General features: G+C 36.7%; 58 protein-coding genes and 1 pseudogene (1 of these 59 running past the window's edge). 19 read left to right on the top strand and 40 right to left on the bottom strand.

Annotated elements, in window-relative coordinates; genetic code table 11:
- On the bottom strand, positions 1-2,190 hold the 5' portion of the coding sequence (locus H4J52_RS03400; RefSeq protein ID WP_182224228.1) for a TonB-dependent receptor. It extends 804 nt beyond the left edge of the window; the window shows 2,190 of its 2,994 coding nt (coding positions 1-2,190); the start codon lies at positions 2,188-2,190; its stop codon lies off the left edge, out of view.
- A 417-nt stretch (positions 2,191-2,607) separates the two neighbouring features.
- Here H4J52_RS03400 and H4J52_RS03395 point away from each other — a divergent pair, with 417 nt between their 5' ends.
- Positions 2,608-2,961 carry a DUF3802 family protein gene (locus tag H4J52_RS03395; RefSeq protein ID WP_182179032.1) on the top strand — a complete coding sequence of 118 codons (354 nt, stop codon included), beginning with the start codon at positions 2,608-2,610 and terminating at the stop codon, positions 2,959-2,961.
- 23 nt (positions 2,962-2,984) lie between these two features.
- Here the strand turns inward: H4J52_RS03395 and H4J52_RS03390 are convergent, their stop codons facing one another.
- Positions 2,985-4,286 (bottom strand): sensor domain-containing diguanylate cyclase, encoded by a 1,302-nt coding sequence (locus tag H4J52_RS03390; RefSeq protein ID WP_310649971.1) that lies wholly within the window; start codon positions 4,284-4,286, stop codon positions 2,985-2,987.
- Between the two features lie 179 nt (positions 4,287-4,465).
- Positions 4,466-4,674 (bottom strand): annotated as a pseudogene (locus H4J52_RS19830) (glyoxalase); the annotation flags it as partial.
- Between the two features lie 126 nt (positions 4,675-4,800).
- On the opposite strand from H4J52_RS19830, the gene H4J52_RS03385 reads away from it, so the two are divergent.
- Complete coding sequence (locus H4J52_RS03385) at positions 4,801-5,673, top strand: LysR family transcriptional regulator (protein ID WP_182179030.1); 873 nt, start codon at positions 4,801-4,803, stop codon at positions 5,671-5,673.
- A gap of 68 nt (positions 5,674-5,741) precedes the next feature.
- On the opposite strand, the gene H4J52_RS03380 is transcribed toward H4J52_RS03385, so the two are convergent.
- Together H4J52_RS03380 and H4J52_RS03375 are read right to left on the bottom strand one after the other, a co-directional pair.
- Positions 5,742-5,957: a TIGR02450 family Trp-rich protein gene (locus H4J52_RS03380; protein ID WP_182179287.1), complete on the bottom strand. Its 216-nt coding sequence runs from the start codon at positions 5,955-5,957 to the stop codon at positions 5,742-5,744.
- 18 nt (positions 5,958-5,975) lie between these two features.
- On the bottom strand, positions 5,976-6,563 hold the full coding sequence (locus H4J52_RS03375) for a CIA30 family protein (RefSeq protein ID WP_259366536.1): 588 nt from the start codon (positions 6,561-6,563) through the stop codon (positions 5,976-5,978).
- Between the two features lie 150 nt (positions 6,564-6,713).
- Between H4J52_RS03375 and H4J52_RS03370 the strand changes: the two genes are divergently transcribed.
- The 6 genes from H4J52_RS03370 to H4J52_RS03345 all read left to right on the top strand — a co-directional run bounded on the left by H4J52_RS03370 (position 6,714) and on the right by H4J52_RS03345 (position 12,781).
- Entirely contained in the window at positions 6,714-7,241 is a 528-nt protein-coding gene (locus H4J52_RS03370) for a hypothetical protein (protein WP_182179028.1), read from the top strand.
- Positions 7,242-7,599: 358 nt separating this feature from the next.
- On the top strand, positions 7,600-8,481 hold the full coding sequence (locus tag H4J52_RS03365; RefSeq protein WP_182224227.1) for a kinase: 882 nt from the start codon (positions 7,600-7,602) through the stop codon (positions 8,479-8,481).
- Positions 8,478-9,329, top strand: a complete 852-nt coding sequence (locus tag H4J52_RS03360; protein WP_182179024.1) for a mannosyl-3-phosphoglycerate phosphatase — start codon at positions 8,478-8,480, stop codon at positions 9,327-9,329. The genes H4J52_RS03365 and H4J52_RS03360 overlap by 4 nt, the downstream gene beginning before the upstream one ends.
- Before the next feature lie 14 nt (positions 9,330-9,343).
- The gene (locus tag H4J52_RS03355) at positions 9,344-10,573 is read left to right on the top strand and encodes a glycosyl transferase (RefSeq protein WP_182179022.1); all 1,230 of its coding nucleotides are present in this window, start codon (positions 9,344-9,346) and stop codon (positions 10,571-10,573) included.
- Between the two features lie 13 nt (positions 10,574-10,586).
- Entirely contained in the window at positions 10,587-12,344 is a 1,758-nt protein-coding gene (locus H4J52_RS03350) for an alpha-amylase family glycosyl hydrolase (RefSeq protein WP_182179020.1), read from the top strand.
- A gap of 158 nt (positions 12,345-12,502) precedes the next feature.
- Complete coding sequence (locus H4J52_RS03345) at positions 12,503-12,781, top strand: hypothetical protein (RefSeq protein WP_182179018.1); 279 nt, start codon at positions 12,503-12,505, stop codon at positions 12,779-12,781.
- Between the two features lie 88 nt (positions 12,782-12,869).
- Here H4J52_RS03345 and H4J52_RS03340 read toward each other — a convergent pair whose 3' ends face one another.
- Entirely contained in the window at positions 12,870-13,637 is a 768-nt protein-coding gene (locus H4J52_RS03340; RefSeq protein WP_182224226.1) for a MipA/OmpV family protein, read from the bottom strand.
- 263 nt (positions 13,638-13,900) lie between these two features.
- On the opposite strand from H4J52_RS03340, the gene H4J52_RS03335 reads away from it, so the two are divergent.
- From H4J52_RS03335 to H4J52_RS03320, 4 genes are read left to right on the top strand one after another with little or no spacing between them, the layout of a single operon-like run.
- Positions 13,901-14,548, top strand: coding sequence for a flavin reductase family protein (locus tag H4J52_RS03335; protein ID WP_182179014.1), 648 nt, complete (start codon positions 13,901-13,903; stop codon positions 14,546-14,548).
- A gap of 47 nt (positions 14,549-14,595) precedes the next feature.
- Entirely contained in the window at positions 14,596-15,012 is a 417-nt protein-coding gene (locus H4J52_RS03330; protein ID WP_182179012.1) for a DUF3429 domain-containing protein, read from the top strand.
- Positions 15,013-15,043: 31 nt separating this feature from the next.
- Entirely contained in the window at positions 15,044-15,469 is a 426-nt protein-coding gene (locus H4J52_RS03325; RefSeq protein WP_182179010.1) for a thiol-disulfide oxidoreductase DCC family protein, read from the top strand.
- The gene (locus H4J52_RS03320) at positions 15,432-16,169 is read left to right on the top strand and encodes an SDR family NAD(P)-dependent oxidoreductase (protein WP_182179008.1); all 738 of its coding nucleotides are present in this window, start codon (positions 15,432-15,434) and stop codon (positions 16,167-16,169) included. Before H4J52_RS03325 ends, H4J52_RS03320 begins: the two co-directional genes overlap by 38 nt.
- A 65-nt stretch (positions 16,170-16,234) precedes the next feature.
- Here the strand turns inward: H4J52_RS03320 and H4J52_RS03315 are convergent, their stop codons facing one another.
- The 17 genes from H4J52_RS03315 to H4J52_RS03235 all read right to left on the bottom strand — a co-directional run bounded on the left by H4J52_RS03315 (position 16,235) and on the right by H4J52_RS03235 (position 31,717).
- Entirely contained in the window at positions 16,235-16,492 is a 258-nt protein-coding gene (locus tag H4J52_RS03315; RefSeq protein WP_182179006.1) for a DUF3081 family protein, read from the bottom strand.
- Between the two features lie 3 nt (positions 16,493-16,495).
- Complete coding sequence (locus tag H4J52_RS03310) at positions 16,496-16,777, bottom strand: DUF6482 family protein (protein WP_182179004.1); 282 nt, start codon at positions 16,775-16,777, stop codon at positions 16,496-16,498.
- A gap of 296 nt (positions 16,778-17,073) precedes the next feature.
- Positions 17,074-18,312: an outer membrane beta-barrel protein gene (locus H4J52_RS03305; protein WP_182224225.1), complete on the bottom strand. Its 1,239-nt coding sequence runs from the start codon at positions 18,310-18,312 to the stop codon at positions 17,074-17,076.
- Positions 18,313-20,655, bottom strand: coding sequence for an EAL domain-containing protein (locus tag H4J52_RS03300; protein ID WP_182179001.1), 2,343 nt, complete (start codon positions 20,653-20,655; stop codon positions 18,313-18,315).
- Between the two features lie 6 nt (positions 20,656-20,661).
- On the bottom strand, positions 20,662-21,315 hold the full coding sequence (locus H4J52_RS03295; protein ID WP_182178999.1) for a hypothetical protein: 654 nt from the start codon (positions 21,313-21,315) through the stop codon (positions 20,662-20,664).
- 293 nt (positions 21,316-21,608) lie between these two features.
- Positions 21,609-21,818, bottom strand: a complete 210-nt coding sequence (locus tag H4J52_RS20235) for an MmcQ/YjbR family DNA-binding protein (protein WP_310649637.1) — start codon at positions 21,816-21,818, stop codon at positions 21,609-21,611.
- 256 nt (positions 21,819-22,074) lie between these two features.
- On the bottom strand, positions 22,075-24,291 hold the full coding sequence (gene feoB / locus H4J52_RS03285) for a ferrous iron transport protein B (protein ID WP_182178997.1): 2,217 nt from the start codon (positions 24,289-24,291) through the stop codon (positions 22,075-22,077).
- Positions 24,291-24,515 (bottom strand): FeoA family protein, encoded by a 225-nt coding sequence (locus tag H4J52_RS03280; RefSeq protein ID WP_070375663.1) that lies wholly within the window; start codon positions 24,513-24,515, stop codon positions 24,291-24,293. Before H4J52_RS03280 ends, feoB begins: the two co-directional genes overlap by 1 nt.
- Positions 24,516-24,856: 341 nt before the next feature.
- Entirely contained in the window at positions 24,857-25,366 is a 510-nt protein-coding gene (locus tag H4J52_RS03275; protein WP_182224224.1) for a redoxin domain-containing protein, read from the bottom strand.
- On the bottom strand, positions 25,363-26,631 hold the full coding sequence (locus tag H4J52_RS03270) for an exo-alpha-sialidase (RefSeq protein ID WP_259367807.1): 1,269 nt from the start codon (positions 26,629-26,631) through the stop codon (positions 25,363-25,365). Before H4J52_RS03270 ends, H4J52_RS03275 begins: the two co-directional genes overlap by 4 nt.
- A 14-nt stretch (positions 26,632-26,645) precedes the next feature.
- Positions 26,646-28,748, bottom strand: coding sequence for a TonB-dependent receptor (locus H4J52_RS03265; RefSeq protein ID WP_182224222.1), 2,103 nt, complete (start codon positions 28,746-28,748; stop codon positions 26,646-26,648).
- Between the two features lie 862 nt (positions 28,749-29,610).
- Complete coding sequence (locus tag H4J52_RS03260; RefSeq protein WP_182178989.1) at positions 29,611-29,817, bottom strand: hypothetical protein; 207 nt, start codon at positions 29,815-29,817, stop codon at positions 29,611-29,613.
- A 79-nt stretch (positions 29,818-29,896) separates the two neighbouring features.
- Positions 29,897-30,160, bottom strand: a complete 264-nt coding sequence (locus H4J52_RS03255) for a hypothetical protein (RefSeq protein ID WP_182178987.1) — start codon at positions 30,158-30,160, stop codon at positions 29,897-29,899.
- A 54-nt stretch (positions 30,161-30,214) separates the two neighbouring features.
- Positions 30,215-30,367: a hypothetical protein gene (locus H4J52_RS03250; RefSeq protein ID WP_182178985.1), complete on the bottom strand. Its 153-nt coding sequence runs from the start codon at positions 30,365-30,367 to the stop codon at positions 30,215-30,217.
- 167 nt (positions 30,368-30,534) lie between these two features.
- Positions 30,535-30,714 (bottom strand): hypothetical protein, encoded by a 180-nt coding sequence (locus H4J52_RS03245; protein WP_182178983.1) that lies wholly within the window; start codon positions 30,712-30,714, stop codon positions 30,535-30,537.
- 75 nt (positions 30,715-30,789) lie between these two features.
- Positions 30,790-31,077, bottom strand: a complete 288-nt coding sequence (locus H4J52_RS03240) for a hypothetical protein (RefSeq protein WP_182178981.1) — start codon at positions 31,075-31,077, stop codon at positions 30,790-30,792.
- A gap of 199 nt (positions 31,078-31,276) precedes the next feature.
- A complete protein-coding gene (locus tag H4J52_RS03235; protein WP_182178979.1) occupies positions 31,277-31,717 on the bottom strand; it encodes a CBS domain-containing protein in 441 nt (146 codons plus the stop codon).
- A gap of 142 nt (positions 31,718-31,859) precedes the next feature.
- Here H4J52_RS03235 and H4J52_RS03230 point away from each other — a divergent pair, with 142 nt between their 5' ends.
- A complete protein-coding gene (locus H4J52_RS03230; protein WP_182178970.1) occupies positions 31,860-33,113 on the top strand; it encodes a serine protease in 1,254 nt (417 codons plus the stop codon).
- Positions 33,104-34,081 carry an FHA domain-containing protein gene (locus H4J52_RS03225; RefSeq protein WP_182178968.1) on the top strand — a complete coding sequence of 326 codons (978 nt, stop codon included), beginning with the start codon at positions 33,104-33,106 and terminating at the stop codon, positions 34,079-34,081. Before H4J52_RS03230 ends, H4J52_RS03225 begins: the two co-directional genes overlap by 10 nt.
- A 78-nt stretch (positions 34,082-34,159) precedes the next feature.
- Here the strand turns inward: H4J52_RS03225 and trpS are convergent, their stop codons facing one another.
- Entirely contained in the window at positions 34,160-35,164 is a 1,005-nt protein-coding gene (trpS, locus tag H4J52_RS03220; RefSeq protein WP_182223843.1) for a tryptophan--tRNA ligase, read from the bottom strand.
- A 34-nt stretch (positions 35,165-35,198) separates the two neighbouring features.
- Positions 35,199-35,873: a ribulose-phosphate 3-epimerase gene (gene rpe / locus H4J52_RS03215; protein ID WP_182178964.1), complete on the bottom strand. Its 675-nt coding sequence runs from the start codon at positions 35,871-35,873 to the stop codon at positions 35,199-35,201.
- 465 nt (positions 35,874-36,338) lie between these two features.
- Here rpe and H4J52_RS03210 point away from each other — a divergent pair, with 465 nt between their 5' ends.
- The gene (locus tag H4J52_RS03210) at positions 36,339-37,028 is read left to right on the top strand and encodes a TorF family putative porin (RefSeq protein ID WP_182178962.1); all 690 of its coding nucleotides are present in this window, start codon (positions 36,339-36,341) and stop codon (positions 37,026-37,028) included.
- Between the two features lie 251 nt (positions 37,029-37,279).
- A complete protein-coding gene (gene nagB / locus H4J52_RS03205) occupies positions 37,280-38,086 on the top strand; it encodes a glucosamine-6-phosphate deaminase (RefSeq protein WP_182178960.1) in 807 nt (268 codons plus the stop codon).
- Positions 38,087-38,425: 339 nt separating this feature from the next.
- On the opposite strand, the gene H4J52_RS20370 is transcribed toward nagB, so the two are convergent.
- The gene (locus H4J52_RS20370) at positions 38,426-38,551 is read right to left on the bottom strand and encodes a diguanylate cyclase domain-containing protein (RefSeq protein WP_182178958.1); all 126 of its coding nucleotides are present in this window, start codon (positions 38,549-38,551) and stop codon (positions 38,426-38,428) included.
- A gap of 208 nt (positions 38,552-38,759) precedes the next feature.
- Between H4J52_RS20370 and H4J52_RS03195 the strand changes: the two genes are divergently transcribed.
- Entirely contained in the window at positions 38,760-38,990 is a 231-nt protein-coding gene (locus H4J52_RS03195) for a DUF2970 domain-containing protein (RefSeq protein ID WP_259366534.1), read from the top strand.
- Positions 38,991-38,996: 6 nt separating this feature from the next.
- Here the strand turns inward: H4J52_RS03195 and H4J52_RS03190 are convergent, their stop codons facing one another.
- From H4J52_RS03190 to H4J52_RS03150, 9 genes are all read right to left on the bottom strand, one after another.
- Positions 38,997-39,815 (bottom strand): Dam family site-specific DNA-(adenine-N6)-methyltransferase, encoded by an 819-nt coding sequence (locus H4J52_RS03190; RefSeq protein ID WP_220460640.1) that lies wholly within the window; start codon positions 39,813-39,815, stop codon positions 38,997-38,999.
- Between the two features lie 89 nt (positions 39,816-39,904).
- Positions 39,905-41,269, bottom strand: a complete 1,365-nt coding sequence (locus H4J52_RS03185; RefSeq protein ID WP_182178951.1) for an SPOR domain-containing protein — start codon at positions 41,267-41,269, stop codon at positions 39,905-39,907.
- A gap of 24 nt (positions 41,270-41,293) precedes the next feature.
- A complete protein-coding gene (gene aroB / locus H4J52_RS03180; protein ID WP_182178949.1) occupies positions 41,294-42,358 on the bottom strand; it encodes a 3-dehydroquinate synthase in 1,065 nt (354 codons plus the stop codon).
- A gap of 33 nt (positions 42,359-42,391) precedes the next feature.
- Positions 42,392-42,910 carry a shikimate kinase AroK gene (aroK, locus tag H4J52_RS03175; protein WP_182178947.1) on the bottom strand — a complete coding sequence of 173 codons (519 nt, stop codon included), beginning with the start codon at positions 42,908-42,910 and terminating at the stop codon, positions 42,392-42,394.
- A gap of 157 nt (positions 42,911-43,067) precedes the next feature.
- Complete coding sequence (locus H4J52_RS03170) at positions 43,068-45,125, bottom strand: type IV pilus secretin PilQ (protein ID WP_259366533.1); 2,058 nt, start codon at positions 45,123-45,125, stop codon at positions 43,068-43,070.
- Positions 45,125-45,664: a pilus assembly protein PilP gene (locus tag H4J52_RS03165; protein WP_182178945.1), complete on the bottom strand. Its 540-nt coding sequence runs from the start codon at positions 45,662-45,664 to the stop codon at positions 45,125-45,127. Before H4J52_RS03165 ends, H4J52_RS03170 begins: the two co-directional genes overlap by 1 nt.
- Positions 45,661-46,269, bottom strand: a complete 609-nt coding sequence (locus tag H4J52_RS03160; protein WP_182178943.1) for a type 4a pilus biogenesis protein PilO — start codon at positions 46,267-46,269, stop codon at positions 45,661-45,663. Before H4J52_RS03160 ends, H4J52_RS03165 begins: the two co-directional genes overlap by 4 nt.
- Entirely contained in the window at positions 46,266-46,856 is a 591-nt protein-coding gene (locus H4J52_RS03155) for a PilN domain-containing protein (protein WP_182178941.1), read from the bottom strand. The genes H4J52_RS03160 and H4J52_RS03155 overlap by 4 nt, the downstream gene beginning before the upstream one ends.
- Positions 46,844-47,923 (bottom strand): pilus assembly protein PilM, encoded by a 1,080-nt coding sequence (locus H4J52_RS03150; RefSeq protein WP_182224221.1) that lies wholly within the window; start codon positions 47,921-47,923, stop codon positions 46,844-46,846. Before H4J52_RS03150 ends, H4J52_RS03155 begins: the two co-directional genes overlap by 13 nt.
- Positions 47,924-48,108: 185 nt before the next feature.
- Between H4J52_RS03150 and H4J52_RS03145 the strand changes: the two genes are divergently transcribed.
- Positions 48,109-50,706: a penicillin-binding protein 1A gene (locus H4J52_RS03145; protein WP_182178937.1), complete on the top strand. Its 2,598-nt coding sequence runs from the start codon at positions 48,109-48,111 to the stop codon at positions 50,704-50,706.
- 474 nt (positions 50,707-51,180) lie between these two features.
- Positions 51,181-52,791 carry a phosphoenolpyruvate carboxykinase (ATP) gene (gene pckA / locus H4J52_RS03140; protein WP_182178935.1) on the top strand — a complete coding sequence of 537 codons (1,611 nt, stop codon included), beginning with the start codon at positions 51,181-51,183 and terminating at the stop codon, positions 52,789-52,791.
- Positions 52,792-53,123: 332 nt separating this feature from the next.
- Here pckA and envZ read toward each other — a convergent pair whose 3' ends face one another.
- From envZ to H4J52_RS03115, 5 genes are all read right to left on the bottom strand, one after another.
- Positions 53,124-54,419, bottom strand: coding sequence for a two-component system sensor histidine kinase EnvZ (gene envZ, locus H4J52_RS03135; protein WP_182224220.1), 1,296 nt, complete (start codon positions 54,417-54,419; stop codon positions 53,124-53,126).
- Positions 54,420-54,474: 55 nt separating this feature from the next.
- Positions 54,475-55,203, bottom strand: coding sequence for a two-component system response regulator OmpR (gene ompR / locus H4J52_RS03130; RefSeq protein ID WP_182178926.1), 729 nt, complete (start codon positions 55,201-55,203; stop codon positions 54,475-54,477).
- Between the two features lie 622 nt (positions 55,204-55,825).
- Positions 55,826-56,350, bottom strand: coding sequence for a hypothetical protein (locus H4J52_RS03125; RefSeq protein ID WP_182224219.1), 525 nt, complete (start codon positions 56,348-56,350; stop codon positions 55,826-55,828).
- Positions 56,351-56,660: 310 nt separating this feature from the next.
- On the bottom strand, positions 56,661-56,798 hold the full coding sequence (locus H4J52_RS03120; RefSeq protein ID WP_182224218.1) for a hypothetical protein: 138 nt from the start codon (positions 56,796-56,798) through the stop codon (positions 56,661-56,663).
- A gap of 775 nt (positions 56,799-57,573) precedes the next feature.
- Positions 57,574-57,671 (bottom strand): hypothetical protein (locus H4J52_RS03115; RefSeq protein WP_220460028.1); only part of this gene is annotated, 98 nt, incomplete at its 5' end.

Raw genomic sequence — 57,671 nt, 5'->3', positions numbered from 1 at the left:
AGAATCTTCTCCTGGGTTAAGTAATACACAGTAAGGCCAAGAGAAAGCACCACAGTAATCATCAAGCGCTGTATCAACAGTACGGTAAGTACCTTTCACGGCTAAAGTGAATTCTTCATTTAACATTGTTTCATAACCAAGAATATACTCGATTTTTGAAAACGGGTCAGCTTCTTGTGCTTGGAATATATCTTTTTCTGGAATTGTAGCAACAGAACCAACTGTTTGAGAGTTAGCAATTGTACCACTTACTGGAGCAGCACCTTCTGGAGCACCATCAGCACCAGGCTGAGAGAATGTGTAATGCGTAGTCGTATCACTTACACCTGATGCAGCACGGTATACTGTGTTATTCGCAACGGGTAAGTAATATTGACCTAGAGTACCATAAAATTTGCTTTCTCCGTCACCTGTTGGATCCCAGCTGAAGCCCAAACGTGGAGCAACATCTGTTTCGAAAGACGTTAACAATTTACCTGTTGTACCCCAGTTTTCAAATTCATCAATACGTAAACCAAGATTTAGTACTAAATTATCTGTAACCTGCCATTTGTCTTCAATGTAATAAGCTGCGATTTCAGAGTTAAAGCTACCACCACCATCAAAAATACGGTCAGAAACGATGTCTTGTTCAGCGCCAGTGTTGTTAGTATATAAAACACCGTTATCACCTTGAATATCAGCACCCGCTTCTAACGTGTAGTAAGTATAGCTGTGACCTGTAATAGGACGGTTTATACGTGAAGAATCACGTTCTTGGTATTCGTAACCAGCAGTGATTGTATGGTCGCCCAAGATATATTCAATATCTAATGCAAATTGAGTGTTTTCATCATTGTTTGCGCCAAATGAGCCACCAGGTCCACAAGAAACTGCAGTTGGATTATCACGAGAATCAGTTACTGAAGGACAAAGAAGGTTATCAGGTGTGTTTTCATATTCTGTTTCGATACGACCAGCCATTGCAGTAACGATTAAATCATCTGTAATGTAACCTGTGTAGCTAAGACTATGCGTATCGCCACCACGTTTCTGTAAGAAACCACCAGAACGAGCGCCAAGTACGCTATTTTCAAGATCATATGCGTAAATATCTAGAGTAGTATCACTACGGTTTGAATACCCAAAGTAACTTAAACGATGATCTTCACTAATATCCCAATCAATTGTAGCGCCCCAAAAGATGTTGTCGCCACCTGAAGCATCGCGTGTGCTCCATTCGTCATCTGGAGTCGTACGACCACCACCAGAAGTTACAGCACTTGAAACGTCACGTGGGTTAACTAAAGCATAGAAGAATAATTTATCTTCAATGATTGGTCCGCCAACTGAGAATGTAAAGTCTGTTGTGTCAAATTCATCATTTGAAGCATCACGGTATACTTTGCCTACGCCGCCATCGCCACGAGACATTTGCGATTCAGATCTTAATGAATCAGGGGTAAATGAAGCTGTTGCTCCAAATTCCCAGTTGTTCGTACCGCTTTTAGCAGTCGCGTTTATTGCGCCACCTGTAGCACGACCATATTTAGCTGAGTAACCACCTGTTTTAACTTGGAATTCTTTATAAAATTCAAACGGTAATTCACCACAACCTAAGCCTTGACGAGTATTAGTCACCTCCATGCCGTTAATGTAACAAACGTTTTCTGCAACAGATGCACCACCAAAAGAGGCGGTGTTACCAAAGGCAGAATCACCTTGTACAACACCCGGAGCTAATAAAGCAACAGCAGTGATGTTACGTGCAATAGGCATACGGTCAATTTCAATTTCACCAACAACTAAACCAGCATCTGAAGAAGATACATCGATAGTAGCAATTGAAGAACCAACAACTTGAATAACTTCAGTATCGTCAGTTGCGGCAACATCGAAGTTTGTAACCGTGTTTCTACCTAAAGATGCACGAGCATCATCTTCAGCAATAACTACACCGTTTTGCATAACAGTAATTTTGTAATTACCAGAAGGCATTTTTGCTAAACGGTAACTACCGTCTTCATCGATACTTACTGTACGTTGTGTACCTGTATCAACGTTAACTGCTTTGACAGTAACGCCAGCTGTTGATGAGCCATTAATACGACCAACTAAATCATCTGCTGAAGCTGAGGTCATACCTAAAACGGTTGTTACAGCGATAGCTGCAATCGAGCGTTTAAATGTTTTTGAAATATTATTTCTCATAGTGTTTCTCTCTGGGCCTATAAATTTATTATTTTATGTTTATATTTTATAATTATTTTATGTTTATATTTTATATTTGCATGCTAGAACAAATTGTTACAATAGATAACAATATCTTTCAATTCTGCCTGAATATAGAAATAATACAACCCCTATTACATAAATGATTCTGAACTTATACTAAAAACATTAACCAACTGTTTTTTATGGAATAAATAGAACAATAGCGATGTTATCATCTTGTATGTATCGTTTTATTGGCATGATAAGAATATTTTATCTTGGTGATTTTAATAAAGCCAGTCTGTTTTTGTTAAGTGGGAACTATAATAAATTCATATAAAGAGAGCTTGATAGTCTTGATTAAACGCCTGTATAAAGGGTATGGTATATCTTCATTTCTTAAGGTGTTTTTCAATGGTTACAGATACTGAAGGTTACATTCATATTATTGAATACTTAACAGAGCACTTAAGTTTGTTCGAGAACTCACCGTCATCCTCCTCTGGTTCTGACACCGTTATGGCCGTTATTGAGCAAGAATTAAGTGAGCAAATTATAAGTATTTGTAGTCAGAATCAAGCTTTGTCCTTTAATCAGCGTAACACGGTTATTCGAGAAGTTGACGCCATTGTTTATGATCTTGAAGAGATACTATCTGGTGTTGTAAACAACGCAGTAACCAATGAACAAAAAACATTTATTAAAGAGTTCTCTCTACTTATTAAAAACTTATTTGATACCGAAATTCATACTCAGTTTTTGTCTTAACCTTGTACGGTGGTCAATATTACTCACAAGCAAAACACCTGATCACGACCGTTGTCTTTCGCTTGATATAATGCTTTATCAGCACGAGTAAAAAAGTCGTCAAAGGTGTCATCTTCAAATGTTATACAAGTAACGCCAATGCTTACTGTTATTTTAATTGCTTGCTGCCATTGACCATTTATGGTCAAATTCCTTTGATTAAGTCGAATTCGCTCAGCAACAACTTTTGCTGACTGTAAGGTGGTTTCAGGCAGTAAGATTGAAAATTCTTCCCCCCCCATTCGCGCTAGAATATCTTCTTGTCGAACACAGGGTAATAAACATTGCGCCACTGAAATTAAGACTTTGTCTCCTACAGGATGTCCATAATTATCATTAATACTTTTGAAATGATCAATATCAATTGAAATTAAAGATAAAATACGTAAGTGTCTTTTAGCACGATGGAACTCTCGTTCAGCATGTTTTATAAAGTAGCGACGGTTATAAAGCTCAGTCAATGAATCGGTGTTCGCTTGTTTTTTAAATTGTTCCTTTAAAGTAAACAACTCACTTACATCTGTAGAAAAACCAATTAAAGCCGGTAATTCTCCTTGCTGTTGATAAGGTATTTTTGTACTAATATAGTGGAGTAAATTACCTTGCTCGTCTTCTGATGTCTCTTCTATTGTTAGCTTAATACCAGTATCAAATACTTTTTGGTCTGAGTGATAAAAATGTTCAGCGACATCAAATGGCAACACTTCTATGTCTTTTTTACCGATCATATTTTCTGGTGTTGTGCCAAATAATTCAGCTACTTTGCTATTTACATATTTGAATGTCCTCTCATTGTCTTTCATATAAATATAAGCATCTACATTATCAAGTACCGTGTGAAGTAACTTTTCCTGTGATTTAACTATTTTTTGTAGTTTTTTTTCTTCTGTAATATCTGTCGAAATACCACACATACCAATCACGTTATTATTATCATCAAACAGTGGCTTTTTAACGGTTTGATATATCCGTGTTTCCTTTAATGACCTGATAAAGTTTTTTTCTTCGCTCTTAACCGTAATCGCTTCTTTCATTACCTTCTGGTCATTTTCTCTGAGTTGTTGAGATAACGCTAAATCAAAAAAATGGGTATCATCAAAGCCAACAATTTCTGCGGTGGTCACATTCAATAGATCAAGTACCGCTTGATTCACGTAGGTGTAATGACCATTTAAATCTTTGGTATAAATACACGCCCCAACATTCGTCAATACTTCAGCTAACATTTTAACTTTTAGTAATAAATTATTATAGGATAGCACTGTTGATTGTTGTTCTTTACTCACTGATAAACCTTAAATATAAAAATATTATAGAAAGTCTAAATGTAGTTGAATATTTAAAATAGGCATTATGTCACCGACTTAAATCGTTCTTTAGCCGAGGTTTATATTATGATCTTAAACGATGATCTTAAAAAATAAGTGAAAAACGCCTGTATCCAATGCTCAACGCTGTCTTCTTAGTTTGAAAATTCAAATAACCTAACACCAATACGATCACTTTTAGACATAGGGGCAATTTTAAATTCCCCCCTAATTGACAGCGAAAACATCTGTACACATTTCACTAATAATTCTGTCATCTTCAATAATTTCGGAGGGTTTCATTATTTTATACCAAGCCTGTATAAAACTTAACAGCAGCTTCTAAATGAGGTACTGAAATACCGATGTGTGAAAAATTCTGGGGGACGCTGCACTCATTTTTGTTACCTCATTAAATTTGATAGACAAGGTAAAGTAAACTTTATAAAGTATATAAAATTATTATTTGCAACAAAAATAAGAACATCTCGTTATGATAAACCTGGCGTGGTTAAAAACATTTTGCACACTTGCTGACGTAGGTCACTTTACTCAAACAGCAGAAATTCTTTTTATGACCCAATCAGGCGTAAGCCAACATATAAAGAAACTTGAGGCACAACTAGATACATTATTACTAACTCGAGAAGGGAAGTCTTTCTCGCTAACTGATCCAGGAATAAAATTACGCCAACGTGGGGAGATTTTGTTAAAAACATCAGCGGATATTGAAGCCTCAATTAAACAGGACGATGCTTTTATTGGAATAATTAAGGTAAGTACCCCTGGGAGTGTTGGCTTAAAGTTATACCCTTATATGCTCGATATACAACAACACTATCCAGCACTTGTTATTGATTACACCTTTGCACCGAATAAGCGTATTGAACAAGACTTGATTGAACGTAAAATAGACCTTGGCATACTAACCGAATTAAGCCGTAGCCCTCTATTACTTAATGAAAAGATAGCGATTGAACCTTTGGTTTTAGTCACACCCAGTCGTGTAAAACGCGTAAATTGGCAAGTACTGACTTCCCTCGGTTTTATTAGCCACCCTGACTCAGCACATCATGCACAACAGTTACTGAGTAAGAACTATTCTGAATTTGAACATACCAGTCAATTTGACCACAAAGGATTCTCTAATCAAATTAGTTTAATTTTAGAGCCTGTTAGCCGTGGGTTAGGCTTCACTGTACTACCGCTTCATGCTGTAAATGCTTTCCCTGATCAAAATAAAATTAACATACACTATTTAAAAGTACCGGTTAATGAAACACTTTACCTTTGTCAAAATAGGCATTCTTTTGAAACTAAAAGGCGAAGATACATCAAAAAATCTATTCATGAGTTTATTGCGTAATACCTATAATCAAAATCACCTCAATCAAGTAGTTGATATTAGAAACTAAAAAAGGCTTGATTCATCATTTATTTCCAGCCTACTAACCATTTATCACTTATTTTTAAATCACGCCAATCTATGGTGTATTCATTGTGGGTCATCACTGCTTCTATAATACAGTGGGTCACTATTTGGTCTTCATCAAACTCAACCTTAGTGATAACAAAATGCTTTTCTTTGTTAACAATATCAACTTTAGTCCATTTGCTGTTAATAAGTGCTTTAGGGTTAACTTTATTCATCTTTACCTTAGTCATTATTTATTCTTTTAAAAAAGAGAGTTTAAATACCGATAATGAAAATTGACCTGCAGTCTTTTTAGTCATTAAAAACCCTACTTCTCTAATTGCTACAGAATTAAGTATCGGCGCACTTTGTATCATTCTTCCTCGAAAACTTGCCTTAAAATCAGCAATTGAGAGCGTAATTTTTTCACGCTTATTAACTATGGTTTTAAAATCATGTTTGTAAGCTAAACGGTAACCATTAATATAAATAACTAGTCTCAATTGATAAGTCTGACCATCACCTTTTACATCAATAACGAGATTTCTAGCACCTTCAGGAAGATTTTCAACAGCACGGAAAACAGAGCTAAACCCTCCATTATTATCAAGTGAGATATTGCCATTAAAAATGCCATGGTCTTTTTCAAAAGTCATATTTCCATTTGATAAGCCTCCCATAACATTGTCATCGGTTACTCGCCAGAGTCCTTTTTCTTGCTTTGAAAAATCAATCATATAAGCCTTTTCATCCAAACTATCGCTTTCAATAACGTATCCATTACCGTTGTTACTATTTGCATAGACACTAAAAAGCATTAATAAACTTAATACCAATCTCATCAGTAAATCTCATTTAAGTATCTGTAGTTAAATATTCATATTGATACGTAGAGTTAACTTTTTAAGATCAAAAGATAAAGAATGAGCTAAAGTTTAACTTCTAACGTATAAAGCCCTAATTAAATTAATAATCAATGAGTCAATAAATACATGCGCATTTTTTTATTTATATTGTTCATCAGCCTAGCATCAGGTTGTAGCACAAAATATACAAATCAATCAGTAACAGGGATGTCTTTCCCTTCGGTTACCGGACAAACATTAGAAGAAAATACGGTAAAGATCCCTGAAGACTTTAACAAAGACTTTACCTTGCTACTCGTTGGGTACAAACAAAATTCACAGTTTGATATCGACCGATGGCTAATTGGTTTAGATATGACAGGGACTAACGTTGATGTTTATGAACTTCCTACCATTCAGGGATTATTCCCAAGGATGTTCAGTACATTTATTGATAACGGTATGCGTGCGGGTATCCCAAAACCCCTTTGGAAAGGAGTGATCACTGTTTACGAAGATGGTGATAAAGTACAAGCTTTTACGGGTAATGAGGCCCCTAATAATGCTAGAGTTCTATTGTTAGACAAAGATGGAATTGTGCTTTATTTTTATGATGATGGTTTCTCAGTTGCAGCACTTAATGAACTTAGAAATCAATTAACGCCTTCAAAATAGTGATAGACACTTTGTAGTAATGGTAAGAAATAATCTCTCAAAGCTATTATTTCTTACCGAATTTCTTTTCTCTCCCCTCTATAACAGATGCTCCCGTCCCTATGACCTCCCAAGAAATTTCAAAGAATATTGTTTTAAAATGAATGGTAAACGAGTGATATTTTTCACTGGCTGTCGCACCATCATGGGGCGTTTACTTAGATTGGTGCATTTATCAAATCCTTTAAGCATATTTATTTTTGCCTATTTAATAAATAATCATTATTTTACAAAAGACTAACAAACAAGTGCTCAGTTGAATTTAAGTGGCATGAGACTTGAACTGTAAACATATGAGTATTTATCTACAGTGAAAATTATGCTTTCAGCTTTTATTGCACACCACAAACTACCTAAAGAATTTGGGCACACCGTAAAGCAGTATTACCGACCACTTGCTGATCGGATATATCGACAATTTAAAAAGAATAACACACCATACTTTGTTGGCATTAATGGCTGTCAAGGTAGTGGAAAGTCGACATTAACCGACTTTATTGCTGAGTATTTAATTGCTAAGTACCAACTGAATGTTGTTGTCATGTCTTTAGATGATTTTTATTTAACCGGTGATAAGCGCAACAAGCTTGCTCATGATGTGCATCCACTATTGGCAACGAGAGGCGTTCCGGGGACTCATGATGTGGTAGCGCTTGAACAAGTACTTGACCAATTAAATACCCAAAAAACCGATTTTCTCATTCCTAAATTCAATAAAGCGACCGATGAACCCTTCCCGAAAGAACAATGGACAGTCATTGAAAAAAACGTTGATATCATTTTATTAGAAGGCTGGTGTTGGGGCGTAACACCGCAAACTCAAGCACAATTAAAGTCACCTATTAATGAACTTGAATTACAACATGACGCAAATGGCCAATGGCGAAATTATGTCAATGAACAACTCAAAAAAGCTTATGCCCCTTTATATAAAAAAATGGACTTTTGGTTAGCACTGCAAGCGCCATCATTTGACTGTGTTTATAAATGGCGATTAGAACAAGAGCAAAAATTACAAGTCAGAAATATTGGTTTAGTAAATTCAAAAGTGATGACTCCAGAAGAAATACTTAATTTCACCCAATATTTTCAAAGGTTAAGTGTGCAAAGCTGTACGAGCATATCACAGTCTGCTGACGCAATTTTTTACTTGAATTATGCTCGTCAGATCACTGAAAAACCAGTGAAGGATGAGCAATGAGCCCATTTGAAATACTGATTTTTAGTGATCTAGATGGCACATTACTGGATCACTTCACTTATCAATCGACAGCAGCGATCCAAACGCTTGAACAATTGAAGCGAGCGAGTATTCCCGTTATTTTAAATACCAGTAAAACATTGGCAGAATTAGCGAGCATTAACAGCAAACTTAAGCTAAATAACCCCTTTATTGTAGAAAATGGCGCTGCGATTTATATACCACTCAATACCTTTGCGAAACAGCCCTCAGACACCGTAATTATTGATAACTATTGGGTAAAATCATTTTGTTTACCAAGACAGCATTGGCTAACGTTGTTGTCTGAACAAACCGATGAATTTAAAAAGTATTATCGAAGTTTTTCGATGATGTCATTGGAAACATTATCCCAAGAAACGGGGTTAACCTTAGCCGAAGCCCAACGTGCTAAGCAAAGGCAATATGGTGAACCTATTCAATGGTTAGGTGATGAAGCCACCAAAAATAAGTTTATAGATCACCTGCTTAATTTAGGCGCGAATGTTGTTCAAGGCGGAAGATTTATTCATATTGGAGGTTACTGTGATAAAGGCCAAGCCCTGATCTGGCTCACTGAACAATATCGAGAAAATGCTAATAATCCTGCAATTATGACCATTGCTTTAGGTGATGGAGAAAATGATAGCCCGATGTTAGAAGCCGCAGATATCGCGGTACAAATTCGTTCACCCGTTCATAATTTCCCCAAGTTATACCGTCAATTTAAAACGACTCGTACTCAATTATATGGTCCACAAGGCTGGGCTGAAGCGATACAAGTGCTTTTAGTAAAGCAACTATCCCATTCAACTAATACATACAATTAATGAAGAGGTAAACCATGGCTGATTTTTATCAAAACGGTACCGTAACAACGTTACATAATTTAGCACAGCGTGAACCAGCAGATATGGCTGCTGAATTATTAGACTTTTCTAAAAAACGCCCTTTAGGGCTTATTTTACCTTCATTGTTTTCTGAATTAGAAGGTGAAGCCTTACCCGATATTATTAATAAAATTAAAGATGTCGAGTATTTGTCTGAGATAGTTATTGGCCTCGACCGAGCCAACCTCAAGCAATACAAACATGCCTTAACTTTTTTTGGACAACTGCCACAGCACCATAGAGTGCTTTGGAATGATGGGCCTAGATTACAAGCGATAGATGAAAAACTACAAGCCCTTGGCCTAGCCCCAAAAGAGTTAGGCAAAGGGCGAAATGTTTGGTATTGCATGGGCTATATTTTGGCTTCGGGTAAAGCTGAATCTATTGCGTTACACGACTGTGATATTTTGACCTATGAACGAGAATTACTCGATAGGCTTCTATATCCAGTGGCGAATCCAATGTTTAACTATGAGTTTGCCAAAGGTTTTTATGCGCGCGTGGCGGGCGGGAAAATAAATGGCCGTGTCTCCCGTCTATTAGTAACACCACTGATTAAAGCGTTGAAAAAAACAGTCGGTCATTGCGACTATTTAGAATACATGGACAGTTTTTTATATCCTTTAGCAGGTGAGTTTTCTTTCCGTCGAGATGTATTAAACGATATTCGTATTCCCAGTGATTGGGGCCTTGAGATAGGCGTGTTATCAGAGATGTATCGCAACTATTCGCCTAACCGTTTATGCCAAGTAGATATAGCCGCAACGTACGATCATAAGCATCAAGATTTATCGTTAGATAATACTGATGGTGGTTTATCAAAAATGTCGATTGATATCAGCAAAGCCTTTATTCGTAAACTTGCTACTCAAGGTGAAACATTCACTGCAGAAAAATTTAGAACATTAAAAGCCACTTACTATCGAATTGCTTTAGATTATGTCGAAACTTATCGAAACGACGCGATGATGAATGGGCTTAAGCTGGATATCCATAATGAAGAAAAAGCGGTTGAGATGTTTGCACAAAATATACTAACCGCCGGCAATACTTTCTTAGATCAACCCATGGACACACCGTTTATTCCTTCTTGGAATAGAGTAGTCAGCGCCATACCTGATATTTTATCGCAACTAAAAGAAGCGGTAGAGTTAGACAATGAAGAATTTAGCCAAGCATTATAGAGAAAGGTGCATTATGCCAACGCCAGTCAATCCGTTAAAACAACCATTAAAAGATAAGTTAGTTCAGCAGCTTGCAACTATTTATCATGATGTTCCACTTGAACAGTCGTTTGATGATATTGCGCAATCCCTGCTTGATATCATGGCGCTATCTCGAAAGGCAGTAATAGCAAAACCTTTCACCAACCATTGGTCAGAAGAAGATATTGTTCTAATCACCTATGGCGACAGCATCATTAAGGCAGATGAAGCACCACTAAAAACCTTAAAAAACTTTGTTGATAATACGCTTAGCAAAACAATTAATAGCGTGCATATCTTACCTTTTTTCCCTTACAGTTCTGACGATGGTTTTTCTGTTATCGATTATTCATCCGTTAACGAATCGTTGGGTGCATGGCAAGATATCACGCAGATAAGTAAAAATTATCGCTTGATGTCTGATCTTGTTATTAATCATTGTTCAAGTCGCAGTGCCTGGTTTGACAATTTTATTAAAGGTGAAGGCCAAGGTAGTGACTTTTTCTTTACTGCACTTCCTGACGATAACTTGTCCGGCGTTGTTCGCCCGAGAACATCTCCACTTTTAAAAGAAGTAGAGACAGGTAAGGGGAAGAAATTCGTTTGGTGCACTTTTAGCCACGACCAAGTTGATTTTGACTTTCGTAATCCTGAAGTATTAAAAGCATTTACCTCAATAATTAAGCAATATATTGATGCAGGAGTACAAATTTTTCGTTTAGATGCCATCGCCTTTTTGTGGAAAGTCGTCGGCACACCCAGTATTAACTTATCTCAAACCCATGAAGTTGTCCGGTTACTCAGAACCCTTATTGAATCAGCAGAACAACACGCCATTATCATTACTGAAACCAATATTCCCAACACACAGAACCTCACTTATTTTGGTAATGCCAACGAAGCCCACGGGATCTATAACTTTTCATTACCGCCGCTGTTGCTAAACACCTTGCTAACCGGTAGTTGTTTATATTTAAAACGTTGGCTTATGAGCATGCCACCTTCGCAAGATGGCACCATGTATTTTAACTTTATAGCTTCGCATGACGGTATTGGGTTACGTCCAGCAGAAGGCTTATTAAGCGAAAGAGAACTTAATACCTTAGTACATACGGTAGAGAGTTTTGGTGGAAAAATATCATGGCGTACCTCAGACACCGGTGAACAAAAAGCCTATGAAATGAATATTGCACTTTATGATGCATTGCAAGGTACGGTGCATGGTAAAGATAAGTGGAATTTTGAACGTTTTATTTGTGCGCACGCGATAATGTTTGCGCTTGAGGGGACCCCTGGGATTTACATACACAGTATGCTGGGGACAAAAAATGATTATCAAAAACTAGCAAACACTCATCACAATCGTTCAATTAACAGACGTCGCTGGCATGTAGATGCTTTAGAAGAAGCTCTTGCTGATAAAGATTTACACCACGCTAAAGTACTTTCAACCCTAAAGTCTTTATTGGACATAAGAATTAAACAATCAGCTTTTCACCCAAATGCAACGCAATTCACGTTGCACTTAGGCTTACAACTGTTTGGTTTTTGGCGGCAAAGTAAAGACAGAAAACAAAGTGTATTTTGTGTGAGTAATATATCTGACCAACCTGTTGTATTGCCATTAAGTGAGCTAAATTTAATTATTACCGACTCTTGGCTTGAACTCATTACCCATGAAAAAATAACAGAGTTAACACAAGAACTGGTATTAACACCCTATCAAACAGTATGGATATCAAATATCTAAGGTGGAAGGTGAAATGAATACGCTAGACTCAATAAAAACAACTTCTAGGATAACGCTGGATTAACAACGACCCATTATTTTGCACCTCATGGGGAATTTAAATTACACGTGAGTAATAATATAATTATCGCGCGCTTAACGGGTTCCTGGAATAAAGAGTGAGCAAGAGTTTTTTAGCAGCATTTACAGCACAAGTAAAACTATTGGATAAACCTTCATGGGGACACTTGGTATTTCTCAATGATTGGGAAATTAGCGTACCTGAAATTTTTCCTGTTGTTACTGATTTAACAACCTTTTGTATTCATAATGGTTTAGAGAAATCAGCTCAGGTTTACAGTAAATCGATTTTAAAAAAAATGTATCTCGATAAAATGGTTATTAAGATACATGGCAACTTTGAAAGACGAGTTTTTCTGATGCTGATATGGCAGTAAACTGGCGCAAAGGCTACGGCTTTACTTAGCAAAAAAGCTTAGCTGCACACAATCGAGTATAAATAACGTCAGTGACTGCAGATAGCTATTAGAAATTTTTCGTAAATAGTAGCAGCAGATTTATACTGGTCTCATTGTCGACTAAAGGGCTTTGGGTAATACTTTCATCAAACCAAGTATACTCAATATTCAACCGTGTATAGCCACCGAATAAAATAGGCGTAGCGATTGAAAGCCCTGCACTTTTATTAAGTGCGCTTTTACCGCTGTAAACAGTTCTGTCTTGATTAATTTCATACTTTGATACGCCATAATAATAATCAACATGATCTTTATCTAATAAACTCAATGAGATTGAAGGCTCAAGGAATACAGGGCCAAACTTGTAAATACGGCCAAAACTCGATTTGATTTCAAAACCATTCGATCTATTTAACATATCAAACATCGACGAGATCCCAATCTTCCAATCATTTTTTTGATAATCGACACTAACACCCGCATCTAAAGAATTCTTTCTTTTTTCCATTCCTTTGAAAATATAACTGTCAGATTCATCAAACCCCTGAAACCTTGGTGATAGCTTCGCAGATACTGTAAAACGATTAACTTCTTTTAACTTATAACTTACAAAAGGCCCAAATATCGATAAATTTTCTCCTTTGTAACCAATCAAAGGAAGAGGCATCGTACGTGAGCTATAACCTTTGTATATTTCTTTGTTGACGCTAAGACCAACACCATATAAAAAACCCGGGGTTTTTTCTCGCGTTACTGAGGCTATTTGCTGCTCTGAGAAGGTGTAAAAAGGCAGAAAAAATAGACTTAATATTAAGATTTTATGGATGTTTTTCATTATTTAATTATCATCATTTATCCTTATAATTAATAAATTATACGTTTTAAATTGAAATTAGGTTTAATTTATCGCTAAATTATCTTAGTAACCTGTAATGATGATTAAAAAGGTGCAATCACTTGATTGAAAATATCATATCAGCAAAATATACCCATAGAATTTATTATTAGTGCAAACAACGATTAAAATATGTCCGCAGGTGATCGCGACTCGTGCTAATTACGTACCTATATGTAGAAAGACAATAAGGTAAAATTGAAATGCAACACTTCAGTCATGACGAACTGCTACACATGAACGCTCGCTACCGTGCTCAACTAGTTAATAGTTTGTCTGGTTTTAAGAGTGCTAACCTCATTGGTACGCGCAACGAGAAAAACCAAAACAACTTGGCGATGTTCAGTTCTGTTGTTCACCTTGGTTCGTCTCCAGCACTGGTCGGCTTTATTACCCGACCAGACAGTGTACAAAGACATACACTAGAGAATATCCTACAAACTAAACAATTTACGATAAACCAAGTCAGTGAGGGTTTCTGGCAAGAAGCGCATCAAACCTCGGCTCGGTATGACGCTGACCAGTGTGAGTTCGAACAAACGGGCTTAACCCCCTATGATATTGACGGTATCGAAGTACCTTTTGTTAAGGAGAGCCGACTGAAATACGCGTTAATACTACGCGATATAGTGCCTATTCAACTCAATGGTACCCAATTAGTTATTGGTGAAATAACAGATATACTTTGTGAAGCAGCAGCGCTTAAAAAAGACGGTTACATTGATATCGAGTCATTAAATACGGTTGCAATATCAGGTTTAGACGGTTACCACAAAAGTCAGCGATTATCTCGGTTGAGTTATGCCAAACCTGAGTGTCTGCCATCAAAAATACCTCTTGACGGTCAATAGCTAAACGGTAATTAATGCAAAGATTACCTAATATTTAAGGAAGAAAAATGAAAGTTTGGCAACTACTTGGGTACCTGGGTTTACTTCCTTTTATAGCCTTTTTATATTTAAGCGTTAATGCGGAAAACCCAAATATTACGGCTCAACAGGCTTTTGTAGCATACAGCGCTATTATTGTTAGTTTTATTGCAGGTACATTATGGCGTAAAGACGACCACCATATAAGTCAGCAAATAACAAGTAATACATTAAGCTTAATGGCATTTTCATCCTTACTTATTGCACCTGACCTTGCGCTGATTATTTTAGTATTTAGTTTTTTATTCCTGTTTATTTACGAACAAAAGTCAGCTAAGGATACTCAACAGAATACTCTGAACGCAAATTATATGAGAATGCGATTTTGGCTAACATTGATTGTTGTTTCACTCCATATTACAGCTTACTTTTTATGGTTTTATTAACATAAACACACAACAAAATTTAGGAATCCCCATGCTAACAATATTTTATGATGGCAATTGCCCAATGTGTGCAACTGAGATGATTCACCTCAAAAGATACGATCAAGATAACGTCATCTTTTTGGTGGATATTCACCAGAAAAATTTTCAATCACTCTACCCTAGGATTGACTTTTCGGCTGCAATGAAAATATTACATGCAACATTCAATGGCAAAGTGTTACTGGGATTAGAAGTAACACATCGCGCTTGGACACTTGTTGGTAAAGGCTTTTGGGTAGCACCACTTAATTGGCCAGTATTTAAAACATTAAGTCACTGGATTTACTTAGGGCTCGCAAAATATCGTCATCAAATATCTGCGCTTCTCGCCAAAATTTTTGGCATAAAAACCACAAACTGTAATTCTGGAACTTGTTATGATAAATCAACTAACACTGATCATTGGCGCAAATAGCGACATTGGCAAAGCACTCGCGACCCAAATAAACAACACAGCTGACACTGGGCTTGTGCTTATTAGTCGAGAGGTGAATAATGAAGAAAAATTTGTTAATGAACTTAACGCTAAATACATAAAAGTAAAAGATTATCAGCCGCAATCAATTGATATAGCTGTAGCCGAAATAGCGGCCCATAGTGACCTGCCAATAAGCCAGGTTTTTATTTGTAATGGCATACTTCATAGTGAAGATTTTCAGCCTGAAAAGCGTCTAGAGGACTTCGATGCCCAAGCATTTCATCAAGTGATTAGTGCAAACACACTAACACCGATGTTATGGGTACAAAAGTTGACACCAATACTGACAAGGAAGTCACCCTGTAAATTTGTAGTATTTAGTGCCCGAGTTGGCAGCATAAGTGATAATAACTTAGGGGGTTGGTACAGCTATAGAGCTTCAAAAGCAGCACTAAATATGATGCTTAAAACTGCCTCAATAGAGTTGGCGAGAAGAGCAAAAAATATAAAACTTATTTCGTTCCATCCCGGTACTACAGACACGCCTTTATCTAAACCATTTCAGAAAAATGTTCCACCAGAAAAGCTTTTTACCAGCGAATTTGTTGCTAAACAACTACTGAACATTGTAGAGAATACACCAATAGATAATACGTTGAGTTATCTTGATTGGGAGGGTAAGTCTATAAATTGGTAATAGAAAGAAAAGGTAAATTGTAAATGAAAACGGCAAGTACAAATTGCCGTTTTTAATTAAAGTTACTAGCTAACAGTAAATTTATTCGCTATTTTATGGAAGGATTCAAGTGTGTCTTTATGTTCATATTCTATGGAAAACCTGCCATGAAATAGCAAGGTTATTGTTAAATCTTTATAACCCAACCAACAAGTATAGCCATCAAAGTCGTGCCACGCCTTAATACCCGAATGCTTATATACACCATCGAGTTTAATTCCCTCTTTGGTGACAAAATCATAAATTTCTAAAAAATCTCTAAGTGTTAATTGTCTATCTTTCATCAGTTAAAACTTAATCATTTGGCTGCAGCGACCACTACTGCTGCTGGTACCACACATTTCATCATAGGCTGATTGATACTCTAGTGCGGCGTTAAATATATTATTATCTCTCAGGTAATTTTTAGCTTCAACTAAAGACCCCATTACAGCAACATCTTTAGATTGGTTTAAACCAATAAAATTATTGAGTGAATCAACAGACCCAACAAGATAGTGAGTCGATTCGGCTACACCAATAATAGTAGGTATCGTAACTTGGCTACTGCTAGTTAATGTATTTATCATAATAAACCTCCACATTACATTCAATTATCTAATACGATTGTCTAACGATTAAAGATCAACGTTTGGTTAGATTTATAAATATGCCTTGAGATTTAGTTCAGTGACTACGGTTTCAGGGACATCATAAATGCACAAAAATCGATAGCTGATCTTTTTTAGTCATTTTACTAACAACCAGCATATATGACTTGTCGATTATCCGTTAAAGACCGCCTTGTGGAACTGAATCGCCTAAAATAACACGGTTCCCATTCTTTTTATTGATGTAATCGCTACCGCTATTATTTTAAATACCACTAAAAATAATAGCGGTAGGCTAATTGGTATTGGCGTTCAATAAGTTCAACCGCTTGGTGCTCGTAATGGCGTGAAGGCCTATCTGATTTGAGCCAGTTATATTCTACCATTACAAAGCTATGTTGGGTTAATTTGTAACGATACGCAAGAGAAGCTCCGTTACCACTCTCATTATTGTTGTCACCCAAAGTATCATCTCGATCATCAACATCAAAATGTTCTAACCTAAATGCCAAGTGACTGCTCTGCCATTTTTTTCTAATGAGCACAAAAGCATTATTGAATTTTCCGTTAACAATATCTACACCGTATGGAGATTTCATATCAGTATTACCTTGCATATATTGTCCGATAATTTCCCATTGAGGCGCTACTTTATATTTAATGCCTAAGTGGCTAAATGTTGTCGTCCAAGTATATTGACCTTCTTCCACCAGCCCTTCTTCTGCTTGGTTATCATAGAAACCTAAATTTACTTTTAGTGCATTTTGATAGCGCCATGTCACCGAAAAGTGACCTCCCAACCGATTATCTAGCTCAATAAAAGGATCCGAGTTCGCCGCTTGCTCCGATAAGGTTGCATTGCGGGCAGGAAAGTTTTGTACCGTAAGTTTTTCTTGTAATAAGGTTTGCCTACTACCCATTGTCCAACCATGCCACGTTAACATAGCGCCAGCACTGTCGTTATTTTGAAATAAAGCAAAATCCATAGAAAATGTATGTGGTGATTTGGTTGCTTTACCCAATTTTTCTATTGTAAAATTTATGCCTGTACTTCTTAATTCTTCACCAATCCAATTATTTAGGCTGCTAGACGCTAGCGTATAAGGTGTTGACCATGCTGTTGAGACATTTTCCATACTAATTTGAGGATAAAAAACACCTATTTTGGATTTAATGCGCCAGCCTTGAACATTTGGTAAACCTTTATATTGTAAATAACCTTCCGTTAGCCCTATGTTGATATTTTCTTTGTCAGCAAACGCATTCGCGACAATCATCGCAGACCAGTTATTATCCCAACTCAATTGATATTGCAAACCTAATTGCCCCAACGCTAGCCCACTACCAGCATTATACCTGAACTTACCATACCCACCTTGAAGGTAGCTTTGTGCATGACGGGTGTTATTTACATAATAAGCACGAACATCAATAATACCTTTAAAGGTTGATTCTGCGCTCCAAATCTTCGAACTAATAAGGATGAGAACGATAGCTAGCGAAGATTTTAACATTTAAGCCTCTATTCTATTGATATTATAAGATGTATTTTCCATCCATAAATTTAATGTATCGACAGGTAATGGTTTACTTATAAAGAATCCTTGGGCCAACTCGCAACCTAGAGATTTAAGCCAGAGTAAAGTGGGTTCATCTTCAATTCCTTCTGCCACAACAGAAAGTCCTAAATTGTGGGCTAACTCTAACGTTGAATGGACAATTATTTTATCGCTTTCATCCGTTGATAAATTTTGCACAAATGAGCGATCAATTTTTAACTCCTGTACCGGTAATTGTTTCAACTGCGCTAGAGACGAATACCCCGTGCCATAATCGTCAATTGACAATTTAAAACCTTGTTCACTTAAATAAGATAAAATTTCAGTCGCTTTTTCAGGGTCGGCTACGACTGCATCTTCAGTAACCTCTAACGTTATTGCGTTATCAGATAATTGATATTGTTGTTTTAGTGCTATAACGAAATCAGGATATGATTTATCTAAAATATTTTCGGCTGAAATATTAATAGCAATGCTGATATCTACTCCTTGATTTCGCCACTTCACGTATTGGTTAATTGCCGCTGTTGTTACCCACCGAGTTAGCGCCCCCATTTGTCCTGTTTTTTCAGCGATGCTGATAAATGAATCGGGTGGGATCAGCCCTTTATCCGGATGTTGCCAACGCACTAAAGCTTCAACATGACTAATTGTCATTGTGTCCAAAGTCATTTTTGGTTGATAAAATAATACCAATTCGTTCTGCTCTATCGCTTTCTTTAAACTGTTGGTCAAAAACAAGCGTTCAAGTGCATTGATATCAAATTGTGGCTCGTAAATTTGAAAACTCTTCTTATTCTTTTTTGCATACTGCAAAGCAACATTACTTTTTTGTAATAATTCATCGACATTATGCCCATTATGTAATGTAGAAACAGCCACACCAATAACAAACTGTAAGTGCAGACTAATGCTCTCAAACTGACATTGAATGTTCAATTCAGCTAGCAACTGTTCAATTAACGGTGACACGGATTGGTTTTCAACGAGCAATACAAAGTTTTCATTACCTAAATGAAAACAGGCAATCGGTAATTGGCTTTTCAACATCCGATTCGAAACTTGCAATACCACATCGTCACTCACTTTATATCCAAGAGTGTCGGTAATATCTGCTGCACCTATGAAACAAGTTTGGATCACGAGAAAATCGAGGTTGCTTACTTTTCGCTTATTCAATTCATTGATGAGTGCATTTCTATTAGGTAATTTCGAAAGTGGGTCATGAAATGCTTGAAAACTAATGGTTTCTTCTCTTGATACAATGGCCTTAGTCATATGATTAAATTCGTTTGATAACTGATAAAGCTCCTCACTTCCTTCAACCGCTACATTGCCATCATAATCACCATGGGTAATCGCTTTTACTTGGCTAACCAATTGCGTAATAGGTCGGGTAATACTTTTGGCTATAGCTAACGCACTAATAATGGAGAGTACCAGTGTCAAAGTAATCAATAGCACCAGATTTTCCCACTGCACACCGACTGTTTTCAAAACATCAACTTTTGACTTAAATAACAAAGCGATGAGTTTATCACTGCCAACTGAGCCAAGAGAATATTGCTGATAAATATAGTGTTTCTCTGTTTTTTTTATGATCGCTGAAAACAAATTGCTATCTATGGGATAACGTTCTTCGGCTGAATTCGCAGTAATTAGATAACCTGTATCAGATTCAATAGCGAAAGCGATATTGACATCTGTTAGCCTGGCGAGCTCTTGTGCCAATTCGGTGTCAATTAAATAACCAAAACCAATCCAGCCAATTGTACGATCGCCACTTTTAATGGCAGCTAAACTTAACTGATACAACTGACCATTAAGCTTAACTAGTTGGGCATTGTCTTCGTCAATGAAATCATTTTGTTGATCAAATAGCTGACCTTGCCCTGCGCCAATTTTAACTTTCTCTTTGCCATCTGGTGTTTTATAAGTCACTAATTGTGCAAACACAATACCATCCATATCGAATGCCATGGCAAGATTACTGTTAATCCTTTTTCGGTGATTATTAAGTGCAATTAAGAAGCTTTTATTATCTTCTTCTAGAACAGATTTTAAGCCATAATCTTTAGCTGCAGTTTCTGCAAACGCCGATAAATAATAACGTCGATTGTTTATTTGAGTTTTAAAAACATTTGTCGCATTGATAATACGATTGTTTAATTGAGTACGCTCTAATTTTTGACTCGCTTGATAAGTTGAAAAAAATGACACTAATTGCACAATTAGCAATAGAAATATGAATAGAATAAGTATTTTACTTTGCAAACTACGTACTTTTAAAAGCTTCATTTGATATTAGTACTCTTCTATAAAATTGAATTCATCTTGCCCTTTTTGTTCAGGTATAGGTAATAATTTTTTTGGCAGTGCAATTGTCACATTATTAATAGAATTATCAACAGTAACTAATTGACTGATCGTATTATTTTCGACATCTAATTGCGGGTGCCATGCTGTAATTACATATTCACCGGTATGAGGCAGGGTAAAGGTTAGTTGTCCCAAATCATCTGTTTTTCCATAATACGGTGTATCAACCACTAAAGTATAGCCGCTCATCCAGTCATGTATATTACAACCCATCGCTATTTCTTCCGCTACTAGCATAGGTTCGGTCATTTGTTCTACACCAGATTGAATCTTAAATTCGAAGCGATTTTCACCCGATACCGAATATATATGATGAGTTATATCATCTTGATTAACAAATTTAATCGCCTGCCCTTTTTGTAGCACCGTTATATAAGGCGAGAATTTTTTATCTTTTTGGTTGATTAAAAGTGCATTAGTATTAAGAGGTAAATGTTTAATCCCCTCAATTGGTCGAGCGTATACAACAATATCATTGATATCCTTATCCCGAGTATCAATAACGTTAACGATTAATTGACTCGATAATACATCAAACATAACCAACATTGCCGTAGTCATTAAAAATAAATATTTCAACTTTTTTCCTTCACATTAAATAGCGTTTTCTAATCCCTATTAGTTAAGCATAAACCACGAAAGATAGAAAAAAACTTTAAGGCAAATGGTCACTTATTAACTAGAACGGTAATAGTAAAATAAAATTACCATTTAAGGTAAATACTTGTTCAAAATAAACTACTTATTCGATTGTTGCAATCATCAAAGGTGGAGAAAAATAGATGCCTGATCTTTTTTCGTCATTTTACTAACAACCAGTATATATGATTTATCAATCATCCGTTCAAGCTCGCCTTGTGAAATTGAATCGTCTAAAATGACACTGTTACAATTTTTTTATTCATGTGATATCCAGAGATAATCGCGGGAAAAATATCACGTATTATTTCGGCTTCGCTTGGCCCACACTTTATATTCATCCAAAAGTATTGCTTGGCTTGGTTATCAACGTTGGCACTTTTAGCCGTAGAGCCATGAGCAATTGTCGCAAACATTTTATTTTTTACGTTAAAGACTTTAATATCATCACCAAAAGGATAATAAAGTGAGGCGACTGGCTTTGCTAATAAATAGTGTTCAACCTCTTACTCGTTCAAGCTACTTATTGAAGTTTATCTCCCTATTTATAACACTTTACTTCTCAATCAACTTTAGCCTATCAGTAAATAGACGTTTCAGCCTTGTCAGTTAGCTACAAAGCTTGCTAACAAGTATTTTGCTCAAAAAAATACCGATAAATAAATTATCGGTATTTAATAAGCAACAACCTAAGTTCAATTAATAATAAGAAACCTGCGTAGGTATTGTTAAAATACTTTTTCCAAAACGTTTTAACCAATAATATATCGCCGCAAAAACACCAATAACGACCAATATACTAACGCCCGCTGACAACGGATTATCAATAAAGGTAGCCACTTGGTAAGTGAATGTAGCCGCCAAATAGGCAAGTGAAAAACTCCATAAAGCTGCAAAGGAAGCCCAACGAGTTCCTACTTCACTTTTAATTGCACCCATTGCCGCTGCGCAAGGTGTATACAGTAGAATAAATAACAGGTAACTAAATGCCCCAATTTTTCCGGCAAATGCCGCTTGCATAACCGTAAAGGTTCCCTCGTTAACACCCTGTTGTTCTGCTGCAGTATGTAAGTTTGATACATCTCCAATATCAGTTCCTAAAGGGTCGTCAGCTTGAATACCTAATAAGTTTTCTTTTATTGAATCTATTGCATCATTCCACAGTTCAGGCATCGATTTTAATGCCTCGTTCTCAGCATTTGTATCAGTATACAAACTATTAAAAGTAGCCACTAGCGCTTCTTTGGCAAACAAACCCGTAATAATACCGACACTTGCTTGCCAGTTGTCTTCCTTAATTCCCATCGGTGCAAGTAAAGGGGTAACAACCTGAGCACTTTTACTTAATACAGACTCTTGAGAGTCTTGGTGACCAAACTGACCATCAGTACCTAATGAGTTAAAGAAGTTAAGGACACAAACCACTAAAACAATCGTCTTACCCGCTCCCAAAATAAATGAACGAGTACGTTGCCACACACGATGTACAAGATAAGAAAGTTTAGGTATTTCATAAAGCGGTAATTCCATAATATTAACAGAGTTTTTACCCATTAATACCGTATGCTTTAATAAGAAGCCGGTAAAAAGAGCCGCGGCTATTCCGATTAAATACAGTAGGAAAACTAAGTTTTGACCTGAGTCAGGAAAAAATGCAGCCGCAAATAACGCATATACGGGTAAACGCGCACCACATGACATAAACGGCGACATCATTATCGTAGTGATACGTTCACGCTCACTGTCAAGAATTCGTGCTGACATAACCGCAGGAACAGTACAACCAAAACCAACAATTAAAGGGACAAAAGCTTTGCCGGGTAAACCAATTTTTTGCATAGCACTGTCAACAACAAAGGCAGCACGCGCCAAGTAACCACTACTTTCTAAAATCGATAAACCAATAAATAAACAAGCGATAATCGGAATAAAGGTGGCAACGGTTTGAATACCTAAACCAGCGCCTTCAATGAGAGTGAGCAGCCACTGAGGTAAATCAAAACTGGATAAAAAATGTAGAGGGTAATCAACAAAAATAGCGCCAGCTAAAATATCAAAAAAATCAATAAAAGCACTACCTACATTAATAGCAAACATAAACAATAAGTACATCATACCCAGGAAAACAGGAACACCTAACCAAGGGTGAAGAATAAAATGGTCAAGGCGATCACTCAAACTTATCGCAGGTTCTTTTTTTGAGTGTGGCAGAGTTTTTTTAATATCAATTAATAATTGCTGAATGAATTCATAGCGCGCCTGCATAATACTAATAGCATCAGTATTCGTTTGCTGACAAGCACCTTGATCATTACAAGAGCCACATTCAAGGTCAATCAAGGCTTCAGTTGAATTTTGATCAGCAAGTTTACTAACAATGCTTGCTGATAAAATTAATTTTTTAGGACGTTGAGTCGCTTTAGGTAATTCAAGTAAAGCCTCTTCAACTTTCTTTAAAGTATCTTTAGCTAAACTATTGGCAATAATAACTTTACAGCCCAGTTCTTTGGCTAAAATATCGGTGTTAACTGTTTGAGCTTCTTTGCGATCTGATTTATTGATAACCAGTAATAAGGGTAAACCGAGTTCAAGTAATTGTGTGGTTAAATACAGTTGGCGCTTTAATTGCGTCGCATCAACAACATTGATCAAACAATCAATGCCTTTATTTTTAAGAAAGTCTTGGGTAATAGTCAGATCTTTACTTTGCTCAGCTCGGGTTGCAAGAGAGCTAATACCAGGTAAGTCTGAGAGTAAAACTTGATTATTATTAAATGAAAAATGATGCTGCTTTGTCGCTACAGTAACACCAGTCCAGTTTCCAGTCTGTTGTTTCGCACCCGTTAAGGCATTAAAAAAAGTGCTTTTTCCTGAGTTGGCAAAACCAACTAGAGCCAAATGTAAAGCTTGTGACATTAGACTATTTCTATACCTATTTGTTGAGCAATACTAGGCGCTAAACAAATCTTAGTACCATGAAGGTGAAAGGCAAGTGGCCCATTAAATGGAGCTTTATGGGCTAATGATATTTCAGTTTTCAACGCAAATCCTTGCTCGATTAACTTTGACGTTAAATCGAAATTTGTCGGTAACGTTCTGATCACCGCTCGCTGGGTACGCGTTAATTGTGAAAGGGTCATAAACAACAACTCAAATAATAATGATTATCATTTAATTCTACTTTACTATTAACTTTTCAGCAAGCGTATATGACAGCGGAATTGATCTAAATCAGTAAATAATAATCTATCCACTAATTTACTTTCAAATTTCATTAGCTAACAAACGATCTATATTCTTAGTATAAAAAACATGAGTCGCTTTTTATGTGCATTTCCCCTAGACAAGAAAATCTACAACCGTAAATGTGCTCCCACGTGTCGATGGTATGATGGCATCAATAGTTAAAGAAGCCCGTCATCGTTTTACTGTAAGCTCTATTGATGCCTTCAAAAAATTAATTCTGGTCATGAGTAAAAAATCAGTCATTTAACAGCCATGTCTTTATTGACTCTTCACCAAGCAAGCCACTTTTACCCTGAAATTTTCCCGCTTTATTCACAAAGTAACTACGTGGTAACTCTCCATACCAGTTAGGATCAATTTGATAACGGTTTTTGTCCGCCTGCCCGTCAACAAAATAAAAATTTTCATAGGGTTGCATGTTATAAAAAGCTAGTATCTGCTTACGTTCAAACTGAATGCCGCGATTGTCATCTGTATTAATGAAAACAATATTTAATGCTGTACTTTTTTCTGTTTCTTGAATGGCCTGAATAAGTTTTAACTCTTTAAAACACGCTGGACAATCTAATGACCACAAAACTAATAACCAACGCTTTCCTAACTTCCGCTGTTTTAAGTCTTTCAAAGCCTCATCACTAATAGGTTGAAGGCTAAAAGACTTCAATTTAGGAACTTGATTTTGTGCTTGTGAAACGCTACAAGACATCATAAAAAAAACTAAACATGCACAGATAAATTTACTCATAACGCGCTGAACCAATGCCCTTGCTTAGGACGTTGCCATGAAACATAACTCACCTTGCCTTTTTTTATAATAAAAGGACGATCAGCACCATTTTTTGCTTTAGCTAATACCACTACGTAACTAAAGGACTCTCCATTATTGGTTGAACGCTGGTGCATTAATTGATGTTCAACACCATTAAATTGTGTCCAAACAATATCGATATTGTCGTTATTTTTATTCAAATGTGGATGCGATGCCTGCGCAGAAAAATCCCCCACTGAAATAGGCTTAGTCAATGTATTACCTTGGTCAACACTCGACGCATAAAAAATACCTTTACCTACATCACCTTGATTAAACCACACCATATGGTAGCGGTTTTTGTCATCAATACTTATCGCCCCACCTTGATGAGGGCAGCCATTTATTTGCCAGTGATCGTAACTTATTTGATAAGGCTGCTTAGGTTTATCTTCATCGTGGCCCATTGTTAACAAAGCAAATTCACGAATATTATCGCCATATATTTGTCGCCAAAAAATAGCCAGTTCGCCTTGCTGATTAAAATCCATAGCGATCCGACAACAAACACACGTATCATTTGCTAACGGTTGGTTAGTAAAAATAACTGCACTATTATTCTTGGTGCTTCTAAGATTAGCTTGTCCTAAATAAAGTGCTGACCCTTTTGATTTTTTACCTGTTTTACGCTGTTGATGGGAAAGGCGACCATCGAGCCAAACGATGCTAACGTCACCATTGTCATTAACCAGCATTTCATTAAAACTATGTCCGGCTAATAAATTATCATTGTTCACCGTAATAGGTTGCGTAAACTTTTTTCCGTAATCATCTGAATAACTAAAGCGCACATCTGCGGTGTATTTTTTCTCTCGTGCCATTGCCCACGACAAGTAAACACCACCGATATTATCAAATGCTATTTTGGGACGATTCTCGTTCCTAGCTGATATTTTTTCAGCAGGTATATCTAATACGTTATGTGGTGAGAACGTTGTACCGTTATCTTGGGATATTTGAGCGATTAATTTGTCTTGGTTTACCCATAATCGCCATAAATCACCATTAGGTGCAAATGCCGACGTCACCGTTTTTGCACACGCAATCTCAGCATCATTACATTTATTATCTACAGTGACTTTTTTTTGTTTAGCCATCATCGCTTGGTGATCATGTTCGGCCGCAAAAGTTTGCGTATTAGGCAACCAAGCAATGGCTAAAAAAACAACCACTAAACTAAAGCGCTTCTGAAAATTTTTCATTGTTAACTTTCCTATTACCATTGGTAATTTAATCCAAAATAAACAGTGCGAGGCGCACCCGGTGAGTACGTAGTTTTTCCATAACGATAAGAAGCCTCTTGTGCATACTCTTTATCGCTTAAATTTAATAACCGTGCATGCAGAGCAAGTTTTTTAGATACTTGGTAGCGTGCTTTTAGATTGATGATTGTGTAACCCTGATAAATTCTGTCATTGCCTTCATCATCTCGGCTGCTGGCATCATCTAGCCAATATTTACCAATCGACTGAACCTCTAACATACTGATAAATCGTAATAAAAGTGATGGCTGATAACGTAAACGTACATTCACAATATAATCAGGCGCCATCGCCATTTCATTGCCTGAATACTCATCATGTTGATCAAATTCATGTTTTGCTTGGGTGTAAGCTGTACTGAGGTTAAATTTTTCAGAAATTTGCCACAACATTGCCGCTTCAAAACCTTGATGAATAACACGACTTGCGTTAGTTAAATAACGTTGCCCTGCATCGTTGTACGCCTGAACAATACCGTCATCAACATCCATATAATAAACAGCGAAATCAAAATTAACCTTTTCTAAATTAACTTTGTAGCCAAGCTCAAAGGTGTTTGAAACTTCTGGATCAACAGCTTTAGCATTGCCATCATCTTTAGTCGTTAAATGATAAAGACTACTCGCCGTTGGTAAGCGAAAACTATTCGCATAACGTAAATAAAGACTACTATCGTCACCCAAATGGTAATTCAAACTTGCTTTTGGGCTTAAATGAGTAAAGTCGTCATCACGATTTTCTAGACTTAAATGACCGTGACCAATATCTCCGTAAAGACTAAGATTATTATCGAATTCGTATTGAGCGTAATCGTAACGTGCTCCTAAGGTTAGATCGAGATTATCGCTTAACGTACGTGTATGCTGAATGTAAGGTGATAACCCCAAATATTTTGTGGTATCGTCATAGAATTTCTCACCTTTAGTAAAAGTGTCAGCCCCCCAACCTGATGTAGTAAAATCAAGTGGTTGGTATGACAACTGCCTCCCTTCAGTGAATTCGATATCGGTACCAATAATCGTTTCACTACCATCATGATGTTCAAAACTAGCTAATGCCAGTAAACCAAATGTTTTAACCTCAGATTCAACTTTTGGCATGTTTTGGTTCCATGTTGCGGTGTAATCATTAGTACGAGAGCGATAATAAGGAATAACTGAATAAAAGTAATTACCGTCAGTTTTATCCCATTGTGCTGAAAGTCGCATATATGCTGTTTTTCTTAATGGATCACTGGCTAATACTTCTTCAGATAGACCTGAATGGGTTTTATCAGTTTTATATAAGTCTTCGCTTAAGCTCGCCGCCATTTCCTGTTCTAAATCAGAAATAACAAACGAGGTGACTAAATGTTCATTGCTTGAGATTTCAAGTTCGTGGCGAAAAGTGACTTCTGCTCTTTTTGAACCGGTATGTTCACGCCAGCCTTCATTGTTTAAATAAGAACCGGCTAACGTAAAGCCTTGCTCATCTGAAATTGTATTGCTGTGATTTAACTGTATTTTTGAATACTTGTCTTCATCTAACATTAAGTCCATAGACGTTTCAGCTTGTTCAGCAACATCAGCAGATAATATATTAATGGTCGCCGCAACAGCACCTGAACCATAAAGCGCAGTACCCGCTCCCTTTAAGACTTCCATGCGCGACACATTTGAATTAAAACTCGACCACCATAAGGCGTTATGATTAAAAAAAGCAGGAGACTGCAGTGGAATATTATCTTGTAAATACAAGTAATAACCGCTGGTGTTTATTGGCATACGAATAGAGGCTTTATGCCCTTGCCCACCAGAAAGTTGGTCGATGAATACGCCTGAAAGGCTATTCAAAGATTCTGCAACATGTTGCCCGTTATCAATAGCTAACTCTTCTTTGCCGATACTGTGTACTGACATGGCGAGATCGGTATCAAGGGACTCTTTGCGGTTTGCGGTCACGGTAATTCGTTCTAAATCGTTCAATTCAACTTTTGTCGCACGTGTTTCAGCTGCTAAAGAGGTACCGCATTGGCTAATGAACAGTGTAAAAATTGATATTTTTGTTGTGGTTTTCATAACTTCTTTTTATTTTATAACCAAAGATATTTAAAGTTATAGTAATGAAATTTAAGGGGTTTGTAGTGTGACTAAATGTCGCAGTTTACGTTTTAGTAACAAGTTTTTTTGATATGAATCAAGAGTCAAAGAGATAAAAATTAATAGTCAATGAAAGGCCTTCCCCATAAGCTATATTCACTTATCGGTAAGCGCCAATGTTTATCATTATTTCAGTGTTAGCAGGTTAAAAGCTGTATGTCACTTCAGCCCAACCACTTGTACCTTCAGCAGGTAAACGATCCCTCAGTGTAATTTCACTGCCTTTCACTCGGTTATAGCCACCTAAATGATTTTGGTATTCTTTATCCAGCAGGTTATCAATACAAAACGAAGGGTTAATTCATTATTAACGTAATACTGCGCATCTATATTGACGACACCATAACCTGCACTTACTTTTTACAGATTTGTTAATGAAACATTTTTTATGCCGACGCGATAACTAAAGCTGCGTTTGCTGACCAATTTTCAGTAAAATAACTGGCACTTAACTGGCCATTTAATGGCGCAATACGAGACAAGTTGTCGTTAATATCACGACGCTCAGCGCGAACATAACTGACTACTGCTGATAGCTGAATGTGATTATTGACACAGTAATGACCGTTTACATCTGAGCCATCATTTTTTCTGACATATCTAGTGGTGTACCTTGAATGTAGTTATCAATGTTTTGATAAAAAAGATGAGGCGCAATCATCACTTTTTTTGGGGGGGTAAGTGAAACCAATATCCGCTTGATAAGCCATTTCACTTTTAAGATTTATATCACCAATATAAGTGTTACCGTCAGCTAAGCCAACCGTTGACTCCATAGGTGTTAAAAGATAAAGCTCTTGATATGATGGCGCACAGTTTTTAAACATCCCCCCATATGCAGTGATAATTCTTTTTCCATACTTAACGCGATATCGAGATGAGTGTCAGCTACACTTCGGTCGCTATGATTAAAGTTATCACGTAAGTTTTTGGCTAAATCAGCCATACTAGGCATCGTTGAACTCATACCAGAATTGATTGCATTCATAGTGCTCGAAATAGACATCATCATGGCCATTGATGTTGCTACTTATCCAGCATCAGATTCTGCTCTTTTTAAGCGTGCCCTAACTGAATTTTAGTATCACTATAGGTTTCTGCCACGGGGCAAATAGTCCAAAGCGGTTATCTTTAACATCATTAAAGTTAACCACTGCAAACATTGCGTTGTTTGGATTCGTGATCACAGAGTCGTGTTCAGCTAAATATTCACCTAAACCGAATGATAAATCACCAGAAGAAAACGCTTTACCAATCGTAAATTTAAAATTAGTCGTCATGCCTGTAGGGGTATTGCGACGATATTTTTCAGGGTTACTGTTAAGTCGCATGTCAAAATCAGTTATGCCATAATCCGCACCGGTATAATCTAATAACCAGTCTGCTTAACAGTCTGCGGGCATAAAAGTACCGCCTAAACTTGCTCTATGACTATAAATATATTCAATATCCATCGGTAATGCTGGCGTACCTAAGTCGTGTGTGTCGGTATAATGGTAACTAAAACCGGTTTCACTCGCAGCGCCAACATAACCCAAATCAGCACCCAACTGACGTTTAGCATAAACTGTTGGTAATATTTTTTACCATCACCACTTTCAATGCTGTTACCTTCCTGCAAATTGGCGTAAAAAAAACTACCTAAATTACCTTTAGCAATATTAATGACTGAGGATAACGTTTGTGCTTCGTTGTTACTTCTTGCTCAAACTTGTAAATCCCCATCTACAGTTAATTTGTCACTATTATGTGATTCTTCTGTACGAATTTTGACATTAATAGCACCGCCAATAGTGTTAATACCTGCAAAAACAGGGGCAATACTCAAATATACGGTCATTGGCTCGACAATAAGTGGCGTCGAATAACTGAGTGGCGTATCCATAGCGTTCCGCCCTACGCCAATAACGGCTTGACCATCAAGGGTAGTGGAAATGCGATCACCGTATAATCCACGATATTATGTAATACCTGTTACAGGTCTATTTCTATTAACATTTGCACCGGGCACCGACATTAGCCAACGAACTAAGTCTGGCTCAGTCATTTTACCTTGTGCATCGCTTTCATTATTTTCAACACCAAGATGGTGGCGCTGGTTAGTAATGGTGATCACTTCTATATCATCTATAATGCCTTCACTCACATTTGGAGCAACCATATTATTAGTAAAAACATTGACTGAACAAAGGCTACTAGCAAGAAGAACAGAACTTACCGCAAAAAATAATTTTATTGAAAACGTCATAGGTATTTCACTTGTTTCTATTTAAATATAGAAAATGGATATAACGTTATTCTGCTAGCTAGAGCTTTTAAAAACTAATTTAAACAATGGGGTGCTACGTGTTATAGCAATAAAAGCCAATTATTTTATCTAAATCAAACGAACCGCTAATAAATTTTAAAAAATAAATATAAATAACTGTAAATAAAGAAATAAGTGGCTATTTTTTTGTATCTGCAGTTTTAGCTGCATTTATTTTTTCTAACGTTTTCATAATGTCTCGCCAAGTTAATATCCCTACTGGCATATTATTATTATTATTATCGACAATAGGAATACAAGACGTTTGAGTATGATTAAAAATATCTATCGCATCAAAAACATTAGCGTCAGCTGTTAGCGTGATTAGCTTTCTGTTCTGAATTTGATGGGCTTTTTTGTTTAAGGTCGCTAAATCTCTGGCTAGCTCTCCAGCAGTACCAATATAGGGGCTAAGCGCCTTTAATAGATCTCTGTCCGAAATAATCCCTGATAATTTTTCATTATCAATAACCAGTAAATGATGAAAATTAGCATATTCAAAAATATTTTTTATCGTCAGTAAATTATCGTCCAAAGAAACACTAACAAAGGCTTTAGTCATAATGCTTGCTATTTTCATTCCCCTCTCCCTCTCATCAATTTATTATTAATTATAGAATACATTTCGAAACAACAAAGAGAATTTACTTTATTTAGGGATAATAGATGACAATTCCTCTAACAGTGGCACAATGAGATAAGACTAAAAATAAGGAATATAAATGAAGGGTTTAACTACCTTAATTTTATTGTGTGTTAGCACGATAAGTTATGCCACAGAACAAGCAGAAGAAATATTCAAGCAACTTGCTCCGTCACTTTATCAAATACGACTCATCGATATTGCCAGTGGTGAAAAGTCATCTATAGGTTCGGGTTTCCAAATCAGCAGCGATGGTTTAATAGCAACGAACTATCATGTCATTTCTGGCTATGCACGCCATCCAAATAAATACACCATTGAAATTTTGGATCACCAAGGTAAAAAAGCTCCACTTACCTTACAGAGTGTTGACGTTATTAATGATTTAGCCTTAGTCAAAAGAGTCGCTAATAGCGAAATGCCTTTTTTTGAAATTGCGCAAAGTGTTCCCCACAAAGGTGAAGAACTTTATTCTTTAGGAAATCCACACGACCTAGGCATGATAGTAGTACCTGGCACCTATAACGGGTTGAAAAAAGAATCATTCAATGACCGAATCCATTTTACTGGCTCAGTAAACTCAGGTATGAGTGGCGGACCTGTTGTTAACAAACGTTCTGAAGTTGTGGGAATAAATGTTGCCACGTCAGGTAATCAAATCGGATTTTTAGTGCCACAGGATAAATTGCTTAACTTGTATGAGCGCTATAAAGTATCTGAACCTGAAAATATTAAAGCACAAATGGCGCAACAACTTGCTGATAATCAAGATAAATTAATAACAACATTGCTTAATAGCGAATGGCAAATGCGACCTTTAGGCGAAGGGTTAATACCGGTAGTGAATATTCCTTTTATTCGTTGCTGGGGGGAATCAAATGCAGATAAAGCAGATGCCATTGTTTTAGCGGTTGTGGCCAATTGCTCTTTAGATGAAAATACTTATATTTCAAATGATTTTTTCACTGGCTCAATTGAAATGGAATATCGGTATATGCAAGCAAAAGAGCTTAGCGACACCAAATTTTATCAAATTTTTGAACGCCAACTCAACCAAGTTATGCCGGGTAATAAAGCAGGAAAAGAAGATGTGTCTGAGTTTAAATGTCAGCACGATATTGTTACGCCATCAAACCAGGCAATTACCAACAAATCTGTTTTTTGTACACGCGCTTATAAAGACTTCCCCAAATTATTTGATGTTTTATACATAGCGATTTCTGTTGATAAGGGTGATAAAGCGCTATTAAGCCACTTTACCATTGCAGGTGTTAGCCAAAACAGTGCGCTTAACTTCACAGAGAAATTTATGGAGTCTATCTCATGGAAATAATCATTGAAGAAATCACCCGCGCCCATAAGTTAATTGCTCGCCATAAGTTCATGCAAAGTAACGTTAATATTGGTCGTGGTTATAATAATGATATTATTATGGCAGACCCACATATTTGTGCCCAACACCTTAACCTAAGCTTCAATGGCGAGCATTGGGTCTTAAATGACAAAGGCTCTGTTAATGGTAGCTTCTATGAAGATGGATTTTCAAAAACAAAATCAGCGATTAATGAGCATATCGTTCATTCTGGGCAGGTGTTTGTTATTGGCAAGAGCTTAGTACGAATTGTTTTCCCTGAACATCCTGTGCCTGAGAGCGTCAGTTTCAGTCCTTTTGAAAGCCTTTTAACACTGACAAGGCACCCTATTGTTTTAACGTTAAGTATTATGTTATTTGCCAGCGTCACCGGTTGGTTATTTAATCTTCATAACCCCGTGGAAGTTAATTTCACCCAACTATTAGTTCCTGCCATTGGCATGACGTTACTCTTTTCGCTTTGGCCTGCCGGTGTTGCTTTGGTTTCACATTTAACAAAACACGATGCTCGATTTTGGGGACAGTTAAGTATCTGTTTTGTCTTTTACAATTTAATGTGGTTAAGTGATTTTATTGAAAATATAGTAAGCTTTAATGCTTCATCTCAGTCAATGCTTGGTGTGACTGCTGCCTTATTACCAATCGTATTAGCTTTTTGTTTATTCTGGTTAAATTGCCATATTGGTTTTCACATGAGTAACCAACGCAGAACAGTAATCGCGAGTTGCATGACCTTCTTATTATTTGGCGGTAGCTTTTTAATTAAATTAAGCAAAAAACCTGAATTTAGTATTCAACCAGCCTTTAATAGCACTTTACTGGCGCCAAGTTATTTGTTTACTGGCAGTATTAATGTGCAAGGGTTTATTGAAAACAGCAAAGCATTATTTAATGATGCGCAAGAAGCTGCAAAAAAAGAAAAACAATAATAACTAAATTGCACAAATTAAAAAGGCTAACGAGTAATCGATAGCCTTTTATGTCATAGCATTCTAACTGATTATAGATTATGGGCGAGGGATAAAGCCTACTGCCTCATAAACTTTTGCTAGTATTCCACTCGCTCGAGCAGACGCTTTTTCAGCCCCTGCTTTCATAACAGAATCTAAATAAGCTTGGTTATGTCGAATTTCCTGATACCTTTGCTGAATCGGTTCTAATAAGGCAACCACTGCATTAGCAACATCCCCTTTTAAATGCCCATACATTTTATCTTCATATTGTGGTACTAACTGCTCAACAGTTTCACCGGTACAACAAGACAATAAAGACAATAAATTTGATACTCCGGGTTTTTCTTCAATATTAAAATAGATGTTAGCTTCTTCGTCGGAATCAGTCATGGCACGCTTAATTTTTTTACTGATTTTTTTCGGATCTTCTAATAAGCCAATAAAGTTACCTGGATTAGCATCAGACTTTGACATTTTTTTGGTTGGTTCAAGTAAGCTCATTACCCGTGCGCCAAATTCAGGAATATAGGGAGCTGGAACAGTAAAGGTGTCACCATGAAGATTATTGAAGCGCGTAGCAATATCTCGTGCTAATTCTAAATGCTGCTTTTGGTCTTCACCTACAGGTACACGGTCAGCATTATAAAGTAGAATGTCTGCAGCCATTAATACCGGATAAGTAAATAAGCCAGAATTCATATTTGCTTCAGACTTTTGAGACTTATCTTTGTATTGCGTCATTCGATTCAACTCGCCCATTTGTGTGTAACAATTTAACACCCAGCTCAGCTGAGCATGTTCAGGGACATGCGATTGAATAAATATGGTACTTTTTTCAGGGTCAACACCACATGCTAAATATAATGCTAGGCCGTCAAGTGTCGCTTTTCTCAGGTCTTCCGGGTTTGGGCGAACAGTAATAGCGTGTTGATCTACCAGCATGTAATAGCATTCATGACTATCTTGCATACTCACCCATTGTTTTAACGCACCTAAATAATTACCAATGGTTAAATCACCTGATGGCTGACAGCCGCTTAATACGATAGGTTTACTCATAGTTTCTCTTTATTTAATTAATTTGTTTATAAATCTATTGGCTAACTTTCGTTAATTCAGTGCGCATTTCGTCAATGGCAACTTTGTAGTCTGGTTTTGAAAAAATGGCGGAACCTGCAACGAACATATCAGCACCAGCTGCTGCTATTTCTGCAATGTTATCAGCATTAACACCACCATCAACTTGCAAGCGAATATCACGACCACTAGCAACTATTCGCTCTTTTACTAATCTTAATTTATCTAACGTGGTAGGAATAAATGATTGCCCACCGAAGCCGGGGTTAACTGACATCAATAAGATAACATCAAGCTTATCCATAACGAAGTCTAAGCAATGCAATGGTGTTGCTGGGTTTAATACCAGCCCAGCCTTACAACCGTGGTCTTTAATCAATTGCAAAGTACGATCAATATGATCACTCCCTTCCGGATGAAAGGTAATAATATCAGCCCCTGCTTTAGCAAAACCTGGAATTAAACTATCAACAGGCTTCACCATTAAATGCACATCAATGGGTGCAGTAATACCGTAATCGCGTAGTGACTGACAAATCATTGGGCCAAACGTTAAGTTGGGTACAAAATGATTATCCATTACATCGAAGTGCACAACATCAGCACCGGCAGTTAGGACCTTAGCAACATCATCACCTAAACGTGCGAAATCAGCAGACAAAATAGAAGGAGCAATTAAAAATGAAGACATAGATAAACCTTTTTAGAATATTGCGCGCTATTATAACAATGACCTAAGGGAAAACTCTATAGATTCATTCATCCCTGCACCATTTAACTTAATGATAATGATAAATGTTAATAATAAATATTACTGATTATCATCGAACGAACAATTCTTTTTACTCTACTGTTAGTTTTTTAATATCATTGTTTCTATAAAAGGACTGAAAGAGTGACTAAAATTTTTAAATCATTTACTTAAAAATTTGATTCTATTTCATGCTCTGTTTATGAGCGTTAGCTTTTTAATTGCACCAAAAAAGCTCATTTCTTATAATAATTAAATAGTAACCTTAACTCCCGCTCACTTAATCAATTGAAATTATTAAATAAAAATTTATTACTCTTAGTTGGTCGTACAGGCATCTACCTTGCAGTGTCTTGTGTAGTAATAGAATAGTAAATAAAAAATCCATTATATAAAGAGACTCTCATGAAAAAAACACTATTATCAATATCGTTAACATCTTTACTTGCCGCCACTTCATTGTTGTCGACACAAGCTACGGCCGTCGAAGGTTTATCTGCTAATGTTGGCGCTACCAGTAACTATATATGGCGTGGTGTAAGCCAAACAGATAACGCTGCGGCGATTTCTGGAGGTATTGATTACGCAGACGATTCTGGTTTTTATGCTGGAACGTGGGCTTCAAACATTGATTTTGGTGATGATGCGAGTGCTGAATTAGATTTTTACTTAGGTTTTAGCGGTCAACTCAATGAAGTAGTCAGTTACGATGTAGGTTATATCTATTATGCCTACCCTGACTCAGCACAAACTGACCCTGCAAATGAGTATGATTTTGGTGAAATATATGGTGCTTTGTCTTATTCATATTTTTCACTTTCGGCCAGCTACGGTATTAATAATGATGACGGCGCAGCATTTGCTGATGCCAGTTTATATGTTTCTGCTGATGCTGAATTTGAAGTCGCTGATGGCTTAACATTAGCGTTCCATATTGGTGATTATTCTTATGATGACGCAATGGTTGCAGAAGACTATAACGATTTCAGTGTCAGTCTAAGTAAAGACGGTTTTACCTTTGCTGTATCTGATACGGATATGGATAACGATGACATGAAATTTGTCATTTCTTATGCTGTTGATATCGACTTATAACAATACCAAAGCCAGTAATATCGATTACTGGCTACACTTCCTTTTAAAGACAGTGCAAAAAAATTCCCATCGTAGTAGAATAAAATGTGTGTTGATTTAAAAATAAACGACAGCATAGCTAAAAGACTTAAAACATTATAATAAGGTATTTTTAGCTAGGTAAAAAGTCGATTTTCATCACAATAACTATTTGCATCCATTAGTGAAATTATAAATTTACACCTAATTAAATTAAATTTTAAGGATTTTACATGCAAATAATTATTTTTGATAATGCTGAACAAGTTGCAGAAAATGCAGCCCATTGGGTTAGCGAATTAATCACGAAAAAAGCAAAACCTGTTCTAGGTCTTGCTACCGGTAGTACTCCAATTAGCCTCTACAAACAATTAGTAAACAAACATAATAATGATGGACTGAGTTTTAGTAATGTATCCTCATTTAACCTTGATGAATACCACAATATTAATGCTGATAATTTACAAAGTTACCGTAGTTTTATGAAACAACATTTATTTGATCATGTAGATATAGATCAATCTAATACCTATCTACCTACCTGTACTAATGAACAAAACCCTCGTGTGCAAGGGGTTAGTTACGAAGATAAAATTAAATCATTAGGGGGTATAGATTTACAAATTTTAGGTATTGGTGCGAATGGCCATATTGGTTTCAACGAACCTACTTCAAGCTTGTCATCTCGTACCCGTATAAAAACGTTAACTCAGCAAACGCTAACTGATAACAGTCGATTGTTTAAAGTAGGTGAAGAACAACCTTCAATGGCAATGACCATGGGTATTGCCACGATTATGGATGCACGCTATGTATTATTAATGGCTACTGGAAAAAATAAAGCCAAGGCGGTGAACACAATGATCACTGGCCCAGTATCAGCGATGTGTCCAGCATCAGCATTACAAATGCATGAGAATGCAATTATCTTGTTAGATAAAGCCGCAGCAAGTCGGCTAAAAGATCATGAGTATTATATTTGGGCTAACAAACAGCATCATAAAATAAACGAAGCTTATGGTTTTTATCATAAATATTAACGCGATAAAGCTCAACAAAAGGCGCTAATATTTAATAGCGCCTTTTTAAGTTAGAGCATCAACGTATCTTTTGAAGTTTTTTTCGCTGTACATTTTCATATCCACTATCGATATTAATTGTTCTAAGTTATTTGATTGTTCAGGAAAGAATGCTAAACCAAATAAAAATGCTAACGATAATTAATGTTCTCCAACATGATAAATCTTTTATTGTAGTGCATAAAACCCCTCATGAATGTTTTGTGAAGCGATTTCCAATGTTTGAATTGTTTATCCTTGGACCAATAACAACAAAAATCCATCACCTCCCTATCGACATCAGAAATCAGAAATCAGAAATCAGAAATCATCAGAACGTAGCGTATTTTTTAAGTTAATAGCAAAAGCTTTTAAAAGTTCATCACCAACATTATGACCATACAGATCATTAATTCGCTTAAAGTCGATATTACTAAGGTATAACAATCGTTTCGCGTAATGTTGCTGAAAGCTTCATCATAATCAACGATCAATCTAATCGTTAGATACAACCGATAAATTAGACGTTAATTGGGAAAAACATTTTAAATAAAGTATCAGTAAAAACCAGAGACAAGTATAAAGAGAAACATTTAAGATTGTTTTGGTACGTAAAATAAGCGATTATGATGTTACCATCCGACAAGAATATCTTATGATGCCAACAGAAAATTTATCTAAAAAATCAAATTCTTCAGATAATAACAGTGCTTTTAAAACGACCGCTAAAAGTGTTGGCGCCGCTTTTTTTGGTGTACAAAGTGATAATAATAGAGAGCGAGATTTTAGCGAAGGCAAACTCAGCCATTTTATTATCGCTGGTGTTATAGGTGTTGCTCTTCTTATCGGCGCTTTGATTGCCGTTGTTTCTTTAGTTCTCCCCTAGTGTAAGTTACTTATAGAGAACGAGTAACTCTGCAACTTTATTACGTTTAGTCGCTTTTTGACTGATAGTACGTGATACTTGTATCGTTTTTTGCTTATTCGCGTGTTCATAAATCTTGCGCGTCCAAATAGTGTCATGATTACTGATCAACACTGATATTTTATGTTGCTCAGTGACCTCTTCTGCAATATTCGCTAAGTCGGCTTGTTCATCCAAGCCAAAGCCATTGCCGACATAGCTAGTAAAACTCGCTGTTTTACTTAAAGGCACATAAGGAGGATCACAATAAATTACATCACCCGTTTTTACCCGTGCAAATGTTTCACGGTATCCTTCACAAACAAATGTAGCTTTTTTTGCTTTTTCAGCAAAAAATAGCATCTCATTCTCAGGAAAGTATGGTCGTTTATATTTACCAAAAGGGACGTTATAACCACCTGACTTATTATAACGGCACAAACCATTATAACCATGGCGGTTCATATAAAGAAAAACAAGCGATCGGAAATAGCTATCAGTACTCGCATTAAACTCTGCGCGTAACCGATAATATACATCAGCTTGATTATACTCAGGTGTAAAATATACAGCCGCATCTTTGATAAAATTTTGCGGGTTTTCTTTGATAATGTTGTAGAGGTTGATTAAGTCTTGGTTTATATCATTCAACAAGTAATGTTCAAATTTACTGTTTAAAAATACTGAACCAGCACCTACAAAAGGTTCGATTAAGCGCTCACCTTTAGGTAGCATTTTATTAATCACATCGCTGAGACCATATTTTCCGCCAGCCCACTTTAAAAATGCTCGATGCTTTTTGATCATTTAACCCATTTGCCTTACAACTCATTATTTAAGTATGACGCTTAAATAGACGTTTAAAAAAGAAAACGGATTGTATCCTGATTAGCTTATTATTGGGAGCGTTGATAAGCATTGATTTCATTATTAATTGCTTCAACCGACTTTACCCAAGGTTGATGCACCTGAATGCTACTTGGCAGTAATGTAACAGCTTTTTCAGCCGTTAAACGAGTTTTAAAAACCTCTGAGGTGATCATTAGCATAGTTTGTTGATTAAAGAGCCTATAGTAGCTCTTAATGTTTATATCTTTAAAGTCAGGTATAAATTCTTGATAGACGGGGAGACGCGTAAATCCAGCAATTTGAATAACAAATCCAGTCTGTTCACTCTTATAATAGTTGGCTTTAGCACCCACACTTTCAATTAAGCCAATATTACTTTTAGGTATTTTACTCTGCACATCGCCTGATACAGCGGCGACTAATGTTAATATTGGTGCTATTTTTTTTTGTTTTTTATCCAAAAAAGACTCAAAGCGTTTGGTTTTATTGACTAATTTTGGTGCTATTAACTCAGTCGCGGTACTTTCAGGGTTCATAATCGCTTTAACAATATCTGTAGGCTTGGCGGGGACGTTTGTTCTTTGTTTTACTGTTTGTTCATTTGCAGTTAAAGAGATAAAAATGTCTTCAACTTCTGCCGATGTGCTCAGGTTTTTCTTACTGTAAGCTGAAATAATACTGGTGGAATTTGACGTCACCTCTTGTAACTTAAGCTTTGTATTTACACTAAAAACATCTTGTTGAAACAACCAATAACCTGTGAACGCTAAACAAATGACAAACCCTATAAAAGCCATGGTCCACTTTGTGAATCGATTGAATTTAAAAAAGGATGAGTTACCTTTAAATGCTTTTGAACTCAACGTTAATAATTGTCCTGTTTGACCCGATAATACCGATATTTTTTTATGAAATAATGATTTATTTTTCGCAAGTGTCAACCCTGCTTGGGGTGTGCCTAGCATAAGAACGCTAATGGCATAATTGGCTTTTTTAGCAATGTCTGTTAATTGACATAATTCATGCAAAATCTGTACTGATAAAAACTGAGCGTGCTCTATCACAATATCAATCGTTTGTTTTTCTTGCTTCGCTAAATTGATCACGCTAACAGCCAATGACTGTTCGGGATCAAATAAAGTATCAACGAAGAGTTGTTCAACAATACGACAACGAATTTGTATATCGTTTAATTTAGGTGAAATAGCAATAAAAGCTGCATTATGATCATTACCCAAAGAGCCAAGAAACTGACTCGCTACTTGAGAATAAACATTAGCGTCTTGGTCGACAACCAATACAGCATGCTTTGAAAAGCGTAAAATATAGTCAACACGCGCATTGGCGCTAATCGTGGTAACACTTTGGGGAGCATTATATTCTATGGCATGTGCTTGTGCTTGTGCAGACATGGTTCACCTGTTCTGTATTAAAAATTACAGAATTTGCTGAAGCATGTCCTCACTAATATCATCGCGCATTTCTGATTGACCAATAGCGGTGGGTACAATTAAGCGTAATACACCTGCTAAATTCTTTTTATCACGACGCATGTGACAAATGAATTCTTCAAACCCCATATTTTCAGGAGCTTTTAGTGGTAAATCAAACGCGGCAATTAATGTTTCAATGCGACGAAGATCTGACGCTTCAAGCAAATTCATTGCTACTGATAACTTAGAGGCAAGTACCATGCCAGTAGCAACAGCTTCGCCATGAAGCCAGTTCCCGTAGCCCTGGTCAGCTTCTATAGCATGGCCAAATGTATGACCTAGATTTAATAATGCACGAATACCTGCTTCAGTTTCGTCAGCCGCAACAATGTCAGCTTTACATTGACAACAGGTTTTAATCATTTCAATTAGGGTGTTTTTATCCCCTGATTTTATTTTTTTAATGTTTTTTTCTAACCAAGTGAAGAAATCACTATCACCTAGAATACCGTACTTAATGACCTCAGCCATGCCCGCATTAAATTCGCGAATAGGCAGTGTAACTAAACTATCAATATCAATAAGTACGGCTTTCGGCTGATAAAAAGCGCCGATCATATTTTTACCTAAGGGATGATTGACCGCCGTTTTACCACCGACAGAAGAATCGACTTGTGAAAGTAATGTTGTAGGTACTTGAATAAAATTAATACCTCGTTGATAACATGCTGCAGCAAAGCCAGTAATATCACCAATCACACCACCACCTAACGCGATTAAAGTAGAATCTCGACCGTGACCATTGGCAAGTAAATGCGACATAATCACATCAAAATTTGCTAATGATTTTTGGGCTTCACCATCTGGCAGTATAATTTCATCAACTTGAAAATCCGCTAGCTTTGCTTTTAAAGTAGCAAGATATAACGGTTTAACAATATTATTAGAAACGATACATATCCGTTTTCCACGGATGTGTTGAGTTAGCAGACTATTATTATTTAATAGTCCGCTGTCAATATAGATGGGATAACTGCGTGTGCCGAGTTCAACCTTTAGCGTTGTCATTTTGGGATCTTTTTTTTGAGTGCTTACTCGCTTTTAGAAATCTAAGCGCTCAACAATTTTATGGGCAACAACTTTAGCACTTTGATCATCAGTCTTTACAATAACGTCAGCAATTTCTTCGTATAAAGGATTGCGTTCTACTGCAAGATTTTCAAGTACGGTGCGTGGCTCTTCTGAGGTTTGCAATAATGGACGTTTACGATCACGCTGTGTACGTGCCACTTGCTTGTCTATGGTTGTTTCTAAATAAACAACTATGCCTCTTGCTGATAGACGATTACGTACTTGTGTGCTTATTACTGAACCACCGCCTGTAGCTAAAACAATACCTTGCTTCTCGCTGAGGTCTTCAATCACACCTTCTTCTCTTTTACGAAAGCCTTCTTCGCCTTCAAGATCAAAAACCCATGCGATATCTGCACCTGTTCGGCGCTCTATTTCCTGATCAGAATCAAAAAATTCAAGATGTAGCCTGTCAGCTAATTCTCTACCAATTGTACTTTTACCAGCGCCCATAGGCCCGATAAGGAAAATATTACGTTTTTCTGCCATTAGATTAACTTCAGCTCGTATAAATAATTACGTTTACAAATATGAGGGAACCCCCTCCGAAAATTTTGAGGCCGTAATTATCGCAATTGTTCGGTGTAAATTGCAAGTTAACTAAGACGAAAATAAAATGAAATTACTCAGTAACTCACAAACTTGTTTAAAAACGCTCAGTTACGATGCGCGGTGTCACAAAAATTAATAGTTCTTTTTTCTCATTAAAGTTGTTGCTATTTCTAAATAACCAACCGAAATAGGGAATATCGCCTAAAACAGGTACTTTTGATACGGTACTGATAATTGCTTGTTGATAAATACCACCGAGTACAATTGTTTCACCATTGTTTACTAACACCTGTGTACCGATTCTTTGCGTGTCAATTGCAGGTGCTTGACCATTTTGAACATCAGATACCGTATCTTGAGTAACAACTAAATCAAGGATGATACGATCGTCTGGTGTAATATGTGGTGTAACAGTTAAACTAAGCACGGCTTTTTTAAACTGTGTTGACGTTGCACCACTTGAAGATGCCTCTTGATAAGGGATCTCAACACCCTGCTCAATGTAGGCCTGTTTTTGATTAGCCGTAGTAATTCGTGGACTCGCAATGATTTCACCTTTATTTTCTTTCTCCATTGCACTTAGCTCAAGATCTAGAATAGAGCCATCTGCTAATCGAGCCACTTGAAAAGCAATACTTCCCGCAGGATTGGCTACCGGTAAGTTAACATTTAATCGGTCAGCTAAATTAGGTACCAAGCCACTTGCTGCAGAACTAGCTCCCTCTAACGAGCCAGAACCGGCATATTCGCCGTCAGTATCAGTCACCCCCCAACGTATACCTAACTCTTCATTAATACTGTCTTTAACAGTTACCATACGCGCTTCTATAATAACTTGGCGTACAGGGATATCTAAAACATTTACCATTCGCTTAATATCTTCAATACTTTTAGCTGTATCACGTATTAATAAGGTATTCGTTCGTTCATCAACACTGACACTCCCACGCGTTGATAAAATACTGTTTTCATCATTTTTAATGAGGTTAGCAAAGTCAGTTGCTTTGGCATAATTTACTTGTACATATTCTGAATATAACGGCGCAAGCTCAGCAACTTGTTGTTTTGCTTGTAAGTCACGAGCTTCACGAGCTGAAAGTTCATCACTGGGGGCAACCATTAATATATTGCCTTCCATGCGCTTATCTAAGCCTTTCACTTTTAATATAATATCAAGGGCTTGATCCCATGGAACACCATCTAAACGCAAGGTCACATTACCAGAAACACTGTCGCTAGTGACTAAATTAAAGCCGTTATAATCAGCTATTATTTGTAAAACGGTTCTAACTGAAATATCTTGAAAATTCAAAGAAATAGCTCGTCCACTAAAGTCAGCATCTTCTTCTAAATAGCCAGGCGCCTTATCATTCTTAACAACAACCAATGAAAAAACGTTATTAAGCTGTTGATGTTTAAAGGTAAAGTCACTATTGATATCTACAATCAGTTTTGCATTGCGCCCTTTTTTAAACGTTTCAATGCCCGTGACTAAGGTACCGAAGTCAATAACATCTAATTTATAAATTAAGTCGTCGATAATTTGTGTATTATGAAATTCGATGTACAATTTGCCAAGTTTATCAGTGACATCAACGGCAACCATACTATCATCAAGGTAAACAAGTATTTGTGCTTCGTCATTATCACCCTTACGAAAGTCTATCGAATCAATGTTATTAATGAAGTTATGGCCTAATGGGTTTACCTGAGTAACCGGAGAATCACCAATAGCTTTATTCAGAATTAACGAAAATAAATTTCCATTTTGTTGAATATCGAAAACAGAAAGTTGATCTAAATGCACGGTTGCAACAACTTTGCCAGCGAGTCTTTGAACACTAATATGGCTAACACCCGCATGTTCAACAGAGGTTTTTAGTAAGTTTTTATTGAAATTATCAGCATCAAAAGTGATTTTAATTTGAGCAGGATTCATCACCGTTTTCATTTCAGGTGGGTTGACAATTTCTTTTGTCAATTCAAACTGCAATTGTATTTCGTCATTTTGTAAAGTGTTATATTTGATACCAATGAGATCACTAGACCATGCTGAAATAGCAAACGAATAAAGCATAATTACAGCGACAACACTTCGGGTTATCGCCAATGGAATTAAGTGGTGACTTTTCATTTTATTAAATAGCAACATTACTTCTCTTGCCCCTCTGTACCTGATTTGATCATTTTAATCGTCGTTTCTCGTTCTACCCAACAACCTGCGCCATCAGAAATTAACTCGATAACTTTAACATCAAATGGACTAACCGTCGTAATATGACCATTATTCAGTCCTAAGTAACTACCGACCGCGACTCTATGTAATGTTGCATCAGAAGCTTCTACAAGCGCCCAAATAACATCTTGTTCACCTAAAGTGCCTCGCATTGATAAATTACTCAGTGGATACTTTTCCAGGGGTTGCTTGCGTCGACGAGGATCCGGACTTAAACAGCCCGACATCTGTTGAATCTTCTGCTGAATAGCTTCAGCTTCTGGTTTATCAAATGGGCTTCTTAATGCTTGAGCTGAATAATCAAAGTGACCAAACGTTGATATGGCTGGCATTGCCTCAATGACATTTAGCGTCTTTGATTGCACTGTAGTGATATGAGTCCTTAAATCACTCGTATCATCAAAACAGCCACTCGCACCAATAAGAACCATTATAAGTAATGCTGATTTTTTCATTTTTCTTCAGCCTCTCTATAACGATAAGTTTTTGCCTGTAGTTTTAAACTCAGTAAACCATTGGCCATTTTATTTATATGTACGTCAAAATCATGCAAAGTAACAATGCGAGGTAACCCTGCTATTTTACTAACAAAATTACCAAACTCATGGTACGAACCCACCACTTCAATATCAATAGGAAGCTCAATATAAATTTCACGTGCTATCTCTGGCTGCCAATTGAGTTTCACAAACTTCAACCCACTTGTTGTCCCTACAAAAGTTATATCGTCAAGTAAACCTGGCGTTTCATGACTTTCAGGTAAACGCCTTAATTGATTGGCGAATAAGGCCTCTGCTTCTATCATTTGTTGTTCAAATAATTCTAGATTAGCAGCCACATGATATTTTATTTGATATTGGCGTTTTAGTGAGACTTCTTCTGCCACATAATTGTCAAGTGTGGTTATTTTACTATTTATTAATAGGAAATATCCTAGCGCCAAAACCACTAACGCTATAAAAATAGCCAAGGTTATCTTCGCGGCTTTTGGCCATTGCCCAATATTGTCGGCTTCTAAACCTTCAAATTGTTCAAAGAATTGAGTTAAATCTATGTTCATGATTTATCTCCGTCATTGACCGTTTTCCCGTCTTCTATGCTATTTAATAAACCTTTAATACGCACACGCATTTTAAAGTCACTAAGGAGTTTGTTGTTTGCTTCATTGGTGGTAATAGATTCTAGAATGGCATCAGTAAATAACAGCGAGCTTTCTATTTCTCGAATCATATTCGCTAAATGGTTATTTGACTCACTTTTTCCAATAATTTTAATGCTATTACCTTGTTTCTCTAAACGTGTTAAATAAACACCTGTTGGTACTATTTTTGCTATTTCATCAAGTACTTGTGTACCAACATTTCTGCTTCTCTGAAGCTGTTCCACCACTTCAGTTCTTTTTTGTAACTCTTTTTTCTTTTCTTTTAAATTTTTGATTTTTATAATACGTGCATCTAAAAGTTTAATTTCAGTTTTTAAAAACTGATTCCGTGAGTTTTGACCATCTACACGCATTTGATAAAATTGGCTAACCGCGAAGACTAACGCGAAAGCGACAACGGCAACAACCGTCAATAATGTGAAATATTCACGTTGTTTAGCTTTCTCGGCTTCTTCACGCCATGGGAGTAAATTTATAAATGCCATGGCACAAAGCTCCTCAATGCTAAACCTGCTGCCACCATGTATTGAGCAGCGGTTTTATCGAGCATTTCTTGATCAATACTTTTTATAACAGACATCGATTTAAATGGGTTGGCGATAAAGGTATGAATGCCTAGCTCTTCAGTTAGCAGTGCTTCGAGACCTTCTACATTAGCACTGCCACCAGAAACAATAAGATAATCTATTTTATTTTTACCACTGGAGGTTAAAAACATTTGAATTGCCCGACGAATTTGCTGAGTAAAAATGGTATGAAAGGGCCCTAAAACTTCAAAGGTATAATTAGGTGGTAAGTCATTAGTTATTTTTGCGTGTTCCGCTTCTTCAAATGTTAGATTGTAATAAGAGACAATTGAACGGGTATATTGCTCGCCACCAAAGAGTTGATCACGGCTATAAATATGCGTTCCCGCATCCGTGACAGAAAAGAGTGTCATCACGGCTCCCACATCAACAATAGCAACAATTTTATCTTTTGCATCATCAGGCAATTGCGACAGACTAAGATCATAAGCCCGACTCACTGCATATGACTCTACATCAATCACTTTAGTTTGAAATCCTCCTAACTCTAAAGCAGCAACTCTCGCTTCTACTGACTCAGTACGTGCCGCACTTAATAAAACATTAACCTTGGAGGGATCGGCCTCATTAATATCAAGTTTTTCGAAGTCTAAGCTAACTTCATCTAAAGGGTAGGGAATTAAACTGTCCGCTTCAATTTCAATTTGACTGGCAAGTTCGTACTCAGACAAATTAACATCCATATAGATAACTTTAGTGATAACTGTTTGTCCAGAAACTGCCGCCGCAGCTAACTTCACTGAAGAGGTAATCTCTTTTCTTATTTTAGCGACAACTTTGCCAACAGCATCAATATCTTGGATTTCTCGGTCAATAATAGCCCCACGAGGCATAACTTCTGTTGCTAATGCTTCGAGAATATATCCATTATCACCTTGACCGAGCAAAACCGCTTTTATTGCATGAGAACCAATATCAATACCAAGTATCAAAGATGTATTTTTTTTTAAAAAATTACTGAGCATAACATCCTACTAATATGAATAAATTTACCAATAACAACACCAAATAAATAAATAAATTAAAATAATCTTAATTGTATTGCTATATATTAGGCACAAACTTGGGATAAATACATTTATTACATGCTTTTACAGGATATACTAGCGTTATTAATCGTTTTTTTGTCCAATATTGAGAGAATAATTTAGTGCATTTATTGAAACGTCTCATAAAAGTCGGGCTAATTTTTACATTATTAGCTTGTTTATCTTTAGTTGCTTTATATTTATCAATGCGCAGTGAATTGCCCAATGTGGAATCGCTAAAAGACATGCAATGGCAAACGCCTATGCAAATTTTTAGTGCAGATAATAAGCTAATCAATCAATTTGGCGAAAAAAAACGTATCCCACTAACGCTTAACGAATTTCCGCAGCAACTTATCAATGCTATTTTAGCCAGTGAAGACGACCGTTTTTACCTACATTTTGGTGTTGACCCCATTGGAATAGGGAGAGCAGTTTTAGGCAAGCTTATGGGGAAAAATAAAGGGGGAGCCAGTACCATTACGATGCAAGTTGCCCGAAACTTTTTCTTGTCACGTGAGGTGACTTACACGCGAAAAATTCGCGAAATATTTTTATCTTTTCATATTGAAAGCTTACTGACAAAAGATGAGATACTCGCCCTATATATGAACAAAATTCCACTGGGGCATCGCAGTTTTGGTTTTGGCGCAGCAGCACAAGTTTATTACGGTAAGGATGTTAAAGACCTTACCCTAGCGCAAATAGCTGTTCTTGCTGGCTTGCCTAAAGCGCCTTCTAACTTGAATCCCATAAGGTCTCCCAAGAATGCAAAGGCTAACCGTGGCATTGTTTTACAGCGTATGTATAGCGCAGGATATATCAACTTGGCTGAGTTATCAAAGGTAAACCAAGCGCCTATTACCGGTAAAAGACATAGTGCAAAAATCGAATTAAATGCACCTTACATTGCAGAAATGGCACATCAAGAGATGATAGATCTCTACGGTAAGGAACTCGCTTATACCGGTGGCTATAATGTTTACTTAACCGTGAATTCAACGTTACAAAATGCAGCAAAAAAAGCAGTGGTAGATAATCTACTTGCTTATGATCAACGCCATGGTTATCGAGGTGCAGTTCTTTCTTTACGATCCGACATGAGTGATAACGAAAAAAACATTGCTAATGCCAACCGAAACCTTATCAACTCGGCAGATCAGAACTATGAACTCAGCGATGATGAAGTTTTCCAAGCACTTAAAAAAGTAAAAAATTATCAAACATTAGTCCCAGCCGTGATTATTAGCGTTTCAGAACAGTCAGCAAAGATTAAGTTTTTGGGCGCTGAGAAAAATTCTCGTGTAACGTTGCAAGAGGGTGAAATTTTTTGGCAAGGTATGTCATGGGCACGCGAATTTATCAATGATGAAAAACAAGGAGCAGCACCTAAAATTGCCAGCGATATATTACATTATGCAGATATGGTATTTGTTATTAAAACGACACAAGGTTTTACATTAAGCCAGCTACCAGAAGTTAGCTCTGCTTTAATTTCTTTATCAACCGATAATGGCGCAATAAAAGCGGCTATTGGCGGATTTAGCTTTCAACAAAGCCAATTTAACCGAGTAACGCAAGCAAAACGCCAAGTAGGTTCTAATATCAAACCTTTTATTTATTCTGCTGCTTTAGACAATGGGTTTACGTTAGCAACATTGGTTAATGATGCTCCTATCAATCAATGGGATAAAAGTACAGGTGTTGTTTGGCGTCCAGAGAATTCGCCACCAATCTATAATGGTGATATTCGTGTTCGATTAGCGTTAGCACAATCTAAAAATGTTATTGCCGTGCGACTATTAAGAGCTGTTGGATTAGACAAAATAATTCCTCATCTAGCTGCTTTTGGTTTTGTACCCAATGAATTACCCCGTAACGAATCGTTAGCACTGGGCTCGGCATCTTTAACACCGCTAGAAGTGGCCACTGGATTCGCGACCTTTGCCAACGGTGGGTTTTTAATTAAACCTTATTTAATTGACAGAATTGAAGATTCTTTTGGCAAAGTGCTTTTCCAAGCGAATCCTGCTATTGCCTGTGAATATTGTCTAGTAGACAATACTAAACAAGGTATTGCTCCCACTTTGAAGGCTTTTGCCATATCACCCAAGAAAGAGCCACTCCCGCTTATCAAAGCGGCGCGAGTAATAAGCCCACAGAATGCGTTCTTGGTTACACAAGCATTAAATGCAGCAATTTGGGGTTCAGACTGGCGAATGAAACCCTATTGGCAAGGAACAGGCTATCGAGCCCAATCATTAAAGCGACATGATATTGCAGGAAAAACAGGTACAACCAATGAATCAAAAGATGCATGGTTTTCTGGCTTCAGCCGTCGGTTAGTTACAACATCTTGGGTTGGCTTTGACAATCCAGGAAGAAACTTAGGGAGAACTCGTTATAATAGTAATCTTGATAAAAATCAAGTTACTGGCGGAGAAGCAGGTGCAAAATCGGCACAACCAGCATGGATAAAGTTTATGGAAGTTGCCTTGGTTGATTACCCAGAAGAACCTTTTGTTCAACCCGTTGATATCGTCTCGGTACGCATTGATAAAAGTACGGGTAAACTTACTAATAAAACCGATAAATCTAGCTTTTTCGAATATTTTCAGTTTGGTACTGCACCAACCGAATCGGTAACACAAGACAACAGTAGTGAAATACTCGACGGCTCACATTCTCTTGATGAAAGCAGTAACAGTGACATTTTTTAATTTAACAACACATTACCTAGCAATATAGTTAATGTGTTGACTTAATTTATGTAATTATTGTGCATTAATTTTTTTATTTTGCTGTATAACTTTCATTTGCGAATATTTTCTTACGTAACAAAACATTTAATTGATCTTTTTATCTCTTTTATGAAAATAAATCCTACTTTATGTTAAGTAAATTAACTGCATAATATAAAAGCTATTATAGAACGATTAAATATCAACACTTCAACTAACCAATTGTAATAAAAGAACTAAATTCAACAAAAAATATTATAACATAAAATATTCATCCCTAAATATTTATTCACATTTATCTCCTCCCCCCTACTATAAATGAAAGTTATAATGAAAACTTTCACAACGAAAGAAATTTTACTTTCGTTTTGCCTAATAATCGCCTAAAATTGCGTTCTCAAACATGTTTAATAAATAAATGTTCACCATCATACTTTTAGGAGAGTATTCGCTATGGCTTCTTTAGAAAGCTCAATTGATTTATCTGTATATGGCATCAATGATGTTGCCGAGGTTGTTTACAATCCTTCTTACGAGTTACTCTTTGCTGAAGAAACAAAGTCTGATCTTACAGGTTTTGATAAAGGCGTAGAAACCGAGCTTGGCGCGGTTAATGTCGATACCGGTATTTTTACTGGTCGTTCACCTAAAGATAAGTACATTGTTCGCGATGATACAAGTCGTGATACTGTTTGGTGGTCTGATCAAGGTAAGAATGATAACAAACCAATGACGCAAGAAACTTGGGATCATTTAAAGACTTTAGTGACAACTCAGCTTTCTAAGCAACGCTTATTTGTTGTTGATACCTACTGTGGTGCAAATGCCGATACCCGTTTAAAAGTTCGCTTTATCACTCAGGTTGCGTGGCAAGCTCACTTTGTTAAAAACATGTTTATTCGCCCTTCGGATGAAGAGTTGAAAGATTACGAACCAGACTTCATCGTAATGAATGGCGCTAAAACAACGAATGATAAGTGGCAAGAACAAGGGCTTAACTCTGAGAACTTTGTTGCCTTTAACCTAACTGAAAAAATTCAATTAATCGGCGGTACTTGGTACGGCGGAGAAATGAAAAAAGGTATGTTCTCAATGATGAACTACCTACTCCCTTTAAAAGGCATAGCTTCAATGCATTGTAGTGCTAACGTTGGCGAAGATGGCGATGTTGCGGTATTTTTTGGCTTGTCAGGCACAGGTAAAACTACACTGTCTACTGACCCTAAACGTCAGCTTATTGGCGATGACGAACATGGTTGGGATGATAATGGTGTTTTCAACTTTGAAGGTGGTTGTTATGCTAAAACAATCAATTTAAGTAAAGAAAATGAACCTGATATATACAATGCTATCCGTCGTAATGCACTATTAGAAAATGTTACTGTTGATTCAAATGGTAAAATTGATTTCGACGATAACTCTAAAACTGAAAACACGCGTGTTTCATACCCCATTGATCACATAGAGAATATTGTTAAACCAATTTCTCGTGCGGGCCATGCGAAAAAAGTTATTTTCTTAACTGCCGACGCTTTTGGTGTTTTACCACCTGTTTCAAAATTAACGCCAGCCCAAACTGAATATTACTTCTTGTCTGGTTTTACAGCAAAACTAGCGGGAACCGAGCGTGGTATTACCAAGCCTACCCCAACATTTTCGAGTTGTTTTGGTGCAGCATTCCTAAGCTTGCACCCAACACAGTATGCTGAAGTTTTACGCAAACGTATGCAAGCTGTAGGCGCTGAAGCTTACTTAGTGAACACTGGCTGGAATGGCACAGGCAAGCGTATCTCAATAAAAGCCACACGTGCAATTATTGATTCTATTTTAGATGGCTCAATAGATAGCGCTGAAACGACTGTTTTACCTTTATTCAATTTAGAAATCCCAACGAAAGTTGACGGTGTTGAAGGTGATATACTTGACCCTCGCGATACTTATACGGATAAAGAAGAATGGGACATTAAAGCAGTAGATTTAGCTAAACGCTTTGTTAATAACTTTAATAAGTTTACCGATACTGACAATGGTAAGTCATTAGTCGATGCCGGACCTCAGCTATAACTTTTACGTTATAAATAAAAAGCCGCTAAACGTTACCGTTTAGCGGCTTTTTTATGTTCAGGATGAACGGTATGTCACGATCACATGGATGTGAAAGAGTGACCATGTTCAGGATGAACGGTATGTCACGATCACATGGATGTGAAAGAGTGACCATGTTCAGGATGAACGGTATGTCACGATCACATGGATGTGAAAGAGTGACCATGTTCAGGATGGCCATTCTTAGGCATCCTTGCACGTCAACGGTATAACGCGGTGCCATGACTGCAGGGATGAACAGTTACCGAGATAACGAGGAGGTTAAGCTAAAAGTAATACGATAATAAAATTTACTTAATCGGTAATAAAACTTTTGCAGACAAACCACCTTCTTCACGGTTAGTTAAATGAACGTGCCCACCATGAGTGTTCACAATTTTCTTTATTATTGCTAAGCCTAAACCACTTCCTTCTGTGCCTCGCGCTATATCTCCTTGAGTAAAAGGTTGAAATAAACGTTCTATATCTTCTTCAAGAATACCCGGACCGGAATCACACACACAAAAATAAACAGACTGTTTATTATCTGAAATTCCCGTAGTAATCTCAATATCACCATCAGAGTAGCGTAAAGCATTTTGTATAATATTGGCAACAGCCCTTTTCATTGCGACAAAACGCAGCGGTATTTCAGGTAACTCTTGTTCCAAAAACTTTATCTGGCGACCAGAAATCATCTCCGTTTGCATAACATCATTAATTAAATGATTAAGATCGCAAAGCTCAGGCTTATCTTTACTGTTATGGCGAATGTAATCGATAAACTGATCAATAATACTGTTCATATCATCAATATCGCCTTCGATACCCTCTTTTAAAAACTCATCTTGTGTTGACATCATCTCCGCCGCAAGGCGAATTCTGGTTAATGGCGTGCGTAAATCATGAGAAATTCCGGCCATCAATAAGTTACGATCGTCTTCAAGCTGTTTTATACCTCGAGACATATGATTAAAAGCTTGAGTTACCGCAACAATTTCAGTAGTACCTTGTTCAGCTAACGGTTGAGGAAATTCACCACGACCAACATCTTCGGCAGCTTTTTGTAGTGCTTTTAAGGGGCTATTTATTTGCCTGACAAATAACCAGCCACCAATAACACTGAGCAAGCCAAGAAAAATTAACACCACAGTAAGCGGAGAAAAGTTTGCTTCTTCTAGACCTGAAAGGGGAATCCTGATCCAATAATGTGGTGATTGCGGAGGCCTTATCCAGAATATATATTGCTCCCCTCCTTGGGTAAGTCTCAGTTCAGCATCGCCATCAAGTAATTTTGACATCTCTTTAGAGCGATGTGCAAGATAGGTAGCTTCTGCCAGCCCTGACGATAATGCGTCACTTTCACGATAAACTTCAATACCCGTTTTTTCTTGAAATGATCTTGAAAATGCCTTTCTAAGCAGATCATCATCAATATCAATAAGCACAACCCGTACTTGTTTTGCTAACAACTCATTAGTTAGCTGAGTATTAGGTTGGATGATGTAATAAACCATAGATACCCAAGAAACAACTTGATTAATCAAGAGTAAAAAACCGATCAGCAGAACGGTTTGCCCAAAAGCACTACGTGGTAATATTCTCATGGCTTACATCCATCGTTTGACATTACGTTATATGAAGTGTTTATCAATATTAAAATTATTGAGCAACATCTTTACCCTCAGGAACAAAAACGTAACCTAAGCCCCAAACGGTTTGAATATAACGAGGTTTAGCGGGGTCTACTTCCAGCATTCTTCTTAAACGTGAAACCTGTACGTCAATACTACGCTCTAATGCTGAATAATCTCTGCCACGTGCTAAGTTCATCAATTTGTCACGAGAGAGAGGCTCTCTAGGGTGTGTAATAAGTGCTTTTAAAACAGCGAATTCACCACTGGTTAATGGCATATTGATATCGCCTTTTACCATTTCTCTTGTTGCAAGGTTTAGCTGATACTCGCCAAACGAAACAATATTTTCTTCTTGTGATGGCGCACCTGGTGCCTCTTGAACTCTTCGTCTTAAGACCGCTTTAATGCGAGCTAATAATTCTCTAGGGTTAAACGGTTTAGGCATGTAATCATCCGCCCCCAGTTCCAAGCCAATAATACGATCCACTTCATCACCTTTTGCGGTTAACATCACAATTGGCATATCATTAGATTGTTGGCGTAAGCGACGACAAATAGATAAGCCGTCTTCACCGGGTAACATCAGGTCTAATACTAACAGGTGGAAGTTTTCTCTCTCGAGTAAACGATCCATTTGCTCTGAGCTTGCCGCGGTACGTACAACAAAACCTTGTTCAACTAAATATCGCTCTAGCAGCGCTCGAAGGCGCATATCATCATCAACTACTAATATTTTTTTAGTTTCATTACTCATGGGTTTTCATCCTATAATATTCTCGCGTTTACTATAATCTAAAAAAAGTAATAATAAAGCTGCTGTTAAGAATTAAAGTAAAGGTATTTGTTACAATTTATGAAATTTGCCTTTTTACAGGTATAAGGAGATTGATGTTTTCAGTACCACTTAAAAGTTCCAATAGAGTGAAGTTCGTACAAATAAAAGGCTGATAATTGTTTTTTGAACTCAATGACTAAAAATACTGGGGTTTGAAGGGCTTTTAGTGAGGTCATTTTGTTTCTAGCTATTTCGACCTTCATTGATATGGTTCAGAGGACTTAATGTTATGGTTCTAGTTAAATAGAGCCATAACTTTAATGTTTTGGTATTTTTACCATAAGAACAAATATCTGAGTATGTGTTGATCACAGAAAATAATACGTGAATAGACATGACTAATGTGATTTTCAGACACAAAATGAGATTGAAGCATTTTTATGATATTCACTAATGCCACATTCGAGACATTAGTTTTAAAGACAATCAACACTTCGGATTAGGTTTTGTATCGGTAACACCCAAAAAACAGGCTAATTAACGGTCGCTAAAATTAGTAACAAAACGTAGCCACCGTTACATATTATTATTTATTTTCTTATTAGCTTTTGTTTAATGAATAATCTACGTTATTAAAAGGCCAACTTGTTGAAATCCATCCGTGAATATCGTCCTTAATCTCTTCAAATTGTGGAGTAGATAAAAATTCCTTTATAACCCATATAAAGACAGCAGCATCACTATCCTCATCATATGTTTGACTGATATAAAAGCATCCTATTAATTTTTTTTCTGCATCGAATATATGAAAAGTAAAATTCTCCCTCTCATTAAATGCGGTTAAATCACCAACTAAAGACTCTGTGTTTTCCTTTAACGTAAATTCATCAGAAGGCCACTCACTATTTAACTGCTCCCGAATAAACTCCTTTGCAGACATTAAAGCCTCAAAGTCGAGTTTTGTAAATTGAGGACTAACTTTAACAAAACTAAAGTTAGAAGTTGCCTTTCCCAAAGGAACAACAAATGAGTCAGGGACAAACTTCACATCTTTTGATATAAATTTAAATGACAACAAGCCTAAGAGAAACAAACCTAAACAAGACAGTAAAATTTTACGAACCATACAACATCCTTATTTAATAGGTATTTTTCGATTAATTGATTATGCCTTGTAACTAAATTTTTGCAAATATTCATAAACTTTTCGTATAAAGTTATCGTTATTTTTTTCCAGATTCGACAACTTATGAGTTAGTGTAAATAGACATAACTAGTGAAATTTTGAGAACAAAAATGAGATTGAGACGTTTCGATAAAATTCCCTATTGCCACTGAGCGGTCATTACGTGCAAATTGTAAAAACAAAGTTTGGATTATATTTTGTATGGGTAAAGCCAGTGTAGCGGCTGACGTAAGACTGTAGATCCTGCCTCTTATTGTTCTATTTTTTCCCCTATAATTTCAGCAACTTTTTCTTTGTCTAAATGAATATGACCATAATTGGCCTGAATATATATGCCGCCAAACCCCTTTGTCGCATATAACATTTCAAATACATTTATACCTCTCATTTTACCAACTTTACAGTCGAATTCTGTTAAACGTAAAGCCAAATCTGAATTAGTGTAAACAACAATATAAATGATAATAAACAAGAAGTAAGCCATCGTGTATCAAGTAAAATTAAGGAACTACAGAAATCGGGTGAATTATAAAAGCTAGTTAAAGACGCTGAGATAAAAGCTTTATTACTAGGTCAAAAGTACTTTTGACTAAATAATTATTAATATAAATCCCTACAGTCCGCTCTTGGCAAAAAGACGTCCTTAAAATGCAAATTTTAGTTTATATGAAAGGTCAGCAATGTGGCAAAAGTGATCAATCTCATTTGGTGATTGGTAATATCAATCATTATATGCAGTCACATATCTATAAAGATACGGTGATATTTACTCTGTAGAAATAACCTGCTCTGTGTTAGTAACGTTGACTGTTTTGCTAAAATTTAGAGATAAAAAAGACGCCTAAGCGTCTTTTCTTGAATTCTCGTGAAAACTAAAATCAGCAATCATACAATGCCTCTTTTAGGTACAGCGATACAACACCTGTTCTGTGTTAGTAACGTTGACTGTTTTGCTAAAATTTAGAGATAAAAAAAGACGCCTAAGCGTCTTTTCTTGAATTCTCGTGAGCACTAAAATCAGCAATCATACAATGCCTCTTTTAGGTACAGCGATACAACACCTGCTCTGTGTTAGTAACGTTGACTGTTTTGCTAAAATTTAGAGATAAAAAAAGACGCCTAAGCGTCTTTTCTTGAGTTCTCGTGAGAACTAAAATCAGGAACTAGTCAATGATTTTAGATACAACACCAGCACCAACTGTACGACCACCTTCACGGATAGCGAAGCGTAAACCTTCGTCCATCGCTACTGGGTTGATAA

The sequence above is a fragment of the Colwellia sp. MB02u-14 genome (assembly GCF_014076915.1).
Classification (GTDB): domain Bacteria; phylum Pseudomonadota; class Gammaproteobacteria; order Enterobacterales; family Alteromonadaceae; genus Colwellia_A.
Note: the sequence above shows the minus strand (reverse complement) of the source record. Positions and strands in the feature narration are given on the sequence as shown.

Excerpts from the sequence above, each read along its gene's own strand:
- H4J52_RS03305 (WP_182224225.1), bottom strand. The coding sequence starts at position 18,312 with ATGTTAAAATCTTCGCTAGCTATCGTTCTCATCCTTATTAGTTCGAAG.
- H4J52_RS03165 (WP_182178945.1), bottom strand. The coding sequence starts at position 45,664 with ATGAAAAAATCAGCATTACTTATAATGGTTCTTATTGGTGCGAGTGGC.
- H4J52_RS03355 (WP_182179022.1), top strand. The coding sequence starts at position 9,344 with ATGGCTGATTTTTATCAAAACGGTACCGTAACAACGTTACATAATTTA.
- H4J52_RS03300 (WP_182179001.1), bottom strand. The coding sequence starts at position 20,655 with ATGAAGCTTTTAAAAGTACGTAGTTTGCAAAGTAAAATACTTATTCTA.
- H4J52_RS03225 (WP_182178968.1), top strand. The coding sequence starts at position 33,104 with ATGGAAATAATCATTGAAGAAATCACCCGCGCCCATAAGTTAATTGCT.
- H4J52_RS03350 (WP_182179020.1), top strand. The coding sequence starts at position 10,587 with ATGCCAACGCCAGTCAATCCGTTAAAACAACCATTAAAAGATAAGTTA.
- H4J52_RS03275 (WP_182224224.1), bottom strand. The coding sequence starts at position 25,366 with ATGAGTAAATTTATCTGTGCATGTTTAGTTTTTTTTATGATGTCTTGT.
- H4J52_RS03325 (WP_182179010.1), top strand. The coding sequence starts at position 15,044 with ATGCTAACAATATTTTATGATGGCAATTGCCCAATGTGTGCAACTGAG.
- H4J52_RS03255 (WP_182178987.1), bottom strand. The coding sequence starts at position 30,160 with ATGCGACTTAACAGTAACCCTGAAAAATATCGTCGCAATACCCCTACA.
- H4J52_RS03360 (WP_182179024.1), top strand. The coding sequence starts at position 8,478 with ATGAGCCCATTTGAAATACTGATTTTTAGTGATCTAGATGGCACATTA.
- rpe (WP_182178964.1), bottom strand. The coding sequence starts at position 35,873 with ATGTCTTCATTTTTAATTGCTCCTTCTATTTTGTCTGCTGATTTCGCA.
- H4J52_RS03310 (WP_182179004.1), bottom strand. The coding sequence starts at position 16,777 with ATGATAAATACATTAACTAGCAGTAGCCAAGTTACGATACCTACTATT.
- envZ (WP_182224220.1), bottom strand. The coding sequence starts at position 54,419 with ATGAGAATATTACCACGTAGTGCTTTTGGGCAAACCGTTCTGCTGATC.
- H4J52_RS03270 (WP_259367807.1), bottom strand. The coding sequence starts at position 26,631 with ATGAAAAATTTTCAGAAGCGCTTTAGTTTAGTGGTTGTTTTTTTAGCC.
- H4J52_RS03160 (WP_182178943.1), bottom strand. The coding sequence starts at position 46,269 with ATGAACATAGATTTAACTCAATTCTTTGAACAATTTGAAGGTTTAGAA.
- H4J52_RS03185 (WP_182178951.1), bottom strand. The coding sequence starts at position 41,269 with ATGTCTGCACAAGCACAAGCACATGCCATAGAATATAATGCTCCCCAA.
- pckA (WP_182178935.1), top strand. The coding sequence starts at position 51,181 with ATGGCTTCTTTAGAAAGCTCAATTGATTTATCTGTATATGGCATCAAT.
- H4J52_RS03380 (WP_182179287.1), bottom strand. The coding sequence starts at position 5,957 with ATGAATAAAGTTAACCCTAAAGCACTTATTAACAGCAAATGGACTAAA.
- H4J52_RS03365 (WP_182224227.1), top strand. The coding sequence starts at position 7,600 with ATGCTTTCAGCTTTTATTGCACACCACAAACTACCTAAAGAATTTGGG.
- H4J52_RS03370 (WP_182179028.1), top strand. The coding sequence starts at position 6,714 with ATGCGCATTTTTTTATTTATATTGTTCATCAGCCTAGCATCAGGTTGT.
- trpS (WP_182223843.1), bottom strand. The coding sequence starts at position 35,164 with ATGAGTAAACCTATCGTATTAAGCGGCTGTCAGCCATCAGGTGATTTA.
- H4J52_RS03265 (WP_182224222.1), bottom strand. The coding sequence starts at position 28,748 with ATGAAAACCACAACAAAAATATCAATTTTTACACTGTTCATTAGCCAA.
- aroK (WP_182178947.1), bottom strand. The coding sequence starts at position 42,910 with ATGGCAGAAAAACGTAATATTTTCCTTATCGGGCCTATGGGCGCTGGT.
- ompR (WP_182178926.1), bottom strand. The coding sequence starts at position 55,203 with ATGAGTAATGAAACTAAAAAAATATTAGTAGTTGATGATGATATGCGC.
- H4J52_RS03280 (WP_070375663.1), bottom strand. The coding sequence starts at position 24,515 with ATGACCCTTTCACAATTAACGCGTACCCAGCGAGCGGTGATCAGAACG.
- H4J52_RS03315 (WP_182179006.1), bottom strand. The coding sequence starts at position 16,492 with ATGAAAGATAGACAATTAACACTTAGAGATTTTTTAGAAATTTATGAT.
- H4J52_RS03240 (WP_182178981.1), bottom strand. The coding sequence starts at position 31,077 with ATGACGTTTTCAATAAAATTATTTTTTGCGGTAAGTTCTGTTCTTCTT.
- H4J52_RS03125 (WP_182224219.1), bottom strand. The coding sequence starts at position 56,350 with ATGGTTCGTAAAATTTTACTGTCTTGTTTAGGTTTGTTTCTCTTAGGC.
- H4J52_RS03260 (WP_182178989.1), bottom strand. The coding sequence starts at position 29,817 with ATGAATGCAATCAATTCTGGTATGAGTTCAACGATGCCTAGTATGGCT.
- feoB (WP_182178997.1), bottom strand. The coding sequence starts at position 24,291 with ATGTCACAAGCTTTACATTTGGCTCTAGTTGGTTTTGCCAACTCAGGA.
- H4J52_RS03150 (WP_182224221.1), bottom strand. The coding sequence starts at position 47,923 with ATGCTCAGTAATTTTTTAAAAAAAAATACATCTTTGATACTTGGTATT.
- H4J52_RS03335 (WP_182179014.1), top strand. The coding sequence starts at position 13,901 with ATGCAACACTTCAGTCATGACGAACTGCTACACATGAACGCTCGCTAC.
- H4J52_RS03395 (WP_182179032.1), top strand. The coding sequence starts at position 2,608 with ATGGTTACAGATACTGAAGGTTACATTCATATTATTGAATACTTAACA.
- nagB (WP_182178960.1), top strand. The coding sequence starts at position 37,280 with ATGCAAATAATTATTTTTGATAATGCTGAACAAGTTGCAGAAAATGCA.
- H4J52_RS03170 (WP_259366533.1), bottom strand. The coding sequence starts at position 45,125 with ATGTTGCTATTTAATAAAATGAAAAGTCACCACTTAATTCCATTGGCG.
- H4J52_RS03385 (WP_182179030.1), top strand. The coding sequence starts at position 4,801 with ATGATAAACCTGGCGTGGTTAAAAACATTTTGCACACTTGCTGACGTA.
- H4J52_RS03245 (WP_182178983.1), bottom strand. The coding sequence starts at position 30,714 with ATGGATACGCCACTCAGTTATTCGACGCCACTTATTGTCGAGCCAATG.
- H4J52_RS03190 (WP_220460640.1), bottom strand. The coding sequence starts at position 39,815 with ATGATCAAAAAGCATCGAGCATTTTTAAAGTGGGCTGGCGGAAAATAT.
- H4J52_RS03320 (WP_182179008.1), top strand. The coding sequence starts at position 15,432 with ATGATAAATCAACTAACACTGATCATTGGCGCAAATAGCGACATTGGC.
- H4J52_RS03330 (WP_182179012.1), top strand. The coding sequence starts at position 14,596 with ATGAAAGTTTGGCAACTACTTGGGTACCTGGGTTTACTTCCTTTTATA.
- H4J52_RS03210 (WP_182178962.1), top strand. The coding sequence starts at position 36,339 with ATGAAAAAAACACTATTATCAATATCGTTAACATCTTTACTTGCCGCC.
- H4J52_RS03340 (WP_182224226.1), bottom strand. The coding sequence starts at position 13,637 with ATGAAAAACATCCATAAAATCTTAATATTAAGTCTATTTTTTCTGCCT.
- H4J52_RS03235 (WP_182178979.1), bottom strand. The coding sequence starts at position 31,717 with ATGAAAATAGCAAGCATTATGACTAAAGCCTTTGTTAGTGTTTCTTTG.
- H4J52_RS03120 (WP_182224218.1), bottom strand. The coding sequence starts at position 56,798 with ATGAGAGGTATAAATGTATTTGAAATGTTATATGCGACAAAGGGGTTT.
- H4J52_RS03155 (WP_182178941.1), bottom strand. The coding sequence starts at position 46,856 with ATGGCATTTATAAATTTACTCCCATGGCGTGAAGAAGCCGAGAAAGCT.
- H4J52_RS03375 (WP_259366536.1), bottom strand. The coding sequence starts at position 6,563 with ATGAGATTGGTATTAAGTTTATTAATGCTTTTTAGTGTCTATGCAAAT.
- aroB (WP_182178949.1), bottom strand. The coding sequence starts at position 42,358 with ATGACAACGCTAAAGGTTGAACTCGGCACACGCAGTTATCCCATCTAT.
- H4J52_RS03230 (WP_182178970.1), top strand. The coding sequence starts at position 31,860 with ATGAAGGGTTTAACTACCTTAATTTTATTGTGTGTTAGCACGATAAGT.
- H4J52_RS03195 (WP_259366534.1), top strand. The coding sequence starts at position 38,760 with ATGATGCCAACAGAAAATTTATCTAAAAAATCAAATTCTTCAGATAAT.